The organism is Streptomyces sp. NPDC048462, assembly GCF_043200175.1.
In the GTDB taxonomy this organism is placed as follows: Bacteria; Actinomycetota; Actinomycetes; order Streptomycetales; family Streptomycetaceae; genus Streptomyces.
Genome location: NZ_JBICXG010000015.1, coordinates 57672 through 113195, shown reverse-complemented (window position 1 = coordinate 113195; position 55524 = coordinate 57672). Strand labels below are relative to the sequence as shown.

At 71.8% G+C, this 55524-nt stretch carries 48 protein-coding genes and 4 pseudogenes (2 of these 52 running past the window's edge); 24 read left to right on the top strand and 28 right to left on the bottom strand.

What is annotated here, in order from left to right; genetic code table 11:
• Positions 1-282, top strand: the end of a protein-coding gene (locus ACGFU6_RS24385; RefSeq protein ID WP_393613808.1) for a GNAT family N-acetyltransferase. The gene continues 285 nt to the left of window position 1, outside the view; the window shows 282 of its 567 coding nt (coding positions 286-567); its start codon lies off the left edge, out of view; the stop codon is at positions 280-282.
• Between the two features lie 72 nt (positions 283-354).
• Here ACGFU6_RS24385 and ACGFU6_RS24380 read toward each other — a convergent pair whose 3' ends face one another.
• Both ACGFU6_RS24380 and ACGFU6_RS24375 read right to left on the bottom strand, forming a co-directional pair.
• Positions 355-1227 carry an undecaprenyl-diphosphate phosphatase gene (locus ACGFU6_RS24380; protein ID WP_393613806.1) on the bottom strand — a complete coding sequence of 291 codons (873 nt, stop codon included), beginning with the start codon at positions 1225-1227 and terminating at the stop codon, positions 355-357.
• A 183-nt stretch (positions 1228-1410) separates the two neighbouring features.
• Positions 1411-2124 carry a TVP38/TMEM64 family protein gene (locus tag ACGFU6_RS24375; RefSeq protein WP_393613805.1) on the bottom strand — a complete coding sequence of 238 codons (714 nt, stop codon included), beginning with the start codon at positions 2122-2124 and terminating at the stop codon, positions 1411-1413.
• A gap of 201 nt (positions 2125-2325) precedes the next feature.
• Between ACGFU6_RS24375 and ACGFU6_RS24370 the strand changes: the two genes are divergently transcribed.
• The 3 genes from ACGFU6_RS24370 (at position 2326) to ACGFU6_RS24360 (ending at position 4729) form a co-directional block, all read left to right on the top strand.
• A complete protein-coding gene (locus tag ACGFU6_RS24370; RefSeq protein ID WP_393613803.1) occupies positions 2326-2490 on the top strand; it encodes a hypothetical protein in 165 nt (54 codons plus the stop codon).
• Positions 2491-2582: 92 nt separating this feature from the next.
• A complete protein-coding gene (gene tuf / locus ACGFU6_RS24365) occupies positions 2583-3764 on the top strand; it encodes an elongation factor Tu (protein ID WP_393613802.1) in 1182 nt (393 codons plus the stop codon).
• A 119-nt stretch (positions 3765-3883) separates the two neighbouring features.
• Positions 3884-4729, top strand: a complete 846-nt coding sequence (locus ACGFU6_RS24360; RefSeq protein WP_393613801.1) for a spermidine synthase — start codon at positions 3884-3886, stop codon at positions 4727-4729.
• Here ACGFU6_RS24360 and ACGFU6_RS24355 read toward each other — a convergent pair.
• Positions 4691-5997, bottom strand: a pseudogene (locus tag ACGFU6_RS24355) (MFS transporter). The gene ACGFU6_RS24360 and the pseudogene ACGFU6_RS24355 sit on opposite strands and share 39 nt — an antisense overlap.
• A 54-nt stretch (positions 5998-6051) precedes the next feature.
• Positions 6052-7131: a hypothetical protein gene (locus ACGFU6_RS24350; protein ID WP_393613800.1), complete on the bottom strand. Its 1080-nt coding sequence runs from the start codon at positions 7129-7131 to the stop codon at positions 6052-6054.
• A 187-nt stretch (positions 7132-7318) separates the two neighbouring features.
• Between ACGFU6_RS24350 and ACGFU6_RS24345 the strand changes: the two genes are divergently transcribed.
• Complete coding sequence (locus tag ACGFU6_RS24345; RefSeq protein ID WP_123528488.1) at positions 7319-7756, top strand: DUF4442 domain-containing protein; 438 nt, start codon at positions 7319-7321, stop codon at positions 7754-7756.
• Between the two features lie 155 nt (positions 7757-7911).
• On the top strand, positions 7912-8574 hold the full coding sequence (locus ACGFU6_RS24340; RefSeq protein ID WP_393613798.1) for a DedA family protein: 663 nt from the start codon (positions 7912-7914) through the stop codon (positions 8572-8574).
• A gap of 83 nt (positions 8575-8657) precedes the next feature.
• On the opposite strand, the gene ACGFU6_RS24335 is transcribed toward ACGFU6_RS24340, so the two are convergent.
• Complete coding sequence (locus ACGFU6_RS24335) at positions 8658-9188, bottom strand: gamma carbonic anhydrase family protein (protein ID WP_393613797.1); 531 nt, start codon at positions 9186-9188, stop codon at positions 8658-8660.
• A gap of 168 nt (positions 9189-9356) precedes the next feature.
• On the opposite strand from ACGFU6_RS24335, the gene ACGFU6_RS24330 reads away from it, so the two are divergent.
• Complete coding sequence (locus ACGFU6_RS24330) at positions 9357-10094, top strand: acyltransferase (protein WP_393613796.1); 738 nt, start codon at positions 9357-9359, stop codon at positions 10092-10094.
• A 27-nt stretch (positions 10095-10121) separates the two neighbouring features.
• Here the strand turns inward: ACGFU6_RS24330 and ACGFU6_RS24325 are convergent, their stop codons facing one another.
• On the bottom strand, positions 10122-10988 hold the full coding sequence (locus ACGFU6_RS24325) for an EamA family transporter (protein WP_393613794.1): 867 nt from the start codon (positions 10986-10988) through the stop codon (positions 10122-10124).
• Between the two features lie 93 nt (positions 10989-11081).
• Here ACGFU6_RS24325 and ACGFU6_RS24320 point away from each other — a divergent pair, with 93 nt between their 5' ends.
• Both ACGFU6_RS24320 and ACGFU6_RS24315 read left to right on the top strand, forming a co-directional pair.
• Complete coding sequence (locus ACGFU6_RS24320; protein WP_393613792.1) at positions 11082-11654, top strand: helix-turn-helix domain-containing protein; 573 nt, start codon at positions 11082-11084, stop codon at positions 11652-11654.
• Positions 11655-11698: 44 nt separating this feature from the next.
• Entirely contained in the window at positions 11699-12259 is a 561-nt protein-coding gene (locus ACGFU6_RS24315) for a YbaK/EbsC family protein (RefSeq protein WP_393613791.1), read from the top strand.
• Positions 12260-12271: 12 nt separating this feature from the next.
• Here the strand turns inward: ACGFU6_RS24315 and ACGFU6_RS24310 are convergent.
• Both ACGFU6_RS24310 and ACGFU6_RS24305 read right to left on the bottom strand, forming a co-directional pair.
• Positions 12272-13096 (bottom strand): annotated as a pseudogene (locus ACGFU6_RS24310) (aminoglycoside N(3)-acetyltransferase); the annotation flags it as partial.
• A gap of 145 nt (positions 13097-13241) precedes the next feature.
• The gene (locus tag ACGFU6_RS24305; RefSeq protein ID WP_393613789.1) at positions 13242-13652 is read right to left on the bottom strand and encodes a CoA-binding protein; all 411 of its coding nucleotides are present in this window, start codon (positions 13650-13652) and stop codon (positions 13242-13244) included.
• A gap of 59 nt (positions 13653-13711) precedes the next feature.
• Between ACGFU6_RS24305 and ACGFU6_RS24300 the strand changes: the two genes are divergently transcribed.
• The 3 genes from ACGFU6_RS24300 to ACGFU6_RS24290 all read left to right on the top strand — a co-directional run bounded on the left by ACGFU6_RS24300 (position 13712) and on the right by ACGFU6_RS24290 (position 18719).
• On the top strand, positions 13712-14338 hold the full coding sequence (locus ACGFU6_RS24300; RefSeq protein ID WP_393613787.1) for a YigZ family protein: 627 nt from the start codon (positions 13712-13714) through the stop codon (positions 14336-14338).
• Positions 14339-14472: 134 nt separating this feature from the next.
• Positions 14473-15639 carry an exonuclease SbcCD subunit D gene (locus tag ACGFU6_RS24295; protein ID WP_393613785.1) on the top strand — a complete coding sequence of 389 codons (1167 nt, stop codon included), beginning with the start codon at positions 14473-14475 and terminating at the stop codon, positions 15637-15639.
• Entirely contained in the window at positions 15636-18719 is a 3084-nt protein-coding gene (locus tag ACGFU6_RS24290) for an AAA family ATPase (protein WP_393613784.1), read from the top strand. The genes ACGFU6_RS24295 and ACGFU6_RS24290 overlap by 4 nt, the downstream gene beginning before the upstream one ends.
• Here ACGFU6_RS24290 and ACGFU6_RS24285 read toward each other — a convergent pair.
• Positions 18709-19155, bottom strand: a complete 447-nt coding sequence (locus tag ACGFU6_RS24285) for an Lrp/AsnC family transcriptional regulator (protein WP_393613782.1) — start codon at positions 19153-19155, stop codon at positions 18709-18711. The two genes, ACGFU6_RS24290 and ACGFU6_RS24285, sit on opposite strands and share 11 nt — an antisense overlap.
• A gap of 93 nt (positions 19156-19248) precedes the next feature.
• On the opposite strand from ACGFU6_RS24285, the gene ACGFU6_RS24280 reads away from it, so the two are divergent.
• Entirely contained in the window at positions 19249-19734 is a 486-nt protein-coding gene (locus ACGFU6_RS24280) for a rhodanese-like domain-containing protein (protein ID WP_393613781.1), read from the top strand.
• 76 nt (positions 19735-19810) lie between these two features.
• Here the strand turns inward: ACGFU6_RS24280 and ACGFU6_RS24275 are convergent, their stop codons facing one another.
• Complete coding sequence (locus ACGFU6_RS24275; RefSeq protein WP_393613779.1) at positions 19811-21496, bottom strand: DUF885 domain-containing protein; 1686 nt, start codon at positions 21494-21496, stop codon at positions 19811-19813.
• A gap of 38 nt (positions 21497-21534) precedes the next feature.
• Complete coding sequence (locus tag ACGFU6_RS24270) at positions 21535-22053, bottom strand: Lrp/AsnC family transcriptional regulator (RefSeq protein ID WP_393613777.1); 519 nt, start codon at positions 22051-22053, stop codon at positions 21535-21537.
• A 59-nt stretch (positions 22054-22112) separates the two neighbouring features.
• Here ACGFU6_RS24270 and ACGFU6_RS24265 point away from each other — a divergent pair, with 59 nt between their 5' ends.
• Positions 22113-23369, top strand: a complete 1257-nt coding sequence (locus ACGFU6_RS24265) for a trans-sulfuration enzyme family protein (RefSeq protein WP_393613776.1) — start codon at positions 22113-22115, stop codon at positions 23367-23369.
• On the opposite strand, the gene ACGFU6_RS24260 is transcribed toward ACGFU6_RS24265, so the two are convergent.
• The 4 genes from ACGFU6_RS24260 to ACGFU6_RS24245 form a co-directional block, all read right to left on the bottom strand.
• Positions 23293-24768, bottom strand: coding sequence for a GNAT family N-acetyltransferase (locus tag ACGFU6_RS24260; protein ID WP_393613937.1), 1476 nt, complete (start codon positions 24766-24768; stop codon positions 23293-23295). The genes ACGFU6_RS24265 and ACGFU6_RS24260 overlap by 77 nt on opposite strands.
• 160 nt (positions 24769-24928) lie before the next feature.
• Positions 24929-27595, bottom strand: coding sequence for a DUF6493 family protein (locus ACGFU6_RS24255; protein ID WP_393613774.1), 2667 nt, complete (start codon positions 27593-27595; stop codon positions 24929-24931).
• A complete protein-coding gene (locus tag ACGFU6_RS24250) occupies positions 27592-28965 on the bottom strand; it encodes an SWIM zinc finger family protein (protein WP_393613773.1) in 1374 nt (457 codons plus the stop codon). Before ACGFU6_RS24250 ends, ACGFU6_RS24255 begins: the two co-directional genes overlap by 4 nt.
• A gap of 133 nt (positions 28966-29098) precedes the next feature.
• Positions 29099-30559: a PLP-dependent aminotransferase family protein gene (locus ACGFU6_RS24245; RefSeq protein ID WP_393613772.1), complete on the bottom strand. Its 1461-nt coding sequence runs from the start codon at positions 30557-30559 to the stop codon at positions 29099-29101.
• Positions 30560-30606: 47 nt separating this feature from the next.
• On the opposite strand from ACGFU6_RS24245, the pseudogene ACGFU6_RS24240 reads away from it, so the two are divergent.
• Positions 30607-31455, top strand: a pseudogene (locus ACGFU6_RS24240) (DMT family transporter); the annotation flags it as partial.
• Between the two features lie 57 nt (positions 31456-31512).
• Here ACGFU6_RS24240 and ACGFU6_RS24235 read toward each other — a convergent pair.
• The gene (locus tag ACGFU6_RS24235; protein ID WP_393613771.1) at positions 31513-32343 is read right to left on the bottom strand and encodes an alpha/beta fold hydrolase; all 831 of its coding nucleotides are present in this window, start codon (positions 32341-32343) and stop codon (positions 31513-31515) included.
• Between the two features lie 153 nt (positions 32344-32496).
• Here ACGFU6_RS24235 and ACGFU6_RS24230 point away from each other — a divergent pair, with 153 nt between their 5' ends.
• Both ACGFU6_RS24230 and ACGFU6_RS24225 read left to right on the top strand, forming a co-directional pair.
• The gene (locus ACGFU6_RS24230) at positions 32497-33381 is read left to right on the top strand and encodes an RNA polymerase sigma-70 factor (RefSeq protein WP_393613770.1); all 885 of its coding nucleotides are present in this window, start codon (positions 32497-32499) and stop codon (positions 33379-33381) included.
• A 360-nt stretch (positions 33382-33741) separates the two neighbouring features.
• Complete coding sequence (locus ACGFU6_RS24225) at positions 33742-34509, top strand: GntR family transcriptional regulator (RefSeq protein WP_393613769.1); 768 nt, start codon at positions 33742-33744, stop codon at positions 34507-34509.
• A 51-nt stretch (positions 34510-34560) separates the two neighbouring features.
• On the opposite strand, the gene ACGFU6_RS24220 is transcribed toward ACGFU6_RS24225, so the two are convergent.
• The 3 genes from ACGFU6_RS24220 to ACGFU6_RS24210 all read right to left on the bottom strand — a co-directional run bounded on the left by ACGFU6_RS24220 (position 34561) and on the right by ACGFU6_RS24210 (position 37955).
• Positions 34561-35718: an ROK family protein gene (locus ACGFU6_RS24220; RefSeq protein WP_393613767.1), complete on the bottom strand. Its 1158-nt coding sequence runs from the start codon at positions 35716-35718 to the stop codon at positions 34561-34563.
• A 409-nt stretch (positions 35719-36127) separates the two neighbouring features.
• Entirely contained in the window at positions 36128-36778 is a 651-nt protein-coding gene (locus tag ACGFU6_RS24215) for a response regulator (protein ID WP_393613766.1), read from the bottom strand.
• Positions 36779-36782: 4 nt separating this feature from the next.
• Positions 36783-37955, bottom strand: a complete 1173-nt coding sequence (locus ACGFU6_RS24210) for a sensor histidine kinase (protein WP_393613765.1) — start codon at positions 37953-37955, stop codon at positions 36783-36785.
• A gap of 108 nt (positions 37956-38063) precedes the next feature.
• Here ACGFU6_RS24210 and ACGFU6_RS24205 point away from each other — a divergent pair, with 108 nt between their 5' ends.
• The 3 genes from ACGFU6_RS24205 to ACGFU6_RS24195 all read left to right on the top strand — a co-directional run bounded on the left by ACGFU6_RS24205 (position 38064) and on the right by ACGFU6_RS24195 (position 40346).
• Positions 38064-38999, top strand: a complete 936-nt coding sequence (locus ACGFU6_RS24205) for an ABC transporter ATP-binding protein (protein ID WP_393613764.1) — start codon at positions 38064-38066, stop codon at positions 38997-38999.
• Positions 38996-39739: an ABC transporter permease gene (locus ACGFU6_RS24200; protein WP_393613762.1), complete on the top strand. Its 744-nt coding sequence runs from the start codon at positions 38996-38998 to the stop codon at positions 39737-39739. Before ACGFU6_RS24205 ends, ACGFU6_RS24200 begins: the two co-directional genes overlap by 4 nt.
• Before the next feature lie 169 nt (positions 39740-39908).
• Positions 39909-40346, top strand: coding sequence for a hypothetical protein (locus tag ACGFU6_RS24195; RefSeq protein ID WP_393613761.1), 438 nt, complete (start codon positions 39909-39911; stop codon positions 40344-40346).
• Between the two features lie 156 nt (positions 40347-40502).
• Here ACGFU6_RS24195 and mug read toward each other — a convergent pair whose 3' ends face one another.
• The 3 genes from mug to ACGFU6_RS24180 all read right to left on the bottom strand — a co-directional run bounded on the left by mug (position 40503) and on the right by ACGFU6_RS24180 (position 47400).
• The gene (gene mug / locus ACGFU6_RS24190; protein ID WP_393613759.1) at positions 40503-41081 is read right to left on the bottom strand and encodes a G/U mismatch-specific DNA glycosylase; all 579 of its coding nucleotides are present in this window, start codon (positions 41079-41081) and stop codon (positions 40503-40505) included.
• 19 nt (positions 41082-41100) lie between these two features.
• Positions 41101-42543, bottom strand: a complete 1443-nt coding sequence (gene purB / locus ACGFU6_RS24185; protein WP_393613758.1) for an adenylosuccinate lyase — start codon at positions 42541-42543, stop codon at positions 41101-41103.
• A 195-nt stretch (positions 42544-42738) separates the two neighbouring features.
• Positions 42739-47400: a CHAT domain-containing protein gene (locus ACGFU6_RS24180; RefSeq protein ID WP_393613756.1), complete on the bottom strand. Its 4662-nt coding sequence runs from the start codon at positions 47398-47400 to the stop codon at positions 42739-42741.
• Between the two features lie 66 nt (positions 47401-47466).
• On the opposite strand from ACGFU6_RS24180, the gene ACGFU6_RS24175 reads away from it, so the two are divergent.
• Together ACGFU6_RS24175 and ACGFU6_RS24170 are read left to right on the top strand one after the other, a co-directional pair.
• A complete protein-coding gene (locus ACGFU6_RS24175) occupies positions 47467-47853 on the top strand; it encodes a hypothetical protein (RefSeq protein WP_393613755.1) in 387 nt (128 codons plus the stop codon).
• 6 nt (positions 47854-47859) lie between these two features.
• Entirely contained in the window at positions 47860-48684 is an 825-nt protein-coding gene (locus tag ACGFU6_RS24170) for a hypothetical protein (RefSeq protein ID WP_393613753.1), read from the top strand.
• Between the two features lie 159 nt (positions 48685-48843).
• Here the strand turns inward: ACGFU6_RS24170 and ACGFU6_RS24165 are convergent, their stop codons facing one another.
• Entirely contained in the window at positions 48844-50010 is a 1167-nt protein-coding gene (locus tag ACGFU6_RS24165; protein WP_393613751.1) for an FAD-dependent oxidoreductase, read from the bottom strand.
• 102 nt (positions 50011-50112) lie between these two features.
• Here ACGFU6_RS24165 and ACGFU6_RS24160 point away from each other — a divergent pair, with 102 nt between their 5' ends.
• Entirely contained in the window at positions 50113-50805 is a 693-nt protein-coding gene (locus ACGFU6_RS24160) for a TetR/AcrR family transcriptional regulator (protein WP_393613750.1), read from the top strand.
• An 86-nt stretch (positions 50806-50891) separates the two neighbouring features.
• Here the strand turns inward: ACGFU6_RS24160 and ACGFU6_RS24155 are convergent, their stop codons facing one another.
• A complete protein-coding gene (locus ACGFU6_RS24155) occupies positions 50892-51347 on the bottom strand; it encodes a hypothetical protein (RefSeq protein ID WP_393613748.1) in 456 nt (151 codons plus the stop codon).
• Positions 51348-51374: 27 nt separating this feature from the next.
• On the opposite strand from ACGFU6_RS24155, the gene ACGFU6_RS24150 reads away from it, so the two are divergent.
• Positions 51375-51725, top strand: coding sequence for a hypothetical protein (locus ACGFU6_RS24150; RefSeq protein ID WP_393613944.1), 351 nt, complete (start codon positions 51375-51377; stop codon positions 51723-51725).
• A gap of 68 nt (positions 51726-51793) precedes the next feature.
• On the opposite strand, the pseudogene ACGFU6_RS24145 reads toward ACGFU6_RS24150, so the two are convergent.
• From ACGFU6_RS24145 to ACGFU6_RS24130, 4 genes and pseudogenes are all read right to left on the bottom strand, one after another.
• Positions 51794-51943, bottom strand: a pseudogene (locus tag ACGFU6_RS24145) (NUDIX hydrolase); the annotation flags it as partial.
• Positions 51944-52149: 206 nt separating this feature from the next.
• Positions 52150-52611, bottom strand: a complete 462-nt coding sequence (locus tag ACGFU6_RS24140) for an SRPBCC family protein (RefSeq protein WP_393613746.1) — start codon at positions 52609-52611, stop codon at positions 52150-52152.
• A gap of 121 nt (positions 52612-52732) precedes the next feature.
• Positions 52733-53845: an NUDIX domain-containing protein gene (locus ACGFU6_RS24135; protein WP_393613744.1), complete on the bottom strand. Its 1113-nt coding sequence runs from the start codon at positions 53843-53845 to the stop codon at positions 52733-52735.
• 194 nt (positions 53846-54039) lie between these two features.
• Positions 54040-55524, bottom strand: the 3' portion of a protein-coding gene (locus ACGFU6_RS24130; protein WP_393613742.1) for an ABC transporter ATP-binding protein. The gene runs 378 nt beyond the window's last position; the window shows 1485 of its 1863 coding nt (coding positions 379-1863); its start codon lies beyond the right edge, outside the window; it ends in the stop codon at positions 54040-54042.

Genomic DNA, 55524 nt, shown 5'->3' with positions numbered 1-55524 from the left:
TTCATGGGGTACTGGCTGCATCCCGCCGCCACCGGCCGGGGTATCGCGACGAGAGCGACGTCGGCCCTGATCAGCGAGATGTTCACCCTGCCCACGGTGGAGTACCTGGAGATCGCGCACGACTCGGCCAACACATCGAGCGCGGCCGTACCGCGCCGGCTGGGCTTCACCGAGGTCCGGCGTGAACGAGCGGCACCGCCCGCGGCCCCCTCGGGAACCGGGATCGAAGTGATCTGGCGCCTGTACCGGCCGAGGGAGCACAACATTGTGAGGCCCGTCTGAGGTGCATGCCCTTCGCGCGTCCGGCGGGAGTGGCGCGTCAAGCGTCACATCGCAAGGCAATTGCCCAGCATGTCATCCGGCGGACTCACCGGCGTGCGGACTCAGGGCGCCGGCGCCGACCAGAGCGAAGAGCAGAATGCCCAGAATGATCCGGTAGATAACGAACGGCATGAAGCTCTTGGTCGTGATGAACTTCATGAACCAGGCGATGACGACGTACCCCACGCCGAACGCGATGAACGTGGCGAAGATCGTCGGACCCCAGGCCACATGTCCCTCGCCCGCGTCCTTCAGCTCGAAGACGCCCGAGGCGAGCACGGCCGGGACCGCGAGCAGGAACGAGTAGCGGGCCGCGGCCTCGCGGGTGTAGCCCATCAGGAGACCGCCGCTGATCGTGGCGCCGGACCGGGAGACACCCGGGATCAGGGCCATCGCCTGGCAGAAGCCGAAGATCAGGCCATCCTTGATGCCCAGTTCCTTGAGGGACTTGCGCTCCTTGATCGCCCGGTGCTTGCCGCCGGTCTCGTCACGGGCGGCCAGGCGGTCGGCGACGCCGAGCACGATGCCCATCACGATGAGGGTGGTGGCGATCAGCCGCAGGTCGCGGAAGGGGCCCTCGATCTGGTCCTTGAACGTCACGCCCAGCACGCCGATCGGAATGGAGCCGACGATGACCAGCCAGCCCATCTGGGCGTCGTGGTCGCTGCGCATCGAGCGGTCCGTCAGCGATTTGAACCAGGCTCCGACGATCCGGACGATGTCCTTGCGGAAGTAGATGAGGACTGCGGCTTCCGTGCCGATCTGGGTGATGGCGGTGAACGCCGCTCCGGGATCGTGCCAGCCGGCGAACGCCGCGGTGAGCCGCAGATGGGCGCTGGAGGAGATCGGCAGGAACTCGGTCAGTCCCTGAACGAGGCCGAGGACGAAGGATTCGAACCAGCTCATGGGGCTTGGGCCATCCTGAAGGGATCATGCATCGTCCGCCGGGCATCGGAGCCGGTCGGCAGCGTGCGGATTGCGGTCGTGTGAGGGCGGGGCCGCCTGGGCCCGGAGATCGTCTGTCGGTCGCGGGAAGCGTATCGCCCCCGGGTGAACAGGATTACGACAACCCCCGGCCGTACCGCCGCGTCACTCGGCGCCCAGCCGGTCACGCCTGCGCCAGGCGACGACGGCCGCGCCGAGCCCCGTCAGCACGATGAAGCCCATCGCCGCGAGGAAGGCGGGCGATGTCGGCGAGGAGGCCTCGCTGCCCGCCACGACGTACGCGGCCGTGTTCGGGATCGAGCCGAGTCCGGTCGCCACCAGGAACGGGGGACAGCCCATGCGTGACACGGCGGCGCAGTAGTTGGCGGCGGCGAAGGGCACTCCGGGGAAGAGACGCAGCGCCAGCATCGAGCGGAATCCGTGTCTGCTGAGCTGTCCGTCCGCCGCCCGCATCCAGCGACCGCGCAGCAGCGTGCGGAGCGCCTCCTGCCCGAGCACCCGGCCGAGCCCGAACGAGATGCCCGCGCCGAGCACCGTGCCCGCCAGCGCCGCCGCCAGTCCGGCCTGCGTGCCGAACAGCGCTCCGGCGGCGAGATTGAGCAGCGGACGCGGCACGAACGCCACCGTGCACACGCCGTACGCGAGTCCGAACAGCACGACCGCTGCGGCGCCGCCGCTCAGCTGGGCCGGCCAGCCGGAGGCCAGCAGCCGCTGTGGCTTGAGGAGCAGCATCGTCGTCGCGGCGGCCAGCAGCACCGCCACGAGCAGCGAGAACCTGGACCAGGGCGAGAACAGCACCCGTGTGCAGCGCGCGGACAGACCGACGGCGGGCCGGGTGGCGGGGGCGGGGTCGAGCATTCGGGGAGAGTATCCGACACCAGGTGTGATCGCCGTAATGTGACCGTTATAGGGACGGATTCGCGACAGTCGACAAGACGGCCGAGGCCGCTCGGCACCGCTGCGGGAGCCCCCGGTGCGGAATACCGACCGGCCGTCAACTCGCCTGCCGCCCGCAGTAAATCGTTCGACGGGCCCGCCTCGGGCGGACATGATCGACGCATGTTCCGGTTCGCCTTCCTCGCAGCGCAGTCCGCAGTCGCGGACGCGCCGAAGGCTGCCGTGAGCCCCGCGTTCACCACCGCTGTTGTCGCATCGATGACCGCGGCAGCAGTCACGGCAGCACTCACCGCTGCCGCGGCACCCATCGGCGGCGCCCGAAGCTGACCCTCCCCCGACAGTCCGGCGGACCCCGTGAGGGGAGGGTCGGCAGGGCCCTGGGGTCTTCTCTCTCAGCTTCGAGAACCAAGGAATGAGCCATGCCCAAGACGGCATACGTGCGCACCAAGCCGCACCTCAACATCGGCACCATGGGCCACGTCGACCACGGCAAGACCACCCTCACCGCAGCCATCACCAAAGTCCTCAGCGACCGGGGTACCGGCACGTTCGTCCCGTTCGACCGCATCGACCGGGCGCCGGAGGAGGCGCAGCGCGGCATCACCATCAACATCGCGCACGTCGAGTACGAGACCGACACCCGGCACTACGCGCACGTGGACATGCCCGGACACGCCGACTACATCAAGAACATGGTGACCGGCGCGGCCCAGCTCGACGGGGCGATCCTCGTCGTGTCCGCGCTCGAAGGCATCATGCCGCAGACCGCCGAGCACGTGCTGCTCGCCCGCCAGGTGGGCGTCGACCACATCGTCGTCGCCCTCAACAAGGCGGACGCCGTCGACGACGGCGAGGACGCGGTGCTGACCGACCTGGTCGAGCTGGAGGTGCGCGAACTGCTGTCCGCGCACGGCTACGGCGGCGACACCGTGCCCGTGGTGCGGGTGTCGGGCCTGCGGGCGCTGGAGGGCGACCCGCGCTGGACGGGGGCGGTCGAGGCCCTGCTCGACGCCGTCGACACCTACGTACCGATGCCGGTGCGCTACATCGACGCGCCGTTCCTGCTGCCGGTGGAGAACGTCCTGACCATCACCGGCCGGGGCACGGTCGTCACCGGCGCGGTGGAGCGCGGCACCGTCCGCGTCGGGGACCGGGTCGAGGTGCTCGGGGCCGGTGTCGAGACCGTCGTCACCGGTCTGGAGACCTTCGGCAGGCCGATGGAGTCCGCCGAGGCCGGCGACAACGTCGCGCTGCTGCTGCGCGGGGTCGAGCGCGACCGGGTACGCCGGGGTCACGTCGTGGCCGCGCCGGGCAGCGTGACACCGAGCCGGCGCTTCACCGCGCAGGTGTACGTCCTGTCCGGGCGGGAGGGCGGCCGGACCACGCCGGTCGCCACCGGCTACCGGCCGCAGTTCTACATCCGCACCGCGGACGTCGTCGGTGACGTCGACCTCGGCGCGACCGCGGTGGCGCGACCCGGCACGACGGTCACCATGACCGTCGAACTGGGCCGGGACGTACCGCTGGAGACCGGCCTCGGCTTCGCCATCCGTGAGGGCGGCCGCACCATCGGCGCGGGCACGGTCACCGGTCTGCTCTGAGCGGCCGCCGCGCGGCTGGGTCCGTCTCCCGTACCGCACGGGAGACGGACCCGGCGCTGTGCGCGGGGCCCGCCCCGCCGGGGTCACGAGCAGCCGGCCGGGCACCGCACAATGGGGGAGTGAACGAGTCGATACCGGTCATCCGCGACGTGGACCGGGGCACCGCCAGACTGCTCCCCGACGTGGACCGGGAGCGGGCCTGGCTGCTGACCGTCGACGGCGCACCTCAGTCGTACGTCGACCTGGACGCGCCGGAGCACCTCGAGTTCGAGTACGCGCGACGGCTCGGTCACGTCGTGGACTGCGCCGCCGAACCGGGCACGCCGCTGGACGTGCTGCACCTCGGCGGCGGCGCCCTCACCCTGCCCCGCTACGTCGCGACGACCCGCCCCGGATCCCGGCAGGACGTCGCGGAGGCCGACCGGGGGCTGCTCGCCCTCGTGGCCGAGCACCTGCCGCTGCCCGACGGCAGCCGGATCGTCGTGCACGGCACGGACGCCCGCGAACACCTGGAGGCGACCGCACCCGGCTCCCTGGACGTCCTGATCGCGGACGTCTTCGGCGGCTCGCGGGTACCCGCCCACCTGACGACCGTGCCTTTCGCGCGGGCCGCGGCACGGGCGTTGCGGGCCGACGGGGTCTACGCCGCCAACCTCGCGGACGGGGCGCCCTTCGACTTCCTGCGTCCGCAGCTGGCCACCTTCGCGGCCGTCTTCGAGGAGCTCGCGCTGATCGCGGAGCCGGCGGTACTGCGCGGCCGGCGCTTCGGCAACATCGTCCTCGTCGCCTCCCGCGCGCCCTTCGACACGGCGGCGCTGACCCGCCGTTGTGCCGCCGATGCGTTTCCGGCCCGTGTCGAGTACGGGGCCGCCGTGGCCCGGCTCGTCAGGGGCGCCAGGCCGGTCGGGGACGACGAGGCGGTGGACTCACCCGAGCCGCCCGACGGCTCCTTCGGTATCGGCTGACGCCGGCGCACCCTTCGCCACCACCCCGGTGGGGACGGTTCTGCGCGTCAGGTTGCGCACGTCCGGAACACACAGCACGGCACCGGTGACCAGGACGACCAGCGAGGCGCAGCCCCACAGCGCCTGGCCGCGCCCGACCAGCGACTCGACCGGACCGGCGAGCGCGGTGGCGAGCGGCACCATGGCCACCGAGCCGAACCAGTCGTAGGCGGAGACCCGCGACAGCTTGTCCTCCGGGATCTCCTGATGCAGGGCCGTCATCCAGGACACGCCGAACACCTCGATGGCGGCGCCGCTGACGAACATCACCGCGCAGAGCCCGGCCACCGGCAGGGGCACGGCGAGACCGGCCGAGGGCAGCGCCAGCGGGAACACGCAGAGGGTCCCGGCCAGCAGCAGCCGCCTCGGCTTCCACCGCATCATCAGCACCGCCCCACCCAGGGTGCCGACTCCGAACGCGGCGAGCGCGAGGCCCCAGGGGCGGGCGCCGCCGAGTTCGTCCCTGGCGACCAGCGGCCCGTAAACCGCCTCGGCTGCCCCGACCGCGGCGACCACCACGGAGAACTGCGCCACCACCGCCCAGAGCCAGGTGCGGCCGATGACCTCCTGCCAGCCGTCCCGGAGATCGGCGAGCAGCCCACCGCCGGGGGCGCGCGCGCGGGGATGTGGCTGACGTCGAGGAAGGAGCGCAGCGCTCCGGCCACCGCGAAGGCGGCCGCGTCGATGGCCAGCACCCAGCCCGGATCCATCGCGGCGATCATGGCGCCGCCGAGCGCCGCACCGCCGATGGCGGCGCCCTGCATGGACATCCGGAAGAGGGCGAACGCGCGGCTCGCCTGTTCGCCACTGACGGTGGACATCAGCATGCCCTCGGCGGCCGGGTTGAAGAAGGCCTGCCCGGTGCCGCAGAGGGCGGTGAGCACCATCATCTGCCACAGCCGGGCATCACCGGTCAGGACCAGCCAGGCGAAGACGGCCTGCGAGACACAGTTGAGGGTGTTGGCCGCCACCATCACGCGGTGGCGCGGCAGCCGGTCCGCGACCGCCCCGCCGATCAGCAGGAAGAGCACCAGCGGCGCGGTCCTGGCGGCGGCCACCAGCCCGACGTCGCCTGCGTCGCCGCCCGACTCCAGAACCGCGAACGCCGCCGCGATCAGCGCGCCGTTGGTGCCCAGGCCCGTGATGATCGCGGCGGCGGTCAGCAGCCGGTAATTGCGGCCCGCCCGGGAGGGGCGGTCCGATGGGGGTGCGAGGTCGGCCGTTGTCACCAGGGGACTATCGCTGGCGCGACCCCGTGGTGCCAAATGGGCTGCCGCCCGGTGTCAGGACTCGGTGATCTTCACCAGGCGCACCGTGCTCAGGATCTTCATGATCGTCGAGTCCGGCAGCTCGTCCGGGACGGAGGCGGCACCGTACAGAACCCAGGAGGAGAAGGCTCCCTTGCTGTTCTTGAAGGTGAAGGCGATGGACTTGCCGTCCGTGTCGCACTTCGTCTTCTTGGTGACATTGGGCGCCTTGGCGGTCACCAGGCTGCCGGTGAGACCCGACTTGGTGGTGTACTGCTTCGCCTTGCTGATCTTGATGGTGCTCTTCGGCATGTGCTGGGCGTAGGCGGCCCACGCCCAGGTGCCGGCCTCGTTCCTGGCGTTCACATCGGCGTCCGTGGCCCCTTCGGCGCCGCGGGTGCCGGTACCGGCCAGGCTGCTGTTCTCCTTGATGCCGTCGTGGTCGGAGTCGTCGACGCACCACTTGCTCTTGAGGTCAGCGGGTGCCGTGAAGCCGATGAGCGGTGAACCGTCACCCTTCTTCTCGTCCTCGAAGAACGAGGAGATCCCGGGACGGGAGACCTCCCAGTCGCCGGGCACGTCGAACTGCGTGCCCCACTTCGGGTTGGTCACCACCTTCCAGCCGGCGATGAGCGGCTTGGCGTCCCCTTCGCTGCCGCGCGGGTTGGCCTCCGGCGACGACGCGGACCCGGAGGGCTTGGCCGGCGCGGACGACTTCTTGTCGTCGGCGACGTTCTTGCCGTCCTTGCCGTCGTCCTTGTTCATGACGACGACGCCGGTGACCACCGCGGCCGCGACGACCGCGACCGCCGCGACGATCGCGATGACGGTCGTCTTCTTCTTGTCGTTGTTGGGCTGAGGCGGACCGGGCGGGCCGGGAACCGCGTGCTGCGGAACGGTCGGCTGCTGGTACGGGTTGCCCTGCTGGTAGCCCTGCTGCCCCGGCTGTCCCTGCTGCGGGTAGCCGTATCCGGGCTGCTGCCCGGACGCGCCGGGCTGTTGGTATCCCGGTTGTTGGTAGGGATTCGGCTGCTGGTAACCCGGCTGCTGATACGGGTTCTGGTTCTGGTCCTGCGGGTTTTGCTCGCCCCCGGGCGGCTGCTGTCCTGGCCACATGGCGAGTAACGATAGAGGTGCGCCGCCCGGTCGGCTACGGCCGCCCCCGTGAGCGGACGGTGAAGGACGGGACCGACGGAAGCCGGAGGGCGGGGGCGCGTGCGGATCCGGCGGTGCCCGGTGATCCCCGAGGCATGGCCAAACCTGCCTACCGGCCGGTAACATCGGACTCATGAGCGCTGAACAGATGACCGCGGGCGAGATGGTCGCCGCGACGGTTCCGATGGTCCGGACCCTCAACCTCGAATTCCTGGAGTCCACCGCAGAACGCGCGGTGGTCCGTCTGCCGGACCAGGCGGACTTCCACAACCATGTCGGCGGACCGCACGCCGGCGCGATGTTCACGCTGGCGGAATCCGCGAGTGGCGCGATAGTCATCGCCGCGTTCGGCGACCAGCTGACGCGCGCCGTCCCCCTCGCGGTGAAGGCGGAGATCGGATACCAGAAGCTGGCCATGGGTGATGTCACCGCGACCGCCACGCTCGGCAGGCCGGCGGCCGAGGTCGTCGCCGAACTGGACGCGGGCAAGCGCCCCGAGTTTCCCGTGGCCATCCGGATCCAGCGCGCGGACGGAGCTGTGACCGGCGAGATGACAGTGGTCTGGACGCTGCGCCCGAACGCCTGATTCCACCTGGCCCGGCAGGGGCCGCCGCCCACCCGGAACGGGTGCGGGGGCGGCCCTTCGCGCTGTCCGTCCCGGTGACACGGCCGGTAGGGTTACCTCTGTGCGCCGAGGAGTTGTCCGGCGGCCCAGAGGACATCACTACGGAGGAACCGGCGTTGCACATCCAGGAGTGGCTGGAGAACGTTCCCGCGATCAGCGTCTACCTCCTGGTGGGCATAGTCATCGGTGTGGAGAGCCTCGGCATCCCGCTGCCGGGCGAGGTCGTGCTGATCAGCGCGGCGCTGCTGGCCGCGGGACACGACGGCATCAACCCGTGGATCCTGGGTGCCTGCGCGACGGCCGGGGCGGTGATCGGTGACTCGATCGGCTATGCCATCGGCCGCAGGGGCGGACGCCCGATGCTCGCCTGGCTCGGCGCGAAGTTCCCCCGGCACTTCGGTGAGAGCCAGATCGCCACGGCGGAACGCTCGTTCCACAAGTGGGGGATGTGGGCGGTCTTCTTCGGCCGCTTCGTGGCCCTGCTGCGCATCTTCGCGGGACCGCTCGCCGGCGTCCTGCACATGCCGTACTGGAAGTTCCTGACCGCGAACCTGCTCGGCGGGATCGCCTGGGCGGGCGGCACCACGGCCGTCATCTACACGGTGGGTGTCGTCGCCGAGGACTGGCTCAAGCGGTTCTCGTACCTGGGACTGGCGATCGCGGTCCTGATCGGACTCGCCTCGATGCTGGTCGTCAGGAACCGGGCCAAGAAGGCGGCGGCCGCGCGTGACGCGGCGCGGCCGGCCCCCGAACCCGGGACCGTACCGGCGGCCGACTGACCCGCGCGATCCGGGCCGGCCGGACCTGTGCGGCTGCTCGCCGCACTGCCCGGGAGGACTGACCGGGGGACGGGTCCCCGTGCTCAGTCCTCGAAGGCCTCGCGGTGTGCCTTCGCCAGTTCCACGTAGCCGACCGCGTTGAACTTCACGCCGTCGAGCTCCTCCTCGGTCAGCTGCCGTTTGACCTTGGCGGGTACGCCCGCGACCAGCGAACCCGGCGGCACCCGCATCCCCTGCGGGACCAGCGCCTGGGCGGCGATCAGCGAGCCGGTGCCGATGTGCGCACCGTTCAGGACGGTGGCCCCCATGCCGATCAGGACGTCGTCCTCGACGGTGCAGCCGTGGAGCACCGCGTTGTGCCCGACCGAGACGCGCTCGCCGACCGTGACGGGGAAGCCGGGATCGACGTGGACGCTGCAGTTGTCCTGGATGTTGGAACCGGCGCCGATGACGATGGGGCCGCAGTCCGCACGCAGCACCGCGTGGTACCAGACGCTGGAACCGGCCGCCATGGTGACCTCACCGATCACGACCGACGTCGGTGCGGCGAAGGCGGACGCGTCGATGTCCGGCTCCTGACCTCCCAGTGCGGTGATCAACGCCTTTTCTGCCATCGCGCGTTCCTCCGTGCTCCGGTGCCGTGGGTCGCGGCCGGCGGGTCGACAGCCGTCCGGCCGCCGGGGAAACGTTATGCGACGGGCACGCGGGCCGGGGTCCCGGTGGGGTGAAGATCACAGGCCGGCGCGGATACCGGTCCCGGGCGCCCCGACTACCGTGTGCGGGTGCCGAAGAACAGAGACACGGTCTCCTCCCTGACGGCCTGGCGGCGGCGCGTCGTGTCCGGGGCCGTCCACCGCTGCTGGCGCTGGGTCCGGGAGACGGGTGCGGTCACGGCCGCGCATCCCGGCGGGCTGCGGTTCGGCCGGATCGGCGAGGGCACCCGGCTGGCGTTCCCGCAGGGCACGGTCTTCGGGGAGCGGTGGATCGAGCTCGGCAACCACTGCATCATCGGCGAACAGGTGACCCTCACGGCGGGGCTCATGCCCGATCTGGACCTCGGCGCCGATCCGATCCTGACCCTGGGCGACGGAGTGGTGCTCGGCCGGGGCAGCCATGTGGTCGCCGACACCACGGTGACGATCGGCTCGGACACGTACTGCGGGCCGTACGTCTACATCACCTCGACCAACCACAGCTATGACGATCCGCGGCAGCCGGTCGGCCGGCAGTGGCCGAGGATGGAACCGGTGGCCATCGGGCCCGGTTGCTGGATCGGCACCGGAGCGGTGGTCCTCCCGGGCGCCCGGCTCGGGCGCAACGTGGTCGTCGCGGCGGGCGCGGTGGTACGCGGAGAGGTGGCCGACCACGCGGTCGTGGCCGGCGCCCCCGCCCGTGTCGTACGCAGCTGGGACCCGGAGAAGGGCTGGCAGCCGCCCATGCGCACACCGGCCCCGGTGCCGATCCCGGAGGGTGTGACCCCCGAACAGCTGCTGGCCGTGGCGGAGCTCGACGAGAGCTGAGGTCCGTGCCGGGGCCGGCGGGTCCCGTCAGCCGGTCGCGAGCAACACCGTGCCGACCAGGGCGAGCCCGGCCCCCGCCGCCTGCACGCCGCGCAGCCGTTCCCCCAGGAGGCCGCGTGCGGCCAGGGCCGTGACCACCGGGTAGAGCGAGGCCAGTACGGCGGCGACGGTGACCGGTCCGTGCTGGGCGGCGATCGAGTACGTACCGTTGGCCGCGACATCCGCGAGGCCCACGAACGCAAGCGCCGGCAACGCGGCCCGCACCACGGCTGCCCCGCCCTCATCGGGCAGCGCACGGCCCCCGCGCCGCACCGAGACGTACAGTGCCGTGCCGCCCACCGTGATGTTGGTGAGGCGCTGCACGAAGAGGGCCAGGAAGAGGCCGGTGAGCGTGGTGGACGCCTCCGCGATCAGGGACATCACGGCCCCGAAGCCGAACGCCGCCACCAGGGTCAGCAACACCGCCCGGCGCTGCACCGGGGCACCGCGCAACTGCGGGCCGCCCGCCAGCACGATGCCCACCACCGCGACGGCGACCCCGGCGAACTGCAGCAGCCCCGGCCGCTCGCCGGCGATCAGGCCGACGCTCACCGGCACGGCGACGCCCAGGGAACCGAGCGGGGAGACGACGCCCATCGGGCCGAGCGCCAGGGCCTTGTAGAAGCTCAGCATCGCGACCGGCCCCACCACACCGGCCGCGACCGCGAACCAGAGCTGCCCGCCCGCCTCGCTCCAGGCGCCCGTGACGGTCACGATCACCGCGAGCACGGCCGCGGCGGCGGTCTGCGAGACGACCACCACGGTGAGCGCGGGCATGCGCCGGGTCAGCAGCCCGCCGCCGAAATCGGCCAGTCCCCACAGCAGGCTGGTGGCGAGGGCGAACAGTGCGGACATGCGGGGGCCTCGCAGTACAGTGTGGTGAACGGTGGGTACACCACACCGTAGTGCAGTATTTTTGACTCTGTCATCCAAAATATTGGACGGAATGTGACTGATCTCGACCAGCTGACCCAGTCCCTCGCGCGCAACCTCAAGCGCTGGCGCGGGGAGCGGAGCTTCACCCTGGACGCCCTCGCCACCCGTGCCGGGGTCAGTCGCGGCATGATCATCCAGATCGAGCAGGCACGCACCAACCCGAGCGTCGGCACCACGGTCAAGCTCGCCGACGCGCTCGGTGTCAGCATCACCACCCTGCTCGACTACGACCAGGGCTCCCCGGTCCGCCTGGTGCCCGCCAGCCAGGCGGTACGGATGTGGTCCACGGAGGCGGGGAGCGCCACCACCCTGCTGGTCGGCACCGAGGCCAGGGGTCCGCTGGAACTGTGGTCCTGGCGGCTGGTGCCCGGCGAGGGCAGCGCGTCCGATCCGCACCCCGAGGGCACCGTCGAGCTGCTCCACGTCGCCACCGGTGAACTCACCCTGGTCGTCGACGGCGCCTCGTACACCGTGCCCGCCGGAACCTCCGCCACCTTCGAGGCGCACCATCCCCACGCCTACCGCAACGAGGGCTCCGAGCCCCTCGAAGTCACCATGGCCGTGTCCATCCCGCCCGTCAGATGAGACGTCCAACCGGGCCGGTGCACGGGGCTGTTAGCGTGGCCGGCATGCGCGCACCCATCGGCTCCTTCGAGGATGCCCGCCCCGCTGCCGAACGCCTCGAACTTCTCACCGCCCCGGTGGCCGCAGCGGTCCGTGAGGGCTGGGGCGGTATCCCCGCCGATCAGGTCATCCACGTCGACACGGACCCCGCGATCGCTGACACCGCCGCGTTCGTCGAACACCACGGGGCCGGTCTGCTGGACCGGTCGGCCAACTGCGTCGTCGTGGCCGGCAAGCGCGGGGGAGAGACCACCCTGGCCGCCTGCCTCGTGCTGTCCCACTCCCGCGTCGACGTGAACAACTCCGTCCGCAAGCACCTCGGCGCCCGGAAGGCGTCATTCGCTCCGATGGACACGGCGGTCGGCGAGACCGGCATGGAGTACGGCGGCATCACGCCCGTCGGACTCCCGGACGGCTGGCCCCTGTTGATCGACCCCGCCGTCGTGGAGGAGGAATGGGTCCTGGTCGGCAGCGGCAGCCGCCGGGGCAAACTGATCATGCCGGGCAAGGCGCTCGCGGCGCTGCCGGGCGCGGTCGTGGTCGAGGGCCTCGGCATCAGGAGCTGAACCGCCGCCCGCGCCGCCGTGGCGGTGCGCGGGCAGCCACTTCGTGGCGAAGCCCACCGCTTCGGGCAGGCGGAACAGGCGGCTCGGGGCCGAGCCGACCTGGGCGGTGGCGACGGCGCCGGACCGGGCCGAGCGCTCGAAGTCCGCGCCCAGGGCCGCGAAGTCGCCGTCCTCCAGGGCCACGTCCTCGTACTCCCACCACCGCCGCCCGCCGCCTTCGCCCACCACACAGCGGTAGGTACGCCGGGGCGGGGACGGGGCGCGGTACTCGGCGAGGTGGAACGCGGTGCAGGAGCCGAAGCCGGTCCCCAGGAGCAGGACCTGCGCCCCCAGGTCGTACAGCCTGGCCAGCGGGGAGTCCTCCCCGAGATGGCAGTCCGGGCGGTGACCGGCCACCACCTCGTCCGCCCGTGGGCCCACGGCCGCGAACGAGGTCTGCGGATGGGCGCTGCGTACGGCGCCGGGGGAGCGGCGCACCGCTTCGGCTACGCGCCCCATCGACGGGGCGGCCGTGGTGGCCGGGTCGAACGCCGGCATGGCCGCCCGCACGGCGTCCAGCTCACGCGCGCCGAGGCCACGTACCCGGGCGCGGTACTGCGGTGAGGTGTCGGAGTTCTCCGGGGTGAAGGCCGGGACGACCAGCGTGCCCCGCGGCCCCAGCGCGTCCCGCAGGGCGGCGGTCACGGCCGGCGCCCCGCCGTCGACGGCCCCCACCGCACGCAGCGAGGCGTGCACCATCAGCACGCCGCCACGCTCCACACCGAGCCGGGACAGCTGTCCGGCCAGCCGGGCGCGGCGGTGGGAGAGGCTCAGCACACCGGGTGCGGGGGCGGTCATCACAGCGGATCATTCTCGCAGCCCGTGGCGGAGTGTGACACCACGCACATCCGGCCGAACGGTGACGGCCCCAGGTGCCTCACCCGTCTCACGAGCGGCCAGGTCCCGCAGCCGGAGCCACTGGCCAGAGCCCCGGCCAAGGCCCCTATCGTTCCAGCGCGGGGATCTCGATGGCCGGGCAGCGGTCCATGACCATGTCGAGTCCGGCCGCCCGGGTGCGCTCGTACGCCTGCTCGTCGATCACGCCGAGCTGGAACCACACCGCGGAGGCGCCGGCCGAGACCGCCTCGTCCGCCACCGCGCCGGCCAGCTCGCTGTTGACGAAGACGTCCACCACGTCGACCGGGAACGGGATGTCGGCCAGCGACGCGTAACCGTCCTCGCCGTGCACCCGCTCGGCCTTCGGATGCACCGGGACCACGCGCTTGCCGAAGCGCTGAAGGACCTCGGCCACCCCGTAGGCCGCGCGGGAGCGGTTGTTCGACAGCCCCACCACCGCCCAGGTGTCGCCCGTGCCGGTCAGAATCCTGTGGATCGTCTCCGTGTCTGCGTACATGATCCACTCAACGGACGGCCGCCCCGGACCATTCCCGCGGCTGCGCATAGGCTGGCCGGATGCAGGAGCAGTACCGGACAGTCGCCCGAGCGGGCGTGCACGAGGCCGAGATCAACCGGTCGCGTTTCATCTGCGCGCTCGCCCCCGCCGCCACCGAGCAGGAGGCGCAGGAATTCGTCGCGCGCGTCCGTAAGGAGCACCCGGCGGCCAACCACAACTGCTTCGCGTACGTGATCGGCGCCGACGCCTCCGTACAGAAGGCGAGTGACGACGGCGAGCCGGGAGGCACCGCCGGGGTGCCCATGCTCCAGATGCTGACCCGCCGCGAGATGCGGTACGTCGTCGCGGTCGTCACCCGCTATTTCGGCGGGGTGAAACTCGGCGCGGGCGGGTTGATCCGGGCCTACGGGGGAGTGGTCGGTGAGGCCCTCGACGCGATCGGCACACTCACCCGGCAGCGGTTCCGGCTCGCCACCGTCACCGTGGACCACCAGCGGGCGGGCCGGCTCGAGAACGAACTGCGGGCCACCGGGCGGACCGTGCGAGAGGTCCGCTACGCGGAGGCGGTGACCATCGAGATCGGGCTGCCGGACGCGGACGTGGCCGAGTTCCGGCGCTGGCTGGCCGACGCGACGGCCGGCGAGGCGGAGCTGGAGCTGGGCGGCGAGGCCTACGGGGACGCCTGAGTACTGTGGTGCGGGGCGCGGGCGCGGGGCCGCGCTGGTACGACGATCACAGGCCGGGTGCGGGCCGCTCCGGAGCACAAGGGGCGGCGACCGCGGGGGTGGAGGAAGCGAAACATGCAGGTCGGAGCCGGGTCTTGAGGATTTTGCACACATCGGACTGGCATCTGGGCCGGTCCTTCCACCGCGTCTCGCTGCTCGACGCCCAGGCCGCCTACCTCGATCACCTGGTCGCGACGGTCCGTGACCACGACGTCGATGCCGTGCTCGTGGCGGGTGATGTGTACGACAGGGCGGTGCCGCCGCTCTCCGCGGTCCAGCTCTTCGACGACGCGCTGCACCGGCTCGCCGAGGCCGGCGTGCCCACCGTGATGATCTCCGGGAACCACGACTCGGCCCGCCGGCTCGGCGTCGGCGCCGGACTCATCGGGCGGGCAGGCATCCATCTGCGGACCGACCCCGCGCACTGTGCCACCCCGGTCGTACTCCCCGACGCGCACGGCGACGTGGCGTTCTACGGGCTCCCGTATCTGGAACCCGCCCTCGTCAAGGACGAGTTCAACACCGACCGGGCCGGGCACGAGGCCGTCCTGAGCGCCGCCATGGACCGGGTCCGCGCGGACCTCGCGACACGGCCCGGCGCCACCCGGTCCGTCGTCCTCGCGCACGCCTTCGTCGCGGGCGGCGAGCCGAGCGACAGCGAACGCGACATCACCGTCGGCGGCGTGGCCGTCGTCCCCGCCGGGGTCTTCGACGGCGTCGACTACGTGGCGCTGGGACACCTGCACGGCTGCCAGAAGGTCACCGAACGCGTCCGCTACTCCGGCTCCCCGCTCGCGTACTCCTTCTCCGAGGCCGGCCACCGCAAGACGATGTGGCTGATCGACCTGGACGACACCGGCGCCGTCGCGGCCGAATGGATCGACTGCCCGGTGCCCCGCCCGCTCGCCCGGCTCCGCGGCCGGCTCGACACCCTCCTCGACGACCCCGCCCTGGACCGGCACGAGCTGTCCTGGGTGGAGGCCACCCTCACCGACCCGGTCCGCCCGGCCGAGCCGATGGCCCGCCTCGTCGAGCGGTTCCCGCACACGCTCGCCCTCGCCTTCGAACCGGAACGCGACCCCGAGGACCCGCGGACCTCCTACGCCGAGCGGCTGCGGGGGCGCGACGACCAGAGCATCGCGGAGGACTTCGTGGCCCATGTCCGCGGCGGATACGGCATCGACGAGTCGGAGCGGACGGTGCTGCGTGGCGCCTTCGACCACGTACGCGTCGACGACAGCGTGCGCGAGGTGAACCGGTGAGGCTCCACCGGCTCGGCATCACCGCCTTCGGGCCCTTCGGCGCCACTCAGGAGATCGACTTCGACGCACTCTCCTCGGCCGGGATCTTCCTGCTGCACGGACCGACCGGCGCGGGTAAGACCTCGGTCCTGGACGCCGTCTGCTACGGCCTCTACGGCGCCGTGCCCGGCGCTCGGCAGAGCCCCGGAACCTCGCTGCGCAGCGACCACGCCCCGGCGGACCTGCCGACCGAGATCCGGCTCGAACTCACCGTGGGCGGGCGCCGACTGGAGATCACCCGGAGCCCCGCCCAGCCCCGCCCCAAGAAGAAGGGTGACGGCTACACCACGGAGAAGGCCCAGAGCCGGCTGCGCGAGTACCTCCCCGACGGGGGATGGCGGGCGCTGAGCCGCTCGAACCAGGAGATCGGTGAGGAGATCACCCAGCTCATCGGCATGAGCCGGGACCAGTTCTGCCAGGTGGTCCTCCTGCCGCAGGGCGACTTCGCCCGCTTCCTGCGCGCGGATGCCGAAGCACGCGGGAAACTGCTCGGCCGGCTCTTCGACACCCGCCGCTTCGCCGCCGTCGAGGAGCACCTCGCGGAGTTGCGCCGGGCCGCCGGGACCCAGGTCAGAGCCGGGGACGAACGGATCCTCGCCGTCGCCCAGCGGATCGCCCAGGCGGCCGGGCCCGCCGCGGAGGAGCAGCCGCTGCCCGGCATCCAGCCCGGCGAACCCGGGCTCGCCGACGCCGTACTGGAATGGGCCGCGACGGCGCGCGCCGGCGCCCGGGAACGGCTCGACATCGCCGCGTCGGCCCTGGCCGCGGCCGAGCAGCGGCAGGCGGCCGCCCGGCAGGCCCTGGACGCCGAGCGCGAACTGGCCGGCCTCCAGCAGCGTTACGCGGAGACCCGGCGGCGCGCAGCCGCGGTGGAGGCCGGCCGGGACGAGCACGATCAGGCACGGGAGCGGCTGCGGCGCGCCCGCAAGGCGGAGCTCGTCGCCCCCGCGCTGGAGCTCCGCGAGGAGGCGGAGCGGGCGCACCGTCGGGCGGGCGCGGCCCGCGACCGCTCCCGGGCCGGGCTGCCCGGTGACCTGGCCGACGCGGGCGCCGAGCAGCTCACCGCGCTCGAACGCCGGATCCGCGAGGAGCTCGGCGCGCTGGACGCGGCCCGTCGCGCCGAGCGGCGCAGCGCCGAGATCGACAGTGAACGGGCCGCGCTGGAACGGCAGGCGAGGGCGGACGACGAACTGATCCGGGACGCCGAGAGCTGGCTGGCCGGCTGGGAGACCACCCGGCACCGTCTGCACACCCGCATCGAGGCGGCCCAGGAGGCGGCGACCCGCGCCGAACTGCTGGCCGGCCGCCTGGACCCGGCCCGCAGGCGACTGGCCGCGGCCCGCCGCCGGGACACCCTGGCCGGTCAGACCTCTCACGCCGAGGAGCGCCTCGCCGCCGCCCGGGAACACGCCCTCACCACCGGCGAGACCTGGCTCCGCCTGCGTGAACGACGGCTGCGCGACATCGCGGCCGAGCTCGCCCGCGAACTGGTCGAGGGCGAGGCCTGCGCGGTCTGCGGTTCGGCCGACCATCCGGAGCCCGCCAGGACCGGGGACGGACACGTCGACCAGGCCACGGAGGACGCCGCCGAGGCCGCCCACCGGCGCGCCGAGCAGGCCCGTACCGAGGCGGAACACGCGCTCGGAGCCGTACGCGAGGGGTATGCGGCGGCGCGCGCGGAGGCCGCGGACATCCCGGACGGCCAGGCCTCGGAAGCGGCCGGAGGGGTCGGCGAGGCCACCGGCGGCCGGGCCGGAACGTCCGAGCCCACGGTCGGAGCGCTCACCGACCTCGTGGACACCCTGACCCGGGAGCACGCCGAGGCCTACCGGACCGCAACCGGGACGCACGCGGCGCGCGAGGCACTCGCGGCCGCCGAACGCGAGCAGGAGCAGCGGGCCGGAAACCGTCAGCACGCCGAACGCCGGGCCGCGGCCCGCACCTCCCGGCGCGAAGGCCTCGACGCCGAACAGGCTTCCCTGGAAGAGGTGCTGGCCCAGGCGCGCGGCGGGTCGGGCAGCGTCACCGAGCACGCCGCCCTCCTGCAGCGCCGGGTCGGCCTGCTCGTCGATGCGGCCGCGACGCTGCGTGAGGAGGAGGACGCGGCGGCCCGGCTGAAGGAGGCCGACGACCGGCTCGCGGACGCGGCGTTCCGGGCCGGTTTCGACACCCCGCAGGACGCTGCCGCCACCATGCTCCCCGACTCCGGGCAGCGAGCGCTGCAGCACCGGATCGACACCTGGCAGGCCGAGGCCTCAGCGGTCACCGACCGGCTGGCCGAGGCGGACGCCCGCGCTGCGGCCGGCCGTCCCCCGGCCGACCCCGGCGGCGCGCAGTCTGTGTACGACACGGCCGAGCGGCTGCTGCGGGACGGGGCGGGCGCCCACACCGCGGCCCGGGAGCGCCGGAGCGAACTCGGCCGGCTGTCCCGGCGCGCGACGGACGAGGCGCGGGCCCTGGGACCGGTGCGCGAGGAGTACGAGCGGATCGCGCGGCTCGCCGGCCTCACCGCCGGCACCTCGGCGGACAACGAACGAAAGATGCGGCTGGAGTCCTACGTCCTGGCGGCCCGCCTCGAACAGGTCGCGGCGGCCGCCACCGCCCGGCTGCGGCGGATGTCGTCCGGCCGCTACACCCTGGTCCACTCCGACGCCCGCACCGGCGGCCGCCGGGCCGGGCTCGGGCTGCACGTCATCGATGCCTGGACCGGCCGCGAGCGCGACACGGCCACGCTCTCCGGCGGCGAGACGTTCTTCGCCTCGCTCGCCCTGGCACTCGGCCTCGCGGACGTGGTCACCGATGAGGCCGGCGGCGTACGGCTGGACACCCTCTTCATCGACGAGGGCTTCGGCAGCCTGGACGACCAGACCCTCGACGAGGTGCTCGACGTGCTGGACTCGCTGCGGGAGCGGGACCGCAGCGTCGGCATCGTCAGCCATGTCGCGGATCTGCGCCGACGCATTCCGGCCCAGCTCGAGGTGGTGAAGGAACGCCACGGATCCGCCGTACGTCACCGGACGGCGGACGGAGTCAGCGGCTGACAGCCCGGCGCGGCAGCGGCGAGGAGTAGACGACGCTCGTGGTGACGGACCCCAGGGAACCGATCTTCCCCGACACCGTCTCCAGATGGCTCATGGAGCGCGCCGTCACCTTGAGCACGAAGCAGTCGTCTCCGGTCACGTGGTGGGCCTCGAGGATCTCCGGAGTGGTGCCGAGAAGATCGTGGAACGGCTTGTAGTTGCCGTTTGGATAGCGCAGCCGGACGAATGCGAGGATCGGCAGCCCGAGCCGCTCCGGGTCGACCACCGCCGAGTACCCGCTGATGATTCCGGCCTCCTCCAGCCTGCGGACCCGCTCCGTCACGGCGCTCGACGACATCGCGACCGCCCGCGCGATATCGGCATAGGTGGCGCGGCCCTCACGCTGGAGGACATCGAGGATGCGCCAGTCGGTATCGTCCGGGGAATAGTCGGTCATACGCAGAGAGAACAGGGAAACCCCCGGCGAATCAAGCCCACTGCCGGGGATCTCGTCTTCCGGCAAGGCTCCTTCGGCCATAGATTTTCGACCATGACCCCACAGCCCACCACCACCGACCACCCCGTGCTCCGGGTGCCGCCCGCCGATCCGGCCGTCGCCGCCGCCCACTTCGCGGCCTCGCTCGCCTTCCACGCCGACGCCTCCGACGTCGCCGCCGCACTGGCGACGGGCGGAGACCCCGGGTTCGTACTCCTCGACTCCCGTTCCGCCGAATCCTGGGACCAGGGGCACATCCCCGGCGCGGTGCACCTGCCGACATCGCTCATCGCCGGGCAGGCGGATGAACTGCTCGACCCGGACGTGCCCGTGGTCACCTACTGCTGGGGGCCCGGCTGCAACGGCGCCGCCCGCTCGGCGCTCGTCCTCGCCGGACTCGGCTACCGGGTCAAGGAGATGCTCGGAGGCTTCGAGTACTGGGTGCGCGAGGGCTTTGCGTACGAGACCGCGCGGGGGGCGGAGCGGCGCGGCGCCGACCCGCTCACCGCACCCGTCGGCGCCGGGGCCTGCGGCTGCTGACCCGTGGCCACCGACCGGCCCTCTGACGGCGGCAGGCCGGGTCCGGGGACGGCCCCGGCCCGGCCCGCCGGTCCGGTCAGAGCTTGGACAGCTCGTCGACCAGGTCGTCCAGACCCAGCGGCCCCTGCGAAAGGGCCGCCATGTGCCAGGACTTGAGGTCGAAGGCGTCCCCGTGCGCCGCGCGGGCGTTCTCCCTGCCCAGCAGCCAGGCGCGCTCACCCAGCTTGTAGCCGATGGCCTGCCCCGGCATCGAGAGGTAGCGGGTCAGCTCGCTCTCCACGAAGTCGGCGGGCCGGCCGCTGTGGTTGCCGAAGAACTCCTGGGCCAGTTCGGGCGTCCACCGCTCACCGGGGTGGAACGGGGAGTCGGCCGGGATCTCCAGCTCCACGTGCATGCCGATGTCCACGATCACCCGGCAGGCGCGCATCATCTGCGCGTCCAGGTAGCCGAGGCGCCGCTCGGCGTCGGGCAGGAAGCCCAGTTCGTCCATCAGCCGCTCCGCGTACAGCGCCCAGCCCTCGGCGTTGGCGCTGACGATGCCGATGGACGCCTGGTAGCGCGAGAGGCTCTGCGCGACGTGCGCCCACTGGGCGAGCTGGAGGTGGTGACCGGGCACGCCCTCGTGGTACCAGGTGGAGACGAGGTCGTACACCGGGAACCGGGTCTCGCCCATGGTCGGCAGCCAGGTACGGCCGGGCCGCGAGAAGTCCTCGGACGGACCCGTGTAGTACGGCGCCGCGGCGCCGCCGGGCGGGGCGATCCGGGACTCCACCTTGCGGACCCGCTCGGCGAGTTCGAAGTGCGTGCCGTCCAGGGCATCGATCGCCTCGTCCATCAGCCCCTGCAGCCAGGCCTGGACCTCGTCGACGCCCTCGATGTGCTTGCCGTGGACGTCGAGGTGGGCCAGCGCCTCCCAGGGGCCCGCGCCGGGCAGCACCTTCTCGGCCTCGGTGCGCATCTCCGCGAGCAGCCGGTGGTACTCGGACCAGCCGTACGCGTACGCCTCGTCGAGATCGAGGTCGGTGCCGTTGAAGTAGCGCGACCAGCGGGCGTACCGCTCGCGGCCCACCACCTCGGGAGCGCCTCCGACGGCGGGCGCGTACACCTCGCGCATCCACTGCCGCAGCTCCTCCAGGGCCTGCGTGGCCTGCCGGGCGCCATCGTCCAGACCCTCGCGCAGCACGTCGGGACCGGCTGCGGCGAAGTCCTGGAAGAACCCCGTCGTGCCGTTGCCGATCCACTCGTCGAGCTGGCCGATGAAGGTGGTGGTGGCGCGCGGACTGCCGTAGAGCTTGCGCTCCAGGCCGAGCGCGAGGGACTCGCGGTAGCCGGCCAGCGCGGCCGGAACGGCGCGGAGCCGGTGGACGACCGCCGCCCAGTCCTCGTCCGTCTCGGTGGGTGTCACGGTGAACACCTCGCGCACCGAGTGCGCGGGGGAGTGCAGGTTGGAGACGGCGCGCAGCGCCTCATCGGCCTCGTGCACGGCGAGTTCGGCGGTCAGCCGCTCGCGAAGGAGACGGCCGCAACGCCGTTCGGCGTCATCGGCCGCGCCGGGGAGCTGCTCGGCACGGTCGAGCCCGGCGAGCGTGGCGCGGGCCAGCCGGGCCAGTTCCTCCTGGCCGGCGGGGGAGAAGTCGGGAAGGCGGCGCGAGCTTTCCGCGACACCCAGGAAGGTGCCGGAAATCGGGTCGAGTCGGATGAACGCGTCGACGTAGGCGTCGGCGACCTGGCGGGGCAGCGCGCTGCTAGGAGTGTCTGACATGTGGACATCCTCGTACGGAGAGGGGCTCCCCGTCACCATCAACCGGGCTCGGAGACCTGACACGCCGCCGGCCCAATTGTGTTCGCGGCGGGCGGCAGCAACGGTCCGCACTCCCACTGCTGGAAGATCAGCCTGGTCTCCACCCTGGCCACTTCGCGGCGCGAGGTGAACTCGTCCAGCACCAGCCGTTGCAGATCGGCGGTACCGGTGACAGCCACATGCACCAGATAGTCGTCCGGACCGGTCAGATGGAAGAGCGCCCGGGACTCGGGCAGTGTCCTGATCCGTTCGACGAACGGGCCGATGAGCTCCCTGCGGTGCGGCCGGACCTGCACCGACAGCAGCGCCTCCAGGCCGCGTCCCATCCTGGCCGGGTCGAGCCGCAGCTGGTGGCCGAGGATGACGCCCGTGCGCCGCATCCGCGTGACCCGGTCCAGACAGGTCGACGGAGCGACCCCGACCTCGGCCGCGAGATCGCGGTAGGTGGTCCGGGCATCGTTCTGCAGCAGGCGCAGAATGTGCAGATCCACCGTGTCCAGAGCGACAGAATCGGTCATCTTCCGAACGTAGCACGGCTTCTGGCGCGGATCGCCCGGCCGCTGTTCAGAGTGGTGACATGGACACCGAAGCCTCGATGGCGCCCTCGACGACAACCCGGTCCAGGGCGCTGGCCACCGAAGCAGTGCACGCCGGACGCGACGACCTCGCTGCCCTCGGCCTGCACGCCCCGCCGATCGATCTGTCCACCACCTACCCCTCGTACGACTCCAGGGCGGAGGCCGAGCGGATCGACTCCTTCGCCGCCACCGGCGCCCGGCCCGACGGGCCGCCGGTCTACGCCCGGCTCGACAACCCGACCACCGGCCGGTTCGAGACGGCGCTGGCCCGGCTCGAAGGCGCCGCGAGTGCCGTGGCGTTCGCCAGCGGCATGGCGGCGCTCACCGCTGTCCTGCTGGCCCGCGCGAGCATGGGACTGCGCCATGTGGTGGCCGTCCGCCCGCTGTACGGCTGCAGCGACCATCTGCTCGGCGCCGGGCTGCTCGGCACCGAGGTGACCTGGACGGACCCGGCGGGCATCGCCGACGCGATCCGCCCCGACACGGGCCTGGTGATGGTGGAGACGCCCGCCAATCCGACGCTCAAGGAGGTGGATGTCCGGGCGGTCGCGCACTCCTGCGGCTCCGTACCGCTGCTCGTCGACAACACCTTCGCGACACCGGTTCTCCAGCGTCCCGTCGAGCACGGCGCGCGGATCGTGCTGCACAGCGCGACGAAGTACCTGGGCGGCCACGGGGACGTGATGGGCGGAGTCGTTGCCTGCGACGAGGAGTTCGCCGCCCGGCTGCGCCAAGTGCGCTTCGCCACCGGCGGCGTGCTGCATCCGATGGCCGGATACCTGCTGCTGCGCGGTCTGTCCACGCTGCCGGTCCGGGTACGGGCCGCGTCCGCGAGCGCCGCGGAACTCTCCCGCAGGCTGGCCGCCGACCCGCGGATCGCCCGCGTCCACTACCCCGAACTGGGCGGTGCGATGGTGTCCTTCGAGGTCTTCGGGGACCCCCACCGGGTCATCGGCGCGGTACGGCTCATCACGCCCGCCGTCAGTCTCGGCAGCGTGGACAGCCTGATCCAGCATCCCGCCTCGATCAGCCACCGCATTGTGGATGAAGGAGACCGGCAGGCGGCGGGGGTGGGCGACCGGCTGCTGCGCATGTCGGTCGGCCTGGAGGACGTCGAGGACCTCTGGGCCGATCTCTGCCAGGCGCTGAGCGGCGAGGAGCCCGCCGTGCGTCAGGGCTTCAGTGACGTGCCTGCTCGTGCGGGGGCAGGGCGAGCGGGAGCGACCGTTCCGGAGTCGCGCTCAGCCGGGCGGTGATCACCAGCGTGCCTTCCTCGATCTGGTAGTCGAGCGGCAGCGAGAGCGCGCGCATGGCGGCGACCATGCCGGTGTTGGACGCCTGGGTGACGGCGTAGACGCTCTCGCAGCCGGCCTCGACGGCCAGCGCCACCAGACGGGCCAGCAGCTCGGAGCCGATGCCCCGGCGCTGCCAGTCGTCCTCGACGAGCAGGGCGACCTCGGTCTCGTCGCCGTCCCAGAGCAGATGGCCGAGGGCGACCAGCCGGCCGGAGGCCGTCTGCACGGCAAGGGTGCGGCCGAAGCGGGGGCTCAGCAGGTGGTCGAGATAGCGGTCGGCGTCGCGGACCGGGCCGTGGTAGCGCAGTCGCAGGGTCTGCTCCGAGCAGCGGTCATGCATGGCGCGGGCCGCTTCGAGGTCGGCGCGGTCCGCCCGGCGCACGGTGATCGCGTTGCCCTCGGGCAGGGTGAGCACGTGCTCGCTGCGCGGGACGCGGGGGCCGAGCCGGGCATCGAGCTCGACCAGGGCGCGGGCCCTGGCGAACTCCGTGGGAGTGAACGGGAGATAGGGCCGCTCCACCGTGATGACGCCGCCCGAGGGGTCACGCAGTCGCATCACCGTCTCCTCCAGCACCCCTTCGACGGGTGCGGTCTCACCGGTGGCGCGTCCGGTGACCGAGACAGCGGGCAGCGAGTGGATGGTGCACCGGCCGAGCAGCTGTCGCAGGGCGAGCGGGAGTTCGGCGGCGTCCAGTGCGGTGCGGGTGGCGAGGCCGAGCACCCGGGTCGGGGCGTCGACCAGGTCATGGGCGTCGGCGCGCTCGATCCAGGTGGAGCTGCCGCCGGCGGCGGAGATCGCCCGGGTCAGCCGGGACGCCGGAAGCGCGGCGGGGGCGCGCAGCAGGAACTCGTCGACGGTGCCCTGCGCCAGGGGGTGCGTCTGCAGGGTGAGGATGTCGATCCGGTACTGGGCCAGCACATTGCAGAGCGCCGCCAGGCTGCCGGGAGCGTCCCGGACCGTGGTGCGCATCCGCCACAGTGCCGTCTCCCCGGAATCGGAGCCGGGTACCGGGTGCGGCGCGTGGCCGTGGGCCGGGGCCTGGCCGGGGTCCGGCGCGTGCCCCGGGTCGGGTGAGGCGACTGCTGTCCTCGGCTGCGGGGCGGCGGAGGCGTCGAGGGCCGGCGCCCCCTCGGACTCCGGCGGTGGCGCGTGGCTGTGCCGCCGTGCCCACCAGGTGTGGAACGCGGCAGTCGCGGTCAGCGCCAGGGCCGAGGCGATGAGCAGATACGGTCCCTCCGGCTGGTGTCCGATCAGGTTGGCGATCGCGTCGGCGACGGCTACCGCGGTGAACAGGGCGGCGAGTTCGATGAGATCCCGACGCCAGTGGTGGGGGCGGCGGGCGCTCTTGGCGGATGTCACATCAGTCATGACTTCACTGTGACGGAGCGGTGTTGCCTGATCACGAACGCCTTGTGACCGATGGGTTAAGTGTGGATCTAGTCGCCTATCGTCGCTTTTTGGCCGCTTGGCCGCTTGGCCGCTTGGCCGGGGCGCGGCCGAGCCACGTCCCGGCCGGGGCTCAGGCGGCCTCCTCCTGACCCCAGGCGGCCTGCAGCCGCGCCGCCTGCCGAACCAGTTGCGTCGACCCGCCGCGCGCGGCCGTCGCGGCGAGACCGGTTATGTGTCCGGTCCCCTGCGGGCCGCAGCGCTCCGCGCACTGCGCGGCCACGGCCAGCAGATCGCTCAGTCCCCGGGGAGCCCGCTCACGGGACAGCAGTGCGGGCAGCACCGGGAGCAGCACCGAGAGCACGGTCCGGTACGCGCCGGTCTCGGCGGCGGCTGCCACCGAGACCGCCAGCCGTACGGGTTTCACCAGCTCCCGGCCGATGAGCGTGTTCAGCTCGCCGCCCAGGAGCGCCGCATCGAGCTGTCCCCGGGCGGCGAGGGTGAGCAGGGTGTCCACGGCCGACAGCCGGTCCTCCGGATAGCGGGCACCCAGCGCGTACCCCAATGCCAGATGGATGGCGCCGCCGGCGGGTGCTGCGGTCTCGACGAGGGCGGGCAGGGGCGCCGCGCTTCCGCGCTGGTCCTCGGCGCATGTGGCGACGAAGGGCAGCAGCCACGCCGCCAGCGTCTCACTGTCCTCGGGCAGCACGGCCGTCCACTGCGGGGAACCACCGCCCCAGTGGTAGCAGGTCTGCTGTCCCGGGGTGTGCGGGCGCCCGAGCCAGTGGAAGGCGCGGGGAAACTCCTGCTGGATGACCAGCCGTTCCCTGGTGGCCAGCAGGATGTGCCGCGCTCCGGCCGCCGACTGCTGCAACCAGCCCCGGGCCGGGGGTGCTTCGGCCTCCACATGGTGCCGGAGCACCGGCGCGACCGGTTCGTCGGCCCGGATCCAGGCGGCCAGCCGGTCGCCCTGCGCGGTGCCGAGCGCGGCGGCCAGGTCGGCGGCCTCCTCGCCGCCCGTGCGCCGGACACGGAGCAGGGCCTGCGCGAAGTCGACGGGGCCGGGCTCGGCCCCCAGCTCCCGGTAGCGGTGGAGCCGGTCGACCAGCTCCATCGGGTCCAGGGACCCGGTGTGCCAGGTAGGGGTGGCCAGCAGGAAGGGCAGCTCCCCGGTCCGTATCGCGACAGCGGCCTCCCACAGCCGTGCGTGCGTCACCCCGTCGAGGGCGGCGTGGAAGCAGGTGCCTGTAGCCGCCGACCGGGCCCGGTTCTCGGCGAGGGCGTGCTCCGGTACCTGTTCGAGCAACGACGCCACGACGACGTGCAGGCCGTCGTGGTGCCTGATGAACCGCCAGTCGATCTCGCTCTGCTGACCGGCCTCGGCCCACCACACCCCGGCGAGCGCCGGGCGCAGGGCTTCGACCAGGGCGGAGCGGTTCGTACGGGTGCACCGGATGAGCCCGTCCAGAGTCCGCTCGAACTCGTGGACCTGCCGCGAGCCGGTCCGCACCAGGGCCACCACCTCCTCGACGAGCTCGGCGGTGTTCTCCGTGGCGGGGGAGAGGCGCCTCGGGACGGGGGCCGGTGGCAGGATCTCCTCGTGGACGTCACCGGACTGCCCGTCGTCGAGCAGATCGCCGAACAGGGCGACGGCTTCCGGCCGGTGCACCGGCCCCAACTGTGCCGCCATATAGGCCAGTTCCTGGCGAACGTCGGCCGGGGCCGAGGGGACGTGACGGGCGGTGAGCTTGAGTGCCCGCTCCTGGATTCCGATGTCCGGGTGCCCGAACGCCTCGCCCACCACGGGCAGCAGCTGTCCGGCAGCCGACGGGTCCCGGCGCAGCACCTTTCCCAGCAGCACCAGTTGGGCGCGGACCAGCTTCTTCTCCGTGCGGAAGAGCACCGGACCCGAGGCGTCGGCCAGCTGGGCGACGGACAGCCTGCCGTGACCGTCCAGCCGGGCGAGCACCTCCTGCGCGTGTCCGGCCACCGGCGAGGGGCCGTCCGCGGTCATGGCGATCCAGTCGGAGGTCCATTCGGCCTCCTCCTGGGCCGTGGGTTCGAGGCTGCGCAGCAGCAGCGTGCAGAAGCGCAGGTCGGCGGTCTTACCGCCGCGCAGCAGGCGGGTGACACAGCGTTCAAGGAGGACGGTCCGGTCCAGCAGCCCCTCCGCCGTGAGTGTGGTCAGCGCGGACGGCCAGTTGTCGTCCGGATCCGGGTATCCGGCCCAGGCCACGGTGGCGGGCAGCTCCGGCATGTCCAGAAGGTGTGGTGCCAGGACGCCGAGGTACGGTTCGGCGCGCAGGAGATCGGTCAGCGGCGGGTTCGGCCGCTGCCGCCACCGTGCGGCGTTGATGCGTTCGGCCCAGCCGCGGACCATGCCGTCGGAGGCGGGCAGCGGACAGTCCGCCATCCGTACCAGTTCGACGACGAGCCGGTACTCCGCCTCGGAGTCGACGGAGCGGGCGGCCAGCCGGTGGGCGAGATCGGCGAGCCAGGCCGGATCGCGGTCGGCCAGCGCCTTCAGCACCCATGGATAGGGCGAATGCTCCCACTCGCGCAGTTCCCGGGCGCCGATCCAGGCCGCGCAGCCCGCCGCCCCCGCATGGCAGCCGGCACCGGCCACCAGGACGGCCTTCAGGGTCCTGGTGCGCTCGCGCCACTCCCAGTCCCGCGCCTCCTTTCGCACCGTCTTCAACTCGGCCAGGGCCAGTCTGCGTTCGGCCCGGTCCAGCGGTGCCACCAGCCCGGGCACATCCCGATGGCGGCCGTCGCGCACGGCGGCGAGCAGCTCCTTCATCGCGCACCCGCGGTGACCGTCGTGCCCCGGCGGGTCATCCGGACCGCCAGCGCGTGTTTGCACGGACCACGCCGGCCCCGGTAGTCGGCCCACCACTGGCAGGTGCAGCTCAGCGCACCGTCGCTCTCGCGGACCTGGTAGCGGCGGTCGCCGGAGGTCACGGACGCCAGTTCGCCGTCCAGGACCACCGCGCCCGCCCCGGCCAGCTGCCGTGCGGCCACCAGGCGCGGGTTGTGCCGCTCGGCCCGGTCCGCGTCGTACGGCAGCTCGCGGTGGAAGTAGGCCGCGTCCGCGAGGTCGTAGCCCACACGGCCCGCCGTCCCCAGCCGGACGAGCGCCGCCCGCACCCGTTCCACCGGCAGGCCCGACTCCTCGGCCAGATCGGCCGGGTCGATCCTCGGCTCCCAGGCGAGCAGCACGGAGACCAGCTCGGCGTCGGCTGCGGCGTCGTCGGTGGCGAGGGCCTCCAGCACGCCGCCCTCACCGGAGAAGCCTCGCGAGGCGTCGGGCGACAGCGTCAGAGTGAGCCGCATGCCAGGCAGCACCACCTCCCAGGCGCTCGCGGTGGGGGTGCCTTCCGCCACCGGGCCGTACACCCGCAGCGCCGTCGCGTGCCGAAGGACGCGCTGCAGGGCGACCAGCCGCTGCGGCCCCGGCAGACAGACGGCCCCCTGCGTCGGCCGCGTCGTCGGCCGCAGGGTCTTTCCGGCGGGAACCACCCACTGGGCGCCCAGCGATGCCGTGCCCGAGGAACGGGGCAGCGACCGCAGGAACCGGACGGCCTCGGCCGCCGGAAGCTCCGCCCGCAGATCGAAGGCGGCGGAAGCGACCTGTGCCTCGGCGAAGCCCCGCAGCCACCGGTCCGGCAGCGGAACCTTCTTCTCCACGACGCGACCGTCCAACGTGGTGACGGCCATCTCCTGCGGCCCCACCCGCAGATGCAGCGGGTCGTCGCCCGCTATCCGCGAAAGCGCCTCGCGCAGCGGATTGTTCACATCGACATTGGTCGTGCCGTGCCCCGTCTCCGCCCCGTCCAGGCCGTCCCGCAGCACGTCCAGACGGGCGTACACCCCGCAACAGCCGGAGAACGACTCGAAGCGCAGCCGGTCGCCGTTCCCCGTCACCACCGGGTCCAGTGAGGAGAACAGCGATCGCCGGTAGTAGCGCGCTGCCGCCACGTCCGCCACCGCGAGCAGGCCGCGGGCCGCGATCCGGGGGGAGCTGAGGAAGCCCTCGAAGAACCGGGGATGGGGCTCGGCGCCGCGTGGCGTGAGACCGCCCGCTGTCTCCAGGCCGAGCAACTGCCCTGCCTGGGAGGACTGCAGAGCGGACGGACGTGAGTAGGCCAGCGCCTGTACGGATCGGGTCATGAGGAAAACGGTAGGACCCACCACTGACAACGGGTCCGCCGCGGCGTCGGCGGACCCGTATCCGCAGCTCCCGGCCGGGCGGCCAGTGGGTCGAGTGGAAGGGCGCACGGGGGCGAGGCGAGACGGACTCCGCTCAGCCCAGGACCTGTTGGGCCTCGGCCAGCAGCCGTACCCCCCGTTCGATGTCCGCCGGCGCCAGTTGCGCGTATCCCAGCACCAGGCTCACGGAACGGTCCGAGGGACGCACGGTCCCGCATTCGCTCATCAGCCGCAGCGCGATCCCGGCGGCGGCGGCGCGGGCGGCGAAACCGGCCTCGGGGCCGTACCGTTCGGGCAGCCGGGCGATGATGTGAAGTCCTGCGGCGATGCCGCTGACCTCGGCACCGTGGAAGTGCTCGGCCAGCGCGGCGGTGAGGGTGTCTCGGCGTGCCCGGTAGGCGCGCTGGCAGCGCCGCAGCTGACGGTCGTAGCCTCCCCGGGCGATGAAGTCGGCGAGAACGGCCTGGTCTATGGCGGGATTGCCGAGATCCATCGTGCGTTTGCGGTCGACGATCTCGTCCGTCATCGACGCCGGTGCCAGCAGCCACCCCAGCCGCAGACCGGGTGCCAGCGATTTGCTCACCGACCCGGTGTACACGACATGCTCCGGATCCAGCCCCTGCAGCGCTCCGACGGGGGCCCGGTCGTAGCGGAAGTCGCCGTCGTAGTCGTCCTCCATGATCACCCCGTCCACGTCCCGCGCCCAGTCCAGGAGCTGACTGCGGCGGGCGGCGGAGTACGCGATTCCGGTGGGGAACTGGTGAGCCGGGGTGGTCATCACGGCACGCAGCCGGGAGCGCACGAGGGGCTCCGTGGCCAGGCCTTCGTCATCGAGCGGCAGCCCGGTCGTGGCAAGGCCCGTCGAGGCGAACAGCGTGGCGTGTTCGGGGCTTCCGGGATCCTCGACACCGACGGTCCGCATCCCGCGTTCGCGCAGCACGAACCCGAGCAGCGTCGTCGCCTGCGCCACTCCCGAACAGACCAGCAGGCGCTCCGGATCGGCCACCACCCCGCGCCGCCTCGCCAGCAGGGCCGCCAGTGCGACCCGCAGCTCGGGAAGCCCACGTGGATCCGGATAGCCCAGCGCACTGTGCGGCAGCCTGCCGAGCACCGAACGGTGCGTGGCGGCCCAGGCACTGCGCGGAAAGAGCGAGAGGTCCGGCGTACCCGGCCGGAAGTCGACGAGGGTGCCGGGACCGCGCGGCGCGAGGTCGCGGGCCCGGTTCGCCGCGGCACGGGCCGATCCGCTCACCCAGGTCCCCGCGCCGCGTCCGCTGTGCAGATAGCTCTCGGCGGTCAGCTGTTCGTACGCCTCGGTGACCAGACCCCGCGAGACGCCGAGATCGGCAGCGAGCTCACGACTGGACGGAAGCCGTGTCCCCGGTGTCAGACGGCCGGAGCGCACGGCGTCGCGCAACGCCGACTGGAGGGCACGGCCGCGCCCGCGCGCCGGAGCCGACGCTGCCGGAAGCAGCAGCTCCCAGGCGGCGGAGAACGCTTCCCGGTCGCTGCCCCCGCCGCTTTCCGGTACTGAATTGGTCCCCGAAGACGTCATGGAAGTGGACCTTAAACCGGACCGCCCGGCTCCATAGCGTTGGCACCATGAATACGACCTCTCTGCGCGGCGCTGTGCTCGCCGCCTTCGCCTGCACCCTGGTGGGCGCCTCCTTCACCGCCAACAGCCTCCTCGGCGACTACCCGTACGCCGGTGGCCAGGCGCTGCGCTACGGCCTGGCAGCCCTGCTGCTCCTGCCTCTGCTGCGGCGGGGCGGGGCGCCCCCGCCCACTGCCACACTGCGCACGCTCACCGGCCGACAGTGGGCGCGGCTCGCGCTGCTCGCGGCCGTCGGAATGGTCGGCTTCAACCTGGCCGTATTGACCGCCGAGCAGAGTGCGGAACCCGCAGTTCCGGGAGTCTTCGTCGGCTGCGCGCCGATCGTCGTGGCAGTGCTGGTGCCGTTGCTGGACGGGCGCCGGCCGACGCGCGCCGTGCTCTACGCAGCGGGACTGGTCGCCGCGGGTGCCTTCACGGTCCAGGGCTGGGGCCGAACCGACCTGGCGGGCATCATCTGCTCCGTCGGCGCACTGGCCGGCGAGGTCGGCTTCGCGGTCATCGCCGTGCCCGTCCTGCGTCCGCTCGGTCCGCGGCTGCTGTCCGCCACGGTCTGTGTGATCGCCGCCGTGGAGTCCGTCGTACTGGGCCTGCTTCTGGACGGCGGAGGCTTCCTGCCGATGCCCTCCGGCGGCGAGGCGCTGGCGCTCCTCTGGCAGGCCGCCGTCGTCACGGTCATCGGATTCGTCTGCTGGTACATGGGCCTGCAGCGCATCGGCGCCGAGCGCGCCACGCTCTTCTGCGGCCTGGTCCCGGTCTCCGCCGCGCTCACCGCACCTCTCGTCGGCACCGGTTCCTACGGTGTCGCGCAGGCCGCCGGCAGCTGCCTGGTCGGGCTGGGCGTGGCCCTCGGGTCGGGCTTCCTGCGCCGGAGCGGGTCCGTGCCCGCGACGGACTCAGCGGCTGGTGTCGAGAATCACCCGAGCCACGAGAGCGGGGTCGTCGTTCATCGGGACATGGCCGCAGCCGGGCAGCCGGACCAGACGGGCGCCGGGCACAGTGTGCTTGGCCCGGATTCCCTGGCGGCGAAGGAGCAGCCGGTCGCCGCTGCCCCAGGCGATGGTTATCGGCAGCCCCGGCACATCATCGGTGAACATGACATCGCGTCCGGCGGCCAGCGTCTGGTCGAAGCCGGTCGCCTCGCGCAGGGCGAGCGTCTCGAGCACCGCAGCCTCCGGTGAACGGCGTCCGGGCCGGGCGTAGATGGTGCTGGTCAGGACCGTCCGTCCGGCCTGGGTGCGGGAGAGCCGCTCTATGAGCGGCAGTGGCATCGAACCGGCGGCGAGCCGCATCGCGCGCAGCGTGCCGAACGCGTAGCGCCGCTCGCGCTCCGTCCAGAAGCCGGCGGGCGAGAGCGCCGTCACCGAGCGCACGAGCTTCATGCGCCCCAACTCCAGGGCCAGCAGGCCGCCGAGCGAGTTGCCCGCCACATGGGGGCGGTCCAGGCCCAGCACCTCGCAGAAGGCCCCCAGCAGCGGCGCCACGGTCTTCAGGCCGTACGGGACGCCGTCGGGCTGCGCGGGAGAGGCGCCGAAGCCCGGCAGGTCGACCGCGATGACGTCCCGTTCCACGGCGAGGACGGGGATCACCGGGTCCCAGGCCTGGCGGTGGTGGCCGATGCCGTGGAGGAGCAGCAGCGGCTCCCCGGCCCCCGTCCGCTCGTACGCGACGGACACGGCCCGCGGCCCGCGCGGTGAATCGACGGTGAACGAGGCCGTGGTTGCCATCGAAACGCTCCCGGGTGTTCCGGCACGGTGCGGCCGTGCCCGCAGGCGACTTAGACAAGCCGTCAACAAGAATTACCGTCAGGCAGCTTGGAGTTCAAGAGGCCAGGGCGATTCGAACTGGACAGGGTGGGCCACGTCGGCTGGGATGGGGCGGTGGCAACCGACATCGTGACCGACGTGTTCGAAGAGCACAGGCCCGTACTCACCGGGGTCGCCTACCGCATGCTCGGCCGGATCGCCGATGCGGAGGACGTGGTCCAGGAGGCGTGGCTCCGCTGGTCGTCCGTGGTGCGTGAGGACGTGCGCGAACCACGCGCCTTCCTCGTGCGGACCGTCACCCGCCTCGCCATCGACCGGCTGCGTCAGCTCCGGTCGCGGCGCGAGTCGTACGTCGGGCCCTGGCTGCCCGAACCCCTCGTCACCGACTTCGGTCCCGCCGTGCCCGACACCGCGGAGCAGGTCGCCCTCGCCGACTCCGTCTCGGTCGCGGTGCTCGTCGTTCTTGAATCGCTGTCCCCGCTGGAGCGTGCCGTCTTCGTCCTCCGCGAGGCCTTCGGCTTTCCGTACAGCGAGATCGCCGCGACGCTCGACCGGACGGAGGCTGCCGTCCGCCAGCTCGCCGGGCGCGCCCGGCGCCATGTGGAGGAACGCGAACCGCGCTACGACGTCGACCCCGTCCAGCGTCGTGACCTGACGGAGCGATTTCTCGCGGCGGCCGCGGGCGGCGACATCGAAGCGCTCCTCGCTCTCCTCGCACCGGACGTGCGGCTCGTCGGCGACAGCGGTGGGAAGTCGAAGGCGCCGCTGCGGATCCTGGAGAGCGCGGACAAGGTCAGCCGCTTCCTCCAGGCCGTCGCGCAGCAGCCGGTCTCGGACCTGGAGGTCCGGAGTCTGGAGTTGAACGGCGGACCGGCACTGTTGGTCCTCATCGGCGGAAAGCCCGATTCCGTCATGCAGGTGGAGGTGAGGGACGGCCGCATCCAATGCGTATATATCGTCCGCAACCCGGACAAACTCATCACGTTCGATGGCGCCTAGCCAGCTGGAACCGCTCCCCCCCCCGCAATCCACGCGCCTCCGTACTTCTCCACTTCCCCTGTGGCCCTCTCGCGTCATTTCCTTCCCTTCGCTCCCTCTCGGTCGCCTCCGGCCGGTAGGACCCGGAGCGCCCGCGAAGCCCCACGGACCCGCCCGGACGTGGGGCTTTGTGCTGCGCATGGCGCACCGGTGCGCGAACGCCCTGTGAACGCTCTGCGACAGCACCCCGTTTCACAGGGTTACCGGCTAAGGATTGGTCTTGACCAAGGGGGTGCGCCGTCCTATGGTCGCAACGTTAAGACAGGAACCTTTAATAAATAACGTCGCGGAAAAGCCGCTGGGCGATTGCGGAGGACAAGGGTGGGGACCACGCAGCTGGAATCGGTACCGGAGCCGAAGTACTGGCACCTCAAGACCGTGCTCAGTGAGGCACTCGACTCGGACTTTGCGGTGGGGGAGGTCCTTCCCAACGAGCGGGAGCTCGCCGCCCGGTTCGGCGTCGCACGTGCCACGCTGCGGCAGGCACTGGAGCAGCTCGAACTCGAAGGCAGGCTGCAGCGCCGCCGGGGGGTCGGAACCACGGTCGCGCCGCCGCGCCTGGGCGTGGCCGTCTCCACCGCTCAGCACGACTGGAGCGGAGGCGGCGCGGGCGAGGCGTGGCAGCCGGTGGACTGCCAGAGCGCTGCCGCACCCGCGGCGGTGGCCGATGCACTCGACGTGGGGGGTGAGGAACTGGTCCACATCGTGCGCCGGATCCGCGTCTCCCACGGGCAGACCGTCGCGGCGGAGCTGCTGTACGTGCCGTCGTCCTCGGTTCCCGAGCTCTCGGCGATAGACACTCCGTCCGGCTCCGCCAGGGCCCGCAGCATCGTGCGTGAGCTGCACCGTCTCGGGCTCGACGGCCAGGACCGCTCGGTGGAGCTCGGTTCGGCACGCGCTGACGACGCCAAGGAGCTCGACCGGCTTCCGGGGGCTCCCGTCCTCGTCGTCACTACCCGGTACCTCGCCGCAGGCGGGACGGCAGCCGTTTCCATCGCCACCTACCGGGCCGATACCTGCCGCCTCACCTTCGGTGACTCGGGCGACGTGGAGATCAGCCACCACGACCAGCAGCGCCAGGCATCCTGACCGGACGCCCCCCGGCCGCCCGCCGGACCCGCACCGTACGGCCCGTCGCGCTCAGCGGCGGGCCGTCACCGTTCCCTCCACCGCGAACAGCTGCTCCTCGACGTGGTCGAGTGCCAGCCGCAGGGCCCCTGTCGCGACAGCCGCCTCGCCGAGCAGTGACAGGGCCACCCTTGGGGGCCGGAGGCAGTAGCGGGCCAGCTCGCCCCGGAGCGGGTTCAGCACCCCGTCCAATCCGGCGGCCCATCCGCCGACGACCACCAGCTCGGGATCGAGCGCCAGGACCAGTGCCGCGACATCGTGGACCAGCCGCTGAATGAAGCGCTCGACCGCGGCCTGGGCCTGCTCGTCGCCATGCCGCGCCTTCGCGAACACGGCGGCCACCGCACGCTCGTCGAGCGGGTCCAGAGGGGTGTCCGTCGTGGAGAGCAGCTTCTCCGGTGTGACATCGCGGCCGAGCAGATGCAGCGCACCGATCTCGCCCGCCGCACCGCCGAAGCCGCGGTGCAGCCGTCCGCCGATCAGGGACCCCGCTCCGGGGCTCAGCCCGGCCAGCACGAACACGATGTCGTCGGACTCCGTGGCCGCGCCCTTCCAGTGCTCCGCGACGGCTGCGGCGTTCGCATCGTTCTCCACGAGAACCGGGCAGCGGAAGGAGCGCCGCAGCCGTTCACCCAGTGCCAGGCCGGTCCAGCCCGGAAGGGCGGTGCCCAGCCTGACGGTGCCGTCGGCCTCCACGATGCCGGGACTGCCGACCCCGACCGCGCGCAGGCTGCTGCGGGCCACGCCGGTCCGCCGCAGCACCTCCGCGACCACGGTCCGCACCTTCTCGAGACGGTCGTCGGCGCAGGCGGTCTCCGATACGGCCCGTGAGCCGGCGCCGATGATCCGGCCGTCCAGGCCCGACAACAGCGCCGAGACCCGGTGCGGGCCGATCTCGATGCCCAGCAGATGCCCGGCCTCGGCACGGAACCGGAAACGCCGGGCCGGACGGCCCTGCCGTCGTGCCTCGGCGCCGTCGGGCGCCGACTCGACGACCAGGCCGGCCTCGAACAGTCCTTCCATGACGCCCTCGACCGTCGGCCGCGAAAGACCGGTGATCCGCGTCAGGTCCGTGAGGGTCGGGGAACCGGCGCCCCTGAGGGCGTGCAGCACCACCGCGGAATTGATCCGACGCAGCAACGACGGGTCCCCACCGGTCAGCCGGCCCACGGTGTGTCCTCCCAGCTCGTGCGCATGTCAGGCGGATGGTACTCGTTGCAAAGGGGCGGGGCGACCGCGGGACACAACGCCGTCCGGGAAGGACGGGAAGCACCCGGTGCCCGGCCCCGCTCCGGCCCCGCTCCGACCCTCCGTCGGCCTCCTTTCGGTCCTGCTTCGGTCCTGTTTTGCCCCTGTCGCGGTTCTCCTTCGGCCTTGCCTCGGTCCGACTTCGATCTGCGTTCGGCTGGGTCCGGTGCCGCGTGCCGCGTCAGCGCCGGCTCCTTGGGGGCGCACGCCGGGTCCGGTCCGAGGCACTGCCGGGTTCTAAGGGACCCTGGCGGGTTCGGCCCGGATCGGTGGGGCTCGGCCCGGCACCGAGTCGGGTTCGGCCGGCTTCATGTGGGGTTCGGCCCGGGGGTCAGCTGGGAGCGACGAATCCGGACTCGTAGGCGGCGATGACGGCCTGGGTACGGTCGCGGGCGTTCAACTTCGCCAGCACCGCGCTGACATGGGTCTTCACCGTCTGCACGCCCACCACGAGCCTTTCCGCGATCTCCGCGTTGGACAGACCCCGGGCCATCAGCCGCAGCACAGCGGCCTCCCGCTCGGTGAGCGAGGCCCGCTCCATGACCTCACGTGCCCTGCTCGTGCCGTACTCGGCGGCGAGCTGCCGCACCGCCGCCGGGAACAACAGGGACTCGCCCTCCGCCACCAGCCGAACCGCGTTGACGATCTCGGCCGGCCGGGCCCGCTTGAGGAGGAAACCGTCCGCCCCCGCGCGCAGCGCCTCGTAGACGTATTCGTCATTCTCGAACGTCGTCACCACCAGGATCTTCGGCGGATCGGGCACCGTGCAAAGCACGACCCTGGTCGCCTCGATACCGTCCATCAGCGGCATCCGTACGTCCATCGCCACGACATCGGGCCGCAGCTGACGTACCAGGGGAATCACTGCGGCTCCGTCACCCGCCTCGCCGACGACCTCGATGTCTGGCTGGGCCTCCAGGACCGCACGCAGACCCGCGCGGACCAAGGGTTCGTCGTCGACGAGAAGAACGGTAACCGGCATTCGGTCAGCGTATGCGGTTCAGCGGAAGGCTCGCGTGCACCATCCATTTCCCTTCGTACAGGCCCGTCTTGGCACTTCCGCCCAGCAGAGCGGCTCTCTCCCGGATACCCCGCAGCCCGCTTCCACCCCCGGGCGTACCAGTCGAACCCGTGAATGGATTGGTGACCTCCAACTCCAGCCGGCCCTCCGCGACGCTGATACGGACCCGGACCGGGGCGGCCCGCGAATGCCGCAGGGCGTTGGTGAGGGACTCCTGAAGGATGCGGTACCCCTCACGGGACACCGAGCCCGGAACCTGCTCCAGCGGGCCGGAAACCTCGGCATCGACCTCCGCCCCGGCCCCCCGCGCGGAGTCCAGCAACCGGTCCGCCTCAACCAGGGACGGCCTTTGCCCCGCAGGCGTATCCGACTCGCGCAGCACCCTCAGCACCCGTTCCAGATCCTCGAGCGCGTCGCGGCCGGTCTCCTCGATCGCCACCAGCGCACGTTCGGTGAACTCCGGGTCACGTGCCGCCCTCGCGGCACCCGCCTGCACCACGGCCACCGTCAGGGCGTGGCCGATCGAATCGTGCAGCTCGCGCGCGATCCGATTGCGCTCCAGCAGTTGTTCGGTGCGTGCCTCCAGCGCCGTCAGTCGCTGGACCGGCGTCGGGCCCAGCAGCCAGCGGGCCGCCGCGGTGATCAGCTCACCACAGCCCACGATCACCGCGAGCATGATCAGCAGTGGAACGGGTGTGAGGAGGGCGGCCCACCAGTGCGGTCCGAGTCCGCTGGCGAACCATTCGTCGCTCGGTGCCGAACCGAACGTCGAGCGGACGAGGTCGACCGCCGTGGCCGAAAGCCAAACCGTTGCGAGTCCGGCCAGGCCCGCGCAGAGCAGCCGCACCTCCAGCCAGAGTGCGGTCCGCCAGCGCTCGGACCAAGAGACCGACGGTGCAACGGAGATGGTCGCGTCGGGAGTGCCGCGCTCCGTGGGCGTGAGCAGCAGTTGCGCCTGCATCCCCTCAGCGAGCCGCATGCCGGGTATCAGGCCGACCAGCGCCGCGAGGACGAGAGGCACCCACGGCGTGTCCATCGAGATGAACAGCCACACGCTCACAGCGGCGGACGGCATGAGCAGATGCAGCCAGCGGGTATAGGTGACCAGCGCGGTCAGTGGGTGGAGGAAGCGGAGCATGCCGCCCATCGTGCCAGCGCGATCAGGGGCGGCGGCTCCCCCGCAGGAGGGAGATGATCCACTCGCGCGGGGGAGGATCGTGGCCGGCGGGGCGGCCAGGCTGAGGACATGAACAGCATCGACGTCCACGAGCTCACCAAGGACTACGGCGCGACCCGTGCTGTGGACCACCTCACCTTCAGTGTGCGGCCCGGCAGGGTCACCGGATTCCTCGGGCCCAACGGCGCGGGCAAGTCCACGACCATGCGGCTGGTCCTCGGGCTGGACCGACCCACGGGCGGCACCGCCACCATCGGCGGGCAGGCATACGCGGCCCTGAACGAGCCGCTGCGCCGAGTTGGTGTACTCCTCGATCCGCAGGCCGCTCACGGTTCGCGGACGGCCCGCGACCATCTGCTGGCGCTCGCGACGAGCAACGGCATGGGCCGCGCAAGAGCAGAGGAGGCGCTGGAGGAGGCCGGCCTCGCCCAGGTGGGCGGTCGCCGGATCAAGACGTTCTCTCTCGGCATGCGCCAGCGGCTCGGTATAGCGGCCGCGCTACTCGGTGACCCGGATGTAGTCATGCTGGACGAGCCGTCGAACGGGCTGGATCCGGAAGGCATCGTCTGGATCCGGGAACTGATGAAGCGGCTCGCCCGGGAGGGCCGGACAGTGCTCGTTTCCAGTCACCTGATGAATGAGACGTCCTCTTTTGCCGACCACCTGATCGTACTCGGGCGGGGACGGCTCCTCATCGACCTGCCGATGCAGGAGTTCCTCGACTCCCGCAGCCGCCCCAGGGTGCGAATGCGCACCACGGAATCCGCCCGGCTCGGCGAGGTTCTGGCACGCAATGGACACCGGGCCGTACAGGGGGAGGACGGTCGTTGGACCGTCGAGGGAGTAAAGGCGCAGGAGATCGGAGCGATGGTGGCCGGAGAGGGGATTGCGGTCCTTGAGCTCATCGATGAGCAGGCCACGCTGGAACAGGCCTACCTGGACCTCACCGCCGGCGCCGCGGAATTCGCTTCCGCGGCCACGCCCACCACGCGTCAGGAGGCATGATCATGTCGACAACCGCAGTCCTGCGTTCCGAGTGGATCAAGATCAGATCGGTGCACTCCATCTCAGGATCCCTGATCGCCGTCTTCCTCGTCACCATGGTCGTCACAGTGCTCACCTCCGCCACTGTCGGCCAGGCCGAGGCGGCCGACGCGGACGCCGAACTCGTCTTCGGCGCCTTCTACGCGATGAACTTCGGCCAGATCGCGGCCATCAGCTTCGGCACGACGGCGATTTCGTCCGAGTACCTCAATGGCGCGCTGCGCATGTCGCTCGCGGCCGTTCCGCGCCGCACTCATTTCTACGCGGTGAAGATGTCGCTCATCGGAGGACTGGCGCTGGCGGTTGGCCTCATCACAGCCTTCGGTTCGTTCCTGTTGGGGCAGCTCTTCATGGGGGAATATGCCATTGGTCTGGGAGAACCAGGCGCCCTGAGGGCCGCGTTCGGAGGCGGGATATATCTGGCATTGATGGCGATCTTCGCGGCGGGGCTGACAGTCCTGCTGCGCAGCGCGGTGGCGGTGCTCAGCCTGCTCATCCCCTTCGTCCTGATTGTCTCGTTCGTAGTCGGTGACATAGCCGGCAGCGCGGCCGACTATCTGCCGGACCGGGCCGGACAGTTGGTGCTGCACCAGCACCCGGACGGCAGTCTGGGCCCATGGACGGGACTGGCCGTCACCGCCGGGTGGGCCGCGGTGGCGTTGTCGGCCGGATGGTGGGCGCTCCAACGCCGCGATGCCTGAGCGGAGACTCCCCGGCAGGTCACCAGTTCACCAGGTCACCAGGACGCGCGGACAATCCGGACGGCAGAACGAGGGTCGAGAGGATGAGGGGTAGGGATGAAACGGCTTAAAACTCTCCAAAGCGTGGGGTGGGGACTCGATTGTCAGTGGCGGGCGGTTTACTGACGGCATGACCACCGCACATCAACTCCGCCTCATCGATGGGATGCGCAACCGCGAGTTTCCCGCGGAGCGTGTCCGGTCGGGCACGGGAGTCAGCGGGCCCGGCTATCACACCGCCTTCCTGCACGCGGACGACGATGGCTGGGACGAGGACGAGGCGGCGCGGTTGGAACACCGGGCGCAGTGTCTCGCGGAGCACGACGCGCTGATCACATTGCTCGGTGCGCGCTGGGGGGAGCCGCAGCTGGTCAGTCTGTGGAGCGCACAGGAGCGCATGATGGCCGGCGAGGTGATAGCCGATCCCTGGGCCGAGACGGTTGCGGGTTGTGAATTCTTCCGGCTCTGGCACATCGAGGAACGATGGATAGCCCTGGGGCTCTGCCTGGAGGAGTACGGGCCCGGGTGCGAGCTCACTGTCGTGGTGACGGAGATAGACCCGCCGTGAGGCGCGCGGATCGCATGAAGCATCTGAGGCGCGGACCGCGTCGCTCCTGCTGACTGCGCCCCGGGGGGCCATGCAGAGACCGGGCCGACCGGGCGGGCTGGGCACGCAGGGGAGCAATGGAAGCTGAGGGCTGCACCGGCAGCCTCGCCCCGGCGGTCAGTTCTTCGTGCCGGTCCCGATGCCAGTCCCTGCGCGGGGATCCGCGGTGACGGCCTTGCGGAGCCGTCCGTACTCCGCGGCCATCGACTGAGCGGTCCAGTGGGCGTTCAGGCCGCTGGGGTTGGGCAGGGCCCAGACGTGCGCTCCGCCGATTGTCCGTTCCTGCCGTCCGATTTGGGCCCGTCGTTCACCGAATGCCGTCCGGTAGGCCGTGATGCCGACCACCGCCAGCCACTGAGGCCGTAGCGTCGCCACCTTTGCGGTGAGGATTTCGCCCCCCGCGCGGAACTCCTCGGCGGAGAGTTCGTCGGCCCGGGCGGTGGCTCTGGCGACCACGTTCGTGATGCCGAGCCCGTGCTGGAGCAGCTCGGACTGTTCGGAAGGCCTCAGTTGCCGCGGTGTGAAACCCGACAGGTGGAGTACCGGCCAGAAGCGATTCCCGGGGAAAGCGAAATGGTGGCCCGTGGCACCAGTCATCAGGCTCGGATTGATTCCGCAGAACAGCACGCGCAGGCCGCCCGCGACCACGTCGGGAACAGTGCGGTCACGGGCGGCCTGGAGCTCATCGGGTGTCATAGCGCGATGGCACGCAACATCAGAGGATGGAACCCGGTGTGTACCCGGCAGCCTCCGGGTGCTGCTTGGTGATCTCCTCGATCCGGGAGAGGAGTGCCGTGACCTGGTCGCCCGCAGCGCCCGTGAACGAGAGCTTGTCGGACATCAGCTCATCCAGCTGGGCACGGTCCAGCGGAATGCGCTCATCGGCAGCCAGTTTGTCCAGGAGCTCGTTGCGTTCCGTGCCCTGTTCGCGCATGGCCAGGGCGGAGGCGACCGCGTTCTCCTTGATGGCCTCGTGGGCCACCTCGCGTCCGACGCCCGCGCGCACCGCACCCATCAGAACCTTGGTGGTGGCGAGGAACGGCAGGTAGCGGTCCAGCTCCCGGGCGACGACGGCGGGGAAGGCGCCGAACTCGTCGAGCACCGTCAGGAAGGTTTCCACGAGACCGTCGAACGCGAAGAACGCGTCCGGCAGCGCCACCCGGCGCACCACGGAGCAGGACACATCGCCCTCGTTCCACTGGTCGCCAGCCAGCTCGCCGGTCATCGACGCGTAGCCGCGCAGGATCACCATCAGGCCGTTGACGCGCTCGCAGGAGCGGGTGTTCATCTTGTGCGGCATCGCGGACGAGCCGACCTGGCCAGGCTTGAAACCCTCGGTCACCAGTTCGTGGCCGGCCATCAGCCGGATGGTCTTCGCGACCGAGGAAGGGGCGGCGGCCAGTTGTACCAGCGCGGTCACCACGTCGTAGTCGAGCGAGCGCGGGTAGACCTGCCCGACGGAGGTGAAGGCCTGCGCGAAGCCGAGGTGGCCGGCGATGCGCTGCTCCAGGTCGGCCAGCTTCCCGGCGTCGCCGCCCAGCAGGTCGAGCATGTCCTGTGCCGTGCCGACAGGTCCCTTGATGCCGCGGAGCGGATAGCGGCCGAGCAGGTCCTCCAGGCGGCCGTAGGCCACCAGCAGCTCGTCGGCCGCTGTCGCGAAGCGCTTGCCGAGCGTCGTGGCCTGTGCGGCGACATTGTGGGAGCGGCCGGCGATGACCAGCTCGCGGTACTCGCCGGCCAGCCTTCCGAGCCGGGCCAGCACGGCCACGGTGCGGTCGCGCATCAGTTCGAGGGACAGCCGGATCTGGAGCTGTTCGACATTCTCGGTGAGATCCCGGGACGTCATGCCCTTGTGGACCTGCTCATGGCCGGCGAGGGCGTTGAACTCCTCGATGCGGGCCTTGACGTCGTGCCGGGTGACCTTCTCGCGCTCAGCGATCGAGGCCAGGTCGACCTGGTCGAGGACACGTTCGTAGTCAGCGAGAGCGGCGTCGGGCACCTCGATCCCGAGGTCCTTCTGGGCGCGCAGCACCGCCAGCCACAGCTGACGTTCCAGCTTCACCTTCTGCTCGGGGGACCAAAGGACGGCCAGCTCCGTGGAGGCGTAGCGGCCGGCCAGGACATTGGGGATGCGAGGCTTCGCAGACACAGCAGTCACGTGTCGTGAGCTTACCTGGCTTCTTCAGCGGCTCGTGAGCGTGTGCCGACTGCAGAAGGTCCAGGTCGGAGGCTTCCGGGCCCGGGGGGAAGAACCCGGACCGCTCCGGACCCGCGGCCTGAGCCCCGTATGAGAGCGCACCGACCCCGGCTCTCGTCCTGCCGCCGGCCCGGCTCGCTCCTGCCCACGCGGCGGCTACGCCCCCGCGTGGACGTACGTCGCCCAGATGTGGGGCCTGTCCGGGATTCGGCGCCGTAGCTGGCGGACCGTGTCGTGCAGGGCCTGTGCGGCGTCGGGGCTGTCCGGGGCGGTCGTGCGGCGATAGAAGTCCCGCGTCATGTGGTCGGCGTGCATGCTGTCGATCGTCCACAGCGTGCCGACCGCTGTGGGGAAGCCCGCAAGCAGGAATGAACTCGTGATGTGGATGGCCTCGTCCACCAGGCGTTCGGCGGCGCGGGCGGTGCCACAGGCCGCGAGGAAGACGAGCCGTGCCGAGCGTGGGCGGACCCGGCAGATCTCCAGGACCGAGACCGGTTCGCCGCTGGGCAGATGCAGCAGGGCGCCCGACGGTTCCGCCGGGTCCGATGCCGCATGGCAGCCGAAGTGGGCCCATGAGGCCTCGTGCAGCGCGGTGAGCACCGCCTCACGGGTGGCGGCCGGGCCGATCAGAGGTGGCCGCGCACCGAGAAGTTCGGCCGCGTGCGTCGCCGCTGCCGCCACGCCGGGGAGGTCGTCCTCCCGCGCTGCGACGAGGAGTGCGCTGCCGTGGTCGGCGGTGTCGCGACGGCGGGCGCGGGCTCGCGCGTAGGCGAGGGTCTGCAGGCCGGGTGCGTAGGACGAGACCACGGTGTCGAGGGCGGCGCCGCAGCCTTCCTCGGCGCATTCGGGCGCCGTGCACTCGGCCGCGTGCAGCGGCAGGGCGCTGAACGGTCCGGTCGCCACCCACCAGACGCGCGGCCACTCGCCCTCGCGCGGGACGGTTGCCACCGGTCCCACGGACTCCAGGACCGGGCGCACGATGCCGTGCCAGATCCACGCCAGCGTCTCGCGGACCGCCTTGCCTGCGGCGACGAGCCGAAGAGGTGAGGGGCGGGACGCGCCCTGGGCGTTGATGGCATCGACCGCGTCGCGCAGTCGGCGGGCCGCTTCGGTGATCTCGTCGGCACCGGGGACGAGGCGTAGTGACGTGACCGACTGGCGGGTGATGACGAGGGCGTGGCAGTAGCGCCTGCCGTGGTTGAGGACGACGACGGGGCCATCGGCGGCGAGCGCTCTGCACCCCGCTGCGGTCAGTGGCCGCAGGAAGTCCTCGAACCCCGGTTGCGTGCGGATGTGCTCAACGAGATCGTCCAGTTCGTTGGACGTGCGCAGGGCCGCGAGCCGGGCCCACTCGGCGGCCCCCGCGGCAGAGGCGTCCGCTTCGGGCCGGGTGCCGGGCCGGGTGCCGCGCCGAATATCGAGTCCAGTGTCGAGTCGGGTGTCTAGCTGGGTGTCGAGTCGGGCGTCGAGCCGGTCGGTCAGCTGCTGGAACCGTTCGGCCAGTTCTGGAAACGCGGCCTGCAGACCGCTGATGTCCGCGCGGGCCTCGATGCGGCGCGCCAGCAGCAGGCCACGGCCACGTTCGAGCAGTTCGGCGGTACGGGCGACGTCGGGGCCCCGGACCGTCTGGCCCGGGGCGGGGAGGCTGTCGGGTCCGGGCGGATGTCCAGCGTCGAGGGCGCGCACGTCCCGTTCCATGAGACGCACCCGCTCCTCGATCCGCACGGCGGACTCGCGCAGATCGAGGGCGCACAGGATCAGCTCGACGACCCCTCTGATGTCGCCCTCGAAGGTGGACAGGCCGTGCTCGGCGGATGCCTGGTCGCTGCCTCGGTCGGTGATCCCCGCCATCGCCTCGACGGCCGCTTCGAGATGTGTCAGTGCCGGTCCGATCCCCTGCTCCCCGCCGCCGATCGCGCGGGCCGCTGCGCCGATCTCGCCGTTGGCGCGCATCCAAGCGGAACCGACGAGGTCGTCCCAGCCCTCGGCGGGCTCACGGCCGGCGAGACGGGAGCGGAGGCCGTCGGCGAAGGCGGCGAGCGGACCGAGCAGGACACCGGCACCCCGAGCAGGCTCGCAGGCGGTGTCGTCGGCCGCGGAGGTATCCGGGCGGCGCACGGGGGCAGGGGGGTCCGTCGTCGATATGTCCGGGAGGCGGTCGCGGCCGATGAGGTCGAACATCGGGCCCATCACGTCGGCCAGGTCGATCGGTGACCCGTCCGGCGTCAGATCCTTCAGAACGCCCTCCAGGCTCCGCGCCTCGGTGAGCAGAGCCCGTGCTCTCTCCGGTTCGACGGCGCGAAGGATGGCGGAACGCTGCATCAGGACCCTGACGAGCGTCATTGTCGCCATGATCCGCATCGGATGTCCGACGGGGCATGCCGAGAACGTCCTGCGGCACTGTTCGACGACCCCGTCATCGAGGTCGGGCCGCGGGCCGCCGGGCCCCACGGATTCGACCAGGTCGACATAGGCGTCGCCCATCAGGTCGTACCAGGGCGGTTCCTCCCCGTCGGACGTCCCGGCCCGGGTGATCTCCCGCAGCCCATGGGCGATGCGCCGGGCACGCTCCAGCTGCGCGGGCTCATGGCCGAACACGTAGTTCTGCAGGGCGTTGTGGAACTCCGCGCGTGCTGTCAGCACTTCCTGGTCGGTCCGGCTCAGGCCGGCGCCCTCCTGAAGTGCGGTCTCCTCGGGAGTCGGCGCGGGTGCCGAGGCGAGCAGGGCCGCCGCCTCACGCGCGCCTTCCGCGTCGTGGGAGCCGAGTGACAGGATGCTGAGGGCGTGGGCGAGTATCCGGTCGTACTCGCTGGGCGCGTCACCGGAGTTGGCTCCGGCCTCACGGAGCAGCCGTACGACCTCTTCGAGGACGGCGGGATCGGGCCGTTCCGCGATGCCGGCGGACAGGATGCTGCCGAGCGCCCCGGACAGGGGCCGGCGCAGCTCAAGGTCGTCATCGTCCGTGGCGTCGAGGATCTCGCGGAGCGTCGTGGCGGCGGAGTCGAGGTGCTCGGGACTGTCGAGGCGGATCTCGGACATCCGGGACAACGCCGCGACTGCCCGTCGGATCTCGTCGGGCATGTCCTCGTCCCGCGCGATGTCCGCGGTGATCGTGAGGGCGGCCACGGGCAGCGCGACATCGAGGATTCCCCGGCGCAGCAGATCCGTTGCGGGGAACCCGGGTGGGGCGAGGGCGAGTGCCTCCTCGGTCAGCTCGCGGGACTCGGCCTCCAGCAGCCCCGCGCGGGCGGGCGCACGGTGGCGCAGGGCCTCGGCACGCAGCCCGGTGAGGGCGGCCAGGACCGCGAGATGGGCATGCCGCTTGGGGTGGTCGGAGGTGAGAAGAGCGAAGGCGGAGCGGTAGCGGCCGATACGCTCGTCGGCGCCCTCTCCAGTAGGTCCTCCAGCACGTTCCTCAGCGCCGACTTCACCGCCGTCCCCGCCGCCAGCGCCGCCACCTCGGCCTCCGCCGCCAGCGCCGCCACCTCGGCCTCCGCCGCCGGCGCCCCAGCCACCGTCCCCGTCTCCAGCGCCACCGCCTCCGTCGTTGGCGTCGTCGTCGTCGGCGAATCCGACTATCAGCGAGAGGGCTTCGACTTCGAGGTCGACCTGTCGGCCCTCGCGGGCGGCGTTCTTCCTCTCCTGCGCAGCGAGGCGGTCGAGCAGTGGCGCGGCCCGTCTCATGGCGTCCGGGGCGTCGCTCTCGGCCAACGACGCGAACTCCTGGTACGTCGCGAGCGTGTCGCTGCGATCCTCGTTCAGGGCGCCGCCCGAGGCGAGGAGCTGCGCCGCTTCCAGGGCCGCGTCCTCGTCCTCGCACGCCTGGGCGAACGCGGCGAGCGCACTACCGAGGGCCACGGTGACCGCGCCGCGTTCGGGGTGCCCGGCCGGAGTGTCGGTGTATGCCGCCCGCAGCCGGCGTACACCGCACGCCACACGGCCCGCGTCCTGCTCGGCCACACCGGCTTCAACGATCAACGAGCCGATGCGCAGGTCGAACTCACCCGGCCAGCCGACGGGCTGGGCCTCCAGCACCCGCAGCAGTCGCAGCCCTTCCGCGGCCTCCGGGGTGAGGGTGTCGTCCGGGACCGCCGTTACCAGCCGTTCGACCCGTGCGAGCCCGGGAGAGCCGAGCAGCCGGGCGGAGTCGATCACCGTACGCAGACAGGCCGCGGCTGCGGCGCGCGCTGTATCCGGGTCGAACAGGCCGGGCGCGACGGCCAGCCGCCTGCACACCTCGCGGCCGTAGCGGGCGGCATTGGCCAGCCCGTCCGGATCTGCCTGCGTCTGGAACCGGTGCATCCACAAGTCGTGCGCGTAGACGGCGAGCTCGACGAAGCCGAGCTGGTCGTCGGCGTGCACGAACTCAAGAGAGGCATCGGACCAGGCGAGTGCGCGGTCCAACGCCGCCGCCCGCTCCTGAGGCACTCCGCTCACCGCGACGCCGGCATGCACCGAGCACACCAGGTGTGCGAACCGTGCTTCGTGGGACGGGTCGGCGGCGTCGAAGCCCTCCTTCAGGGAATCAGGGAGTCCGGCCTCCGTGGGCAGGCGCGGGCACAGGAAGCCGAAGGCGGAGACCGCGACCGTCGTGTTCTGCACGGAGTCCGGATCCTCGGCGCCCTGGTGGCGGCCCCAGAACGTCCAGAACACCGCGGCGACCGCGTCGAGATCGATCGAGTCCTCCGGTGAAGGCGTCGCCTCGGCTAGCAGGGCCAGCGCCTCGGTCACCGCCTCCTGGTCGCGCAGCGGCGTGACGTCACCGGTGCCGAACGCCGCGGTGAGACGTTCGACCACTCGTACCCGCAACTCGGACATCGCACCTACATTAGTCTGATCAACAGTCAGGGAGCCCGGTAAATACCGGATTTCGAGGAGGACCGGGTGAGTGACGGGGCGAAGGCGCGCGGGGTGTACGAGGCCGCCGTCGAATACCTGTGCCGCAACATCGAGGAGCTGCGTCCGCTCATCTCGCCCACCGTGTGGGAAGCGGCCTTCCCCGTCGTACGGGACGCCGCTCCGGCCGGTGCCGAGTGGCGGGACGCCGTACGCGCGCTGCACGACGCGGTCGAGTGGGCCGGCATCCCGAACGGACTCGGACTGCCGGCAACCATGGGGGTCGGCGACTGGCCCGGAGCTCCCACCCAGCAGTCGGTGGGCTGGGTCTGCCCCACGAGCCGGTGCGCCCGGGTCGAACTGCGCGCCGGGGCGGTGACCGGCGCCCCGGCCTGTGAGCTCGCCGGAGGCCCGATGCGCCTGGTGGACGGCTGACGGGGCATGGGTCTGCTCATCGAGCTGCAGAAGCGCATACCCGACGGCTGGTTCCTGCGGCGACTGCTGCCCGCCGTGCTGTTCGTCGTCGTCGCGGTGGTCGGCGGCAGGGACCTGGGCCACGCCCACTGGAACGACATCGGCCTCGCGCGCGAACGGATGGCGGACGCGCTGCGTACGGGTGGCGGCCCGACAGCGGACACGGTCGCCTCGCTCGTACTCGTCGCGGTGCCGGTGCTGGGAGCCGCGTTCACCGTGCCCTACGCGGCGGCCGCGATCGGCTCTCTTGCTGCTGGGGCCTGGCCGTGGTGGCTGATGCCGCTGGGCCGGCGGGTGACCAAGTGGCGGGTGCGGCGCTGGGCCGAACCGGACGTGCTGGCCCGGCGCTCCGTGCGGGCTCGCGCCGACGGCCACGCACTACGCGCCGACCGGCTCGACGCCCGGGCCGCCAGGGCCGGAACGGGCGGGCGGCCGAAGTCCGCGACCTGGTGCGGCGACTGCCTCCGCCGCACCGAGGAGAACGTCGCACGACAGGCCGGTGGGGACGTCGCCGACGGCTGGACCGCCCTTCTGTTCGGTGCGGCCGACCAGCCCCGCGCGGCACTGGCCCAGGCCCGCGACGCCTACGACGCGGCCTGCGAAGGTCTCGCCTGGAGCGCGGCTTTCGCGGTGCTCGGCGCCTGGTGGTGGCCCGCGGCCCCGTTCGGCGTCCTTCTTGGGCTGGCCTCCTGGCGCTCCCTGCGCCACGCGGTGCAGGCGCTGTGCCGCACGACGGAGGCGGCATTCGCACTGCGCGGGACGGGGCAGCCGGGTGAGGGCGCGCAGTCATGAGCCGGGCGGCGACCGATGCGCGAAAGCGAAGCCGCCGACGTGTACACCCGCGCGGCCTCGCGCGGGACCACGCCCAGCGACCAGGGCGTCCGGTCGGCAGTGGGATGCCGAGCTAGGGAGACGGCACGAACCAGGCGCAGGGGATGGCCGGTTCCGCACTCATGACGGTTGTTCGTCCTCGGCCGCCATGCGGCCCCCGGCCGTGATGTCGTCCTCGGTCATCATGGCGATCCAGCTGTGGGGCGCGTTCTCGCCCAGCATGATGCCGTAGACGTCCTCGCCCGCCGCTTCGGCGGCGCGCCCGAACATGGCCTGCTCGTACTCGGCCAGCGCCTTCTCGGTGTCCCCGGCATGCCGGGCGATGGCCTGGCCGAGCTCGGCGCCGTCCAGCATGGCCAGATTCGCGCCCTCACCGTTCGGCGGGGTGAGGTGGGCGGCGTCGCCCAGCAGTGTGACGCCGGGGCGCGGACTCCAGCGGTGCCGCACCGGGAGTGTGTAGAGGCGGCGCAGAACAGGCGCCGTGTCGCTGTCTGTGAGGAGAGCGGTGAGGTGCTGGGCCCATCCGTCGAACTCCGCGAGGACCCGCGCCGTCACGGTCGCGGCGTCGGTGAGATCGGTGCCGGCGAGCCAGTCGAGCGGCTTCACGAGCTGCGCGTAGGAGTGCAGGTTCCCATCGGCCTCCCGCATGGCCAGGAATCCCATTCCCGGCGCGAGCGCGAACAGCGAGCCGGCGCCCACTGCGGCCGCGGTGGCGGGATGGCGGGTGGCCGCGTCGGACAGGAAGGTCTCGACGGAGACGACGCCGGCATACGTCGGGGTGGCGTCCGACAGAACGGGCCGGACCCTCGACCACGCCCCGTCGGCCCCGATCAGCAGGCTCGCGATGACCGTGCCGCCGTCAGTGAAGCGCACTTCGTGGCGGCCGCCGTCGAGGGCTCGTACGCCGGTGACCTTGTGCCCCCACCGGACGGTGCCGTCCGGAAGCGAGTCGAGCAGCAGCCGGCGCAGCTGTCCGCGCTGCACCTCTGGACGTGAGCCCGTCCCGTCGTCGGGAAGGTCGAGCAGTACGGACCCCGTCCGGTCCAGGACCCGGTAGGACTCGCGCCCCTCCAGGGCGAGGCCTCGGAACGCCTCGATCAGGCCGGCGGCAGCCAGAGCACGCCGGCCGTTCCAGGGGTGTATGTCGAGCATGCCGCCCTGGGTGCGTGCGGTCGCGGAGGCTTCCGCTTCGTAGACGGTGGCCGGGATGCCGTGGATGTGCAGGACGCGGGCCAGCGCGAGACCGCCGAGGCCGGCTCCGATGACCGTGACTTCGGGTGACGTCATCTCTATCTCCAGAGTTGATCGGTTGGTCGGAATTGATTGGATCGTCGCTCCAATGAAACGTACACCGCTTGGAGCGGCGATCCAACGTGGCAGAATGAGGCCATGACAACCAAGGGTCACAGGGCGGCGCGACGCACCGACGCACTGTCCAAAGAGGTGATCGTCCAGGCCGCGACCGAGATTCTTGACGCCGATGGCGAGGCGGCACTGACGTTCCGCGCGCTCACCCGCCACTTGCACACCGGCTACGGGGCGATCTATCACCGAGTCGCCAACAAGAGCGACCTGCTCGCGGCAGCCGCCGACGGTGTGATCGCTCGGGTCATGACCGGGCTGGCCGTCGAGGGGAAACCCCAGGAATTGCTGCGCGCGCTCGCGCTCGGCCTGTTCGACGCGATTGACGCGCACCCCTGGGCCGGCGCTCAGCTCACCCGGGAGCCCTGGCGGCCCACGCTGCTGGAGGTCTACAAGAGTGTCGGTGAGCGGTTGCAGGCACTCGACGTACCCGAGGACGCCGTGTTCGACTCGGCGGGCGCACTCGTGAACTACATCCTCGGAGTCGCCGGGCAGAACGCCGCGAACGCCCGCGTGCTCGCCGGAAGTGAGACCGAACGGGACCGCCTTCTGGCGGAGGTCGCAGAGCAGTGGGCCCAGCTCGACCCGGTCCAGCACCCATGGGCGCGCAATGCGGCGAAGCGCCTGCCGGAACACGACGACCGTGCGCAGTTCCTGGCCGGCGTCGATCTCATCCTCGCCGGGATCGAGGCCGTCAACCGTGGGCGCAGCGAGAACTGACCCCGGCTCTTGCCGTCTGTGCTGCTGCGGGTCTCAGACCTCTGCCGTCTGCGTGACGCGACGGCGTGCGCAGGGGGTCACCGGGATTACCGGGCCGTGCGGCCGGTGAGTTCGGTGACGGGCTGAGGGGCGGCGCGGGGCAGACCGAGCTGCCGGCGGGCCCGGTGGACGGCAGCGAGCTGGTCGGCGGCCGCATCGCCCCAGTCGAAGAGCGACAGAGCCTGCTCCGGGGTGGCCAGGACACGTGTACGGGTGCGACCGCTGGCCGGAGCGGGCCGTTCCGGGCCCACCTCGGTGAGGGCGGCGGCGTAGCGCAGGTACCCGCGTGGTGCCGAGGGGGCGTTGACGTACCCGAGGAGCACCGGAGCCCCGAACGTGGCCGCAGCTTCCTCTTCGGCCTTCCGGCGCAGAGTGGATACGGCGTCGCCCCGGTCCTGTTCCTCGGGTGAGCCGCCGGGAAGCGTGGCGACTCCGGTGCCGGGTTCGAGGAGTACGAGAACGCGCCCGTCAGGCGCGAAGAGCCATCCCCACACCTGGTTCACGGCGAGATCCTGCGGCGCCGCGCCGTCGTGCCACGGGTAGCGGCAGATAGGGCGGGCGGTCCGCAGGACGCCGAGGCGGTCCAGGACGGTCGGCGCGATCGGGAGGCCGTTCGCCAGAAGTACGGTGCCGGCGGCGTTGATCCGGGCGCGCAGCGCGGACAGGGCGCGGCGGGCATCGGACGGCGCGAGCAGTTCGGGCAGCCGTGCGGGCTCGATGAACTCGATGCCGGTGATTTCGCTCGGAGGCAGACGGATCTCGGAGATCCGGGCGTCGTCCCAGGTGCCGCCGTCGAATACGTGCAGGATCTCGCCGGGAAGCGCACGGCCGGGGCGGCGCCGGTGCTGTCGGCGCTGATCCAGTCCACGGCCAGGCCCTGATCGATGACAGCGGTGACACCGAGCTCCTCCATGAGCTCGCGGCCGGCACCGTGGGCGGGGGACTCGCCCGCGTCAACACCACCTCCCGGCAGGAGACAGGTGGCGAGATAGTCGACGTGCTGCACCAGAACGTGCCCGAATGTGTTCGTGATCAGCACAGAGGTCCCGGCCCACAGGGCGGCCGAGGCACGCAGCGCCCCGTACTCCTCGTCGGTCATGGAGGAGCCGGACAGATCGTCGGGGCATGGCTGCGCCATGACGGTCCGATCAGTAGTCGGTACAGGCGAACGAACGGATGAAGAGCAGCCGCGTCGAGACGGTCCGGGGGACGGCGCTCAGCCGATGGAGATCGTCGAGTGCAAGTACGGGCACGAGTACGGACACGAGTACGGACACGGACCGGGTGGAGGGCGACCGGTGCCCTCTACTCCACCGTCCGCGCCAGGATGCCGAGCGTCGCGCGCAGTCCGGCCTCGGGGATGACCGGAAAGACTCCCGCCTCGCGGTAGCGCTCGTCGATCTCGCTCCAGTCGTAGTACGACGTCACCAGCGTGCCGCCCGAGACGGGTTCCAGCTGGTAGCCGTAGATGTGCCGCATCGGAGGCTGCACCTGGCCGGAGATGGTCCACTCGATGAGGGCGTCCTGCTCGAACCGCGTGATGATCACGGTGACGTCGTACTTGCCGAGCGGGTAGTCGTTGAGCGACTCCCGGTCCATGTGCACGATGAACTCCTCGCCGGCCGCGCGCACGGGATCGCCCTCGGCGGACTGCAGCATCCCCGAACTGTCGATCGCGACGTGTCCCGAGGGGTCGCTCAGCACAGCGAAGATCTTGTCCGGGGCCGCGGCGATCTGACGCCGCACATCGAATCGGTCTGTCGTCATGCCGGTCAGCCTCGCACAGACCGCCCCGCAGAGACCGCCCCCGCACAGGCCGGACAGTGGCCGGGGCCAGGCGGGGGCCGACTTCCGCCCCAGAGGCCGCCGCACCCCGGCAGCGCGATGCTCAGCCGTTCCCCCAGCCCCAGGAGTCGAAGTAGGCGGTCGTGCCGGTCAGCCGGGCCGTCATCACCGCCTCCAGGCGGGCGAAGTCCTGCGAGGGCATGAGCGGTTCCCATTCCTTCAGCGTGAGGACACGCAGCGCGTCGTGTTCGTCCGGGTCCAGGACGATGGACCGGATCTGCGCGTCGGAGAGCCGGCCGCCGTCGAAGACACATCCGGTCGTACTGAACGGCCAGCCGCCTCCGGGTGGCCCGAAGACCGAGGCGAGCAGTCGGGGCGGCCCCGCCACGTCGAGCCCGGTCTCCTCGCGGCATTCGCGCTGGGCCGTCTCCCAAGGCCGCTCGCCGTGATCCATCGTGCCGCCGGGAAACTGCCAGGGATGTGCCTGGGAGTAGGTGGCCCGCAACTGCACCGGACGGTTGTCCCGGTCGGTGAAGAAGATGAACGCCGATCCGGTCGACTTGGGCACGGACGACGCGTACTCCTCCGGCGGCAGCAGTACGCGGGCGGTGCGCGGCTCGGCGATCCGTCCGGCGGCCTGCCCGGCCATCGCGCGGACCCGGACATCCGGCCCGCCCGACTGGAGCGGGATGGCACGAGCGGTCGGGACGGGGTCGCTGCGATCCGCGTCCGCGGCGTACGGGATCAGGTCGTCCGGGTCCTGGAAATGGAGGGCCAGGTGTCGGCCACTGCGGTACGCGTCGAGCCCGGCCCGGCAGTAGGCCACCATGGGCGAGACCAGGTGCTCCAGCCGGAACCAGGCCATGCCGTCGCACACCGCAGGTTCCAGAATGCGGGGTGCGCCCTGCCAGTTGAGAACCTCGAAGAAGAACCCGACCCGGGCCGCGGTGCCGGACGGAGCGCGGTGGTGCACCGCGACCGCGAAGCTGACGTCGGCCGGGTCGATCAGCACCCCGGTCTCCTCGCGCGCTTCGCGGATCAGCGCCTCGCGGATGTCCTCGCCGTCCTCCGTATGCCCGGACGGGAGATGCCAGAGCCCCGCCGCGTAGACGTCTCCGGCGCGTCGCGACAGCAGGATCTCCGGTCCTGCGGGTGTTTCGCGGCGCAGGATCAGGTGGACGTCGACGGGCTGCTTGTACCGCTGCTCGCGGGTCACGAAGCACCCCCCGGCCGTCGGGCGAGCACGGCCGCGTTCACATCGACGTGCGCCGGGGCCGGTACGACGGGGTCGGCGGCAGTTCCGCCGGGAGGTGTGATCACTGTGTGTCTCCGTGGGAGGGATGGCTCGTCCGGGAGCCAGGTCGGTTTGCGGCGGGGCTGACGGCTCGCTGCCCCACGGCCGGTCTCACGTCACGCGTGGGTTCCGTATGTGTCGTCGTTCGCCTCGGAGGTGACCTGGTAGGAGAGCAACTGCTTGAACAGGCCCTCTTGTCCGGCGAGATCCTTGTACGTGCCCTCCTGTACGACCCTGCCCCCGTCCAGGACCACGATGCGGTCGGCGACGGCCACGTTCGTGATCCGGTGGGTCACCAGCAACACCACGCGGTCCCGGGCCAGGTTCCGGAGCCGTTGGAAGATCCTGTACTCGGCGCGGGGGTCGAGGTTCGCGGTCGGCTCGTCCAGGACCAGGAGGCCGGCTTCGCGGAAGAACGCCCGCGCGAGGGCGATGCGCTGCCACTGGCCGCCGCTCAGCTCCTCGCCGTTCAGCCACTCGCGGGCCAGGAGGGTGTCCAGGCCCGCGCCGAGCTTGTCGACGACCTCGTCCGCGTCGGCGGCCTCGCAGGCCTCGTGGACCGCGGCGTCGCCCCGGGCGGTGGGCTGGCCCTGGGTCACGTTCTCCCGCACCGTCAGCGGCCAGTGGGCGTAGTCCTGCGGCACCAGGGCCACTTGCTGCCACAGGGCCTGCGGGTCTGCGTCGCCGGTGGGGACGCCGTCCCACAGCACCTGTCCGCCGGTGGGCAGGTAGAGACCGCTGACCAGCTTCGACAAGGTCGACTTCCCCGAGCCGTTGAAGCCCACCAGTGCGGTCACCTCGCCGCGGCGCAGGGTGAGCGAGACGCCGGACAGCGCGTCCTGGTCCTTTCCGGCGTAGCGGTGCGAGACCGACCTGATCTCGATCTCGTCCGGTGGCTCCGGCAGGTGCTCGCCACGGCGCATGGCGTACCCGCCGGCCAGGTCGAGGAATCTGCTCCAGTCGTCCATGTACAGCCCCGTGCGTACCGCCCTGGCCCCGACGGCGACGAGCCCCCGTACCGACTGGCCCACCGTCTGCAGGGCGAAGACGGCCGTTCCGGCGTGCCCGACGCTGATGCGGCCGGTGGCGAGCAGCCACACCACCGCCGCCCACACGACGGTCGACCCGAGGCCGCCGCACAGTGCGCCGATCAGCGACATACGGGCGCCCTTGTCGGCTGCGACGCGGTCCTCGTGGTTGATCCGGGCGACTGTCTGCCGGTAGCGGCCGGACAGGAAGCCGGCCATCGTGCCGGCCCGGATCTGGTCGGCGGCGTCCCTGGTGAAGATGTGCCAGCGCAGTACCGACAGCATGCGGTTGTCCCCGTTGCTGCGGAGGTTGGCGAGGTAGCGGACCCGGGCGGCGCTGACCTGCGCGAGGGCCTGCGGCAGGCTGGCCGCGACCAGGAGGGGGAGGAGCATCCAGTTCACCCCGGCGAGCACCGCGGCACCGGCGAGGAAGGACGCGGTCGAGGCGATCAGGTCCTGGCCCTCGTTGATCAGGTCGCCGGTGACCTGCGCTCCTCGGTCGGCGGCTTCCCGGTCACGGTTGAAGTCGGGGTCGTCGTAGGCGGACAGCTCCACCGTGGCGCAGCCGGTGAG

What these genes read in the sequence shown, in the direction of transcription:
- ACGFU6_RS24380 (WP_393613806.1), bottom strand. Translation starts at nt 1,227, where the DNA reads ATGAGCTGGTTCGAATCCTTCGTCCTCGGCCTCGTTCAGGGACTGACC.
- ACGFU6_RS24375 (WP_393613805.1), bottom strand. Translation starts at nt 2,124, where the DNA reads ATGCTCGACCCCGCCCCCGCCACCCGGCCCGCCGTCGGTCTGTCCGCG.
- ACGFU6_RS24370 (WP_393613803.1), top strand. Translation starts at nt 2,326, where the DNA reads ATGTTCCGGTTCGCCTTCCTCGCAGCGCAGTCCGCAGTCGCGGACGCG.
- tuf (WP_393613802.1), top strand. Translation starts at nt 2,583, where the DNA reads ATGCCCAAGACGGCATACGTGCGCACCAAGCCGCACCTCAACATCGGC.
- ACGFU6_RS24350 (WP_393613800.1), bottom strand. Translation starts at nt 7,131, where the DNA reads ATGTGGCCAGGACAGCAGCCGCCCGGGGGCGAGCAAAACCCGCAGGAC.
- ACGFU6_RS24345 (WP_123528488.1), top strand. Translation starts at nt 7,319, where the DNA reads ATGACCGCGGGCGAGATGGTCGCCGCGACGGTTCCGATGGTCCGGACC.
- ACGFU6_RS24335 (WP_393613797.1), bottom strand. Translation starts at nt 9,188, where the DNA reads ATGGCAGAAAAGGCGTTGATCACCGCACTGGGAGGTCAGGAGCCGGAC.
- ACGFU6_RS24325 (WP_393613794.1), bottom strand. Translation starts at nt 10,988, where the DNA reads ATGTCCGCACTGTTCGCCCTCGCCACCAGCCTGCTGTGGGGACTGGCC.
- ACGFU6_RS24315 (WP_393613791.1), top strand. Translation starts at nt 11,699, where the DNA reads ATGCGCGCACCCATCGGCTCCTTCGAGGATGCCCGCCCCGCTGCCGAA.
- ACGFU6_RS24305 (WP_393613789.1), bottom strand. Translation starts at nt 13,652, where the DNA reads ATGTACGCAGACACGGAGACGATCCACAGGATTCTGACCGGCACGGGC.
- ACGFU6_RS24300 (WP_393613787.1), top strand. Translation starts at nt 13,712, where the DNA reads ATGCAGGAGCAGTACCGGACAGTCGCCCGAGCGGGCGTGCACGAGGCC.
- ACGFU6_RS24285 (WP_393613782.1), bottom strand. Translation starts at nt 19,155, where the DNA reads ATGACCGACTATTCCCCGGACGATACCGACTGGCGCATCCTCGATGTC.
- ACGFU6_RS24280 (WP_393613781.1), top strand. Translation starts at nt 19,249, where the DNA reads ATGACCCCACAGCCCACCACCACCGACCACCCCGTGCTCCGGGTGCCG.
- ACGFU6_RS24275 (WP_393613779.1), bottom strand. Translation starts at nt 21,496, where the DNA reads ATGTCAGACACTCCTAGCAGCGCGCTGCCCCGCCAGGTCGCCGACGCC.
- ACGFU6_RS24270 (WP_393613777.1), bottom strand. Translation starts at nt 22,053, where the DNA reads ATGACCGATTCTGTCGCTCTGGACACGGTGGATCTGCACATTCTGCGC.
- ACGFU6_RS24265 (WP_393613776.1), top strand. Translation starts at nt 22,113, where the DNA reads ATGGACACCGAAGCCTCGATGGCGCCCTCGACGACAACCCGGTCCAGG.
- ACGFU6_RS24255 (WP_393613774.1), bottom strand. Translation starts at nt 27,595, where the DNA reads ATGAAGGAGCTGCTCGCCGCCGTGCGCGACGGCCGCCATCGGGATGTG.
- ACGFU6_RS24250 (WP_393613773.1), bottom strand. Translation starts at nt 28,965, where the DNA reads ATGACCCGATCCGTACAGGCGCTGGCCTACTCACGTCCGTCCGCTCTG.
- ACGFU6_RS24245 (WP_393613772.1), bottom strand. Translation starts at nt 30,559, where the DNA reads ATGACGTCTTCGGGGACCAATTCAGTACCGGAAAGCGGCGGGGGCAGC.
- ACGFU6_RS24235 (WP_393613771.1), bottom strand. Translation starts at nt 32,343, where the DNA reads ATGGCAACCACGGCCTCGTTCACCGTCGATTCACCGCGCGGGCCGCGG.
- ACGFU6_RS24215 (WP_393613766.1), bottom strand. Translation starts at nt 36,778, where the DNA reads ATGCCGGTTACCGTTCTTCTCGTCGACGACGAACCCTTGGTCCGCGCG.
- ACGFU6_RS24210 (WP_393613765.1), bottom strand. Translation starts at nt 37,955, where the DNA reads ATGCTCCGCTTCCTCCACCCACTGACCGCGCTGGTCACCTATACCCGC.
- ACGFU6_RS24205 (WP_393613764.1), top strand. Translation starts at nt 38,064, where the DNA reads ATGAACAGCATCGACGTCCACGAGCTCACCAAGGACTACGGCGCGACC.
- ACGFU6_RS24200 (WP_393613762.1), top strand. Translation starts at nt 38,996, where the DNA reads ATGATCATGTCGACAACCGCAGTCCTGCGTTCCGAGTGGATCAAGATC.
- ACGFU6_RS24195 (WP_393613761.1), top strand. Translation starts at nt 39,909, where the DNA reads ATGACCACCGCACATCAACTCCGCCTCATCGATGGGATGCGCAACCGC.
- mug (WP_393613759.1), bottom strand. Translation starts at nt 41,081, where the DNA reads ATGACACCCGATGAGCTCCAGGCCGCCCGTGACCGCACTGTTCCCGAC.
- ACGFU6_RS24180 (WP_393613756.1), bottom strand. Translation starts at nt 47,400, where the DNA reads ATGTCCGAGTTGCGGGTACGAGTGGTCGAACGTCTCACCGCGGCGTTC.
- ACGFU6_RS24170 (WP_393613753.1), top strand. Translation starts at nt 47,860, where the DNA reads ATGGGTCTGCTCATCGAGCTGCAGAAGCGCATACCCGACGGCTGGTTC.
- ACGFU6_RS24165 (WP_393613751.1), bottom strand. Translation starts at nt 50,010, where the DNA reads ATGACGTCACCCGAAGTCACGGTCATCGGAGCCGGCCTCGGCGGTCTC.
- ACGFU6_RS24160 (WP_393613750.1), top strand. Translation starts at nt 50,113, where the DNA reads ATGACAACCAAGGGTCACAGGGCGGCGCGACGCACCGACGCACTGTCC.
- ACGFU6_RS24140 (WP_393613746.1), bottom strand. Translation starts at nt 52,611, where the DNA reads ATGACGACAGACCGATTCGATGTGCGGCGTCAGATCGCCGCGGCCCCG.